General features: G+C 39.3%; 46 protein-coding genes and 1 riboswitch (1 of these 47 running past the window's edge). Of the genes, 41 read left to right on the top strand and 5 right to left on the bottom strand.

The features are described 5' to 3' along the window. Window positions 1-420: 420 nt before the first annotated feature. The 10 genes from ACQKIC_RS15015 to lysA all read left to right on the top strand — a co-directional run bounded on the left by ACQKIC_RS15015 (window position 421) and on the right by lysA (window position 9796). Window positions 421-1587, top strand: coding sequence for a D-alanyl-D-alanine carboxypeptidase family protein (locus ACQKIC_RS15015; protein ID WP_402956634.1), 1167 nt, complete (start codon window positions 421-423; stop codon window positions 1585-1587). A 130-nt stretch (window positions 1588-1717) separates the two neighbouring features. After that, complete coding sequence (gene spoIIAA / locus ACQKIC_RS15010; protein ID WP_402869284.1) at window positions 1718-2068, top strand: anti-sigma F factor antagonist; 351 nt, start codon at window positions 1718-1720, stop codon at window positions 2066-2068. A 1-nt stretch (window position 2069) separates the two neighbouring features. Then, window positions 2070-2510: an anti-sigma F factor gene (spoIIAB, locus tag ACQKIC_RS15005; protein WP_402869282.1), complete on the top strand. Its 441-nt coding sequence runs from the start codon at window positions 2070-2072 to the stop codon at window positions 2508-2510. 13 nt (window positions 2511-2523) lie between these two features. Continuing rightward, complete coding sequence (gene sigF / locus ACQKIC_RS15000; RefSeq protein ID WP_402869281.1) at window positions 2524-3291, top strand: RNA polymerase sporulation sigma factor SigF; 768 nt, start codon at window positions 2524-2526, stop codon at window positions 3289-3291. A 325-nt stretch (window positions 3292-3616) separates the two neighbouring features. Next, window positions 3617-4912: an NCS2 family permease gene (locus ACQKIC_RS14995; protein ID WP_402869279.1), complete on the top strand. Its 1296-nt coding sequence runs from the start codon at window positions 3617-3619 to the stop codon at window positions 4910-4912. A gap of 166 nt (window positions 4913-5078) precedes the next feature. Continuing rightward, window positions 5079-5696 carry a stage V sporulation protein AA gene (locus ACQKIC_RS14990; protein ID WP_402956636.1) on the top strand — a complete coding sequence of 206 codons (618 nt, stop codon included), beginning with the start codon at window positions 5079-5081 and terminating at the stop codon, window positions 5694-5696. After that, on the top strand, window positions 5686-6108 hold the full coding sequence (locus ACQKIC_RS14985) for a stage V sporulation protein AB (protein WP_402869275.1): 423 nt from the start codon (window positions 5686-5688) through the stop codon (window positions 6106-6108). The genes ACQKIC_RS14990 and ACQKIC_RS14985 overlap by 11 nt, the downstream gene beginning before the upstream one ends. 39 nt (window positions 6109-6147) lie before the next feature. Then, a complete protein-coding gene (locus tag ACQKIC_RS14980; protein WP_402869273.1) occupies window positions 6148-6726 on the top strand; it encodes a stage V sporulation protein AE in 579 nt (192 codons plus the stop codon). Beyond that, on the top strand, window positions 6710-8194 hold the full coding sequence (locus ACQKIC_RS14975; protein ID WP_402869271.1) for a spore germination protein: 1485 nt from the start codon (window positions 6710-6712) through the stop codon (window positions 8192-8194). Before ACQKIC_RS14980 ends, ACQKIC_RS14975 begins: the two co-directional genes overlap by 17 nt. A gap of 273 nt (window positions 8195-8467) precedes the next feature. Further along, complete coding sequence (gene lysA, locus ACQKIC_RS14970; protein WP_402869269.1) at window positions 8468-9796, top strand: diaminopimelate decarboxylase; 1329 nt, start codon at window positions 8468-8470, stop codon at window positions 9794-9796. 119 nt (window positions 9797-9915) lie between these two features. Here lysA and ACQKIC_RS14965 read toward each other — a convergent pair whose 3' ends face one another. After that, window positions 9916-10785: a DUF1002 domain-containing protein gene (locus ACQKIC_RS14965; RefSeq protein WP_402869268.1), complete on the bottom strand. Its 870-nt coding sequence runs from the start codon at window positions 10783-10785 to the stop codon at window positions 9916-9918. Between the two features lie 560 nt (window positions 10786-11345). On the opposite strand from ACQKIC_RS14965, the gene ACQKIC_RS14960 reads away from it, so the two are divergent. Beyond that, window positions 11346-11681 (top strand): GNAT family N-acetyltransferase, encoded by a 336-nt coding sequence (locus tag ACQKIC_RS14960; protein WP_402869266.1) that lies wholly within the window; start codon window positions 11346-11348, stop codon window positions 11679-11681. Between the two features lie 31 nt (window positions 11682-11712). On the opposite strand, the gene ACQKIC_RS14955 is transcribed toward ACQKIC_RS14960, so the two are convergent. Together ACQKIC_RS14955 and ACQKIC_RS14950 are read right to left on the bottom strand one after the other, a co-directional pair. Continuing rightward, window positions 11713-12249 carry a DUF309 domain-containing protein gene (locus tag ACQKIC_RS14955; protein ID WP_427591725.1) on the bottom strand — a complete coding sequence of 179 codons (537 nt, stop codon included), beginning with the start codon at window positions 12247-12249 and terminating at the stop codon, window positions 11713-11715. Window positions 12250-12408: 159 nt separating this feature from the next. Next, window positions 12409-12501, bottom strand: a complete 93-nt coding sequence (locus ACQKIC_RS14950; protein WP_402869262.1) for a YjcZ family sporulation protein — start codon at window positions 12499-12501, stop codon at window positions 12409-12411. A 217-nt stretch (window positions 12502-12718) separates the two neighbouring features. Here ACQKIC_RS14950 and ACQKIC_RS14945 point away from each other — a divergent pair, with 217 nt between their 5' ends. The 18 genes from ACQKIC_RS14945 (at window position 12719) to ACQKIC_RS14860 (ending at window position 30588) form a co-directional block, all read left to right on the top strand. Then, the gene (locus ACQKIC_RS14945; RefSeq protein WP_402869261.1) at window positions 12719-13486 is read left to right on the top strand and encodes a segregation/condensation protein A; all 768 of its coding nucleotides are present in this window, start codon (window positions 12719-12721) and stop codon (window positions 13484-13486) included. After that, the gene (scpB, locus tag ACQKIC_RS14940; RefSeq protein WP_402869259.1) at window positions 13473-14054 is read left to right on the top strand and encodes an SMC-Scp complex subunit ScpB; all 582 of its coding nucleotides are present in this window, start codon (window positions 13473-13475) and stop codon (window positions 14052-14054) included. Before ACQKIC_RS14945 ends, scpB begins: the two co-directional genes overlap by 14 nt. 58 nt (window positions 14055-14112) lie before the next feature. After that, window positions 14113-14526: a hypothetical protein gene (locus ACQKIC_RS14935; RefSeq protein WP_427591726.1), complete on the top strand. Its 414-nt coding sequence runs from the start codon at window positions 14113-14115 to the stop codon at window positions 14524-14526. A 22-nt stretch (window positions 14527-14548) separates the two neighbouring features. Next, window positions 14549-15037, top strand: coding sequence for a YpuI family protein (locus tag ACQKIC_RS14930; protein WP_402869256.1), 489 nt, complete (start codon window positions 14549-14551; stop codon window positions 15035-15037). A 111-nt stretch (window positions 15038-15148) separates the two neighbouring features. After that, window positions 15149-16027: a superoxide dismutase gene (locus ACQKIC_RS14925; RefSeq protein WP_427591727.1), complete on the top strand. Its 879-nt coding sequence runs from the start codon at window positions 15149-15151 to the stop codon at window positions 16025-16027. Between the two features lie 426 nt (window positions 16028-16453). Then, window positions 16454-17017 (top strand): alkyl hydroperoxide reductase subunit C, encoded by a 564-nt coding sequence (ahpC, locus tag ACQKIC_RS14920; RefSeq protein WP_427591728.1) that lies wholly within the window; start codon window positions 16454-16456, stop codon window positions 17015-17017. A 132-nt stretch (window positions 17018-17149) separates the two neighbouring features. Then, window positions 17150-18799 (top strand): FAD-dependent oxidoreductase, encoded by a 1650-nt coding sequence (locus ACQKIC_RS14915; protein ID WP_427591729.1) that lies wholly within the window; start codon window positions 17150-17152, stop codon window positions 18797-18799. A gap of 191 nt (window positions 18800-18990) precedes the next feature. Beyond that, window positions 18991-20151: a D-alanyl-D-alanine carboxypeptidase family protein gene (locus tag ACQKIC_RS14910; protein ID WP_427591730.1), complete on the top strand. Its 1161-nt coding sequence runs from the start codon at window positions 18991-18993 to the stop codon at window positions 20149-20151. Further along, window positions 20144-20737: a nucleoside recognition domain-containing protein gene (locus ACQKIC_RS14905; protein ID WP_402869248.1), complete on the top strand. Its 594-nt coding sequence runs from the start codon at window positions 20144-20146 to the stop codon at window positions 20735-20737. Before ACQKIC_RS14910 ends, ACQKIC_RS14905 begins: the two co-directional genes overlap by 8 nt. A gap of 2 nt (window positions 20738-20739) precedes the next feature. Next, window positions 20740-21279, top strand: a complete 540-nt coding sequence (locus ACQKIC_RS14900) for a spore maturation protein (RefSeq protein WP_402956648.1) — start codon at window positions 20740-20742, stop codon at window positions 21277-21279. Window positions 21280-21556: 277 nt separating this feature from the next. Next, window positions 21557-22297: a pseudouridine synthase gene (locus tag ACQKIC_RS14895; RefSeq protein WP_402869246.1), complete on the top strand. Its 741-nt coding sequence runs from the start codon at window positions 21557-21559 to the stop codon at window positions 22295-22297. A 198-nt stretch (window positions 22298-22495) separates the two neighbouring features. Next, the gene (resA, locus tag ACQKIC_RS14890; protein ID WP_402956650.1) at window positions 22496-23026 is read left to right on the top strand and encodes a thiol-disulfide oxidoreductase ResA; all 531 of its coding nucleotides are present in this window, start codon (window positions 22496-22498) and stop codon (window positions 23024-23026) included. An 18-nt stretch (window positions 23027-23044) separates the two neighbouring features. Next, window positions 23045-24691 carry a cytochrome c biogenesis protein ResB gene (gene resB / locus ACQKIC_RS14885; RefSeq protein WP_427591731.1) on the top strand — a complete coding sequence of 549 codons (1647 nt, stop codon included), beginning with the start codon at window positions 23045-23047 and terminating at the stop codon, window positions 24689-24691. Beyond that, entirely contained in the window at window positions 24684-25862 is a 1179-nt protein-coding gene (gene ccsB, locus ACQKIC_RS14880) for a c-type cytochrome biogenesis protein CcsB (protein ID WP_402869241.1), read from the top strand. The genes resB and ccsB overlap by 8 nt, the downstream gene beginning before the upstream one ends. Before the next feature lie 283 nt (window positions 25863-26145). Continuing rightward, window positions 26146-26862, top strand: coding sequence for a response regulator (locus ACQKIC_RS14875; protein WP_402956654.1), 717 nt, complete (start codon window positions 26146-26148; stop codon window positions 26860-26862). Next, window positions 26859-28652, top strand: a complete 1794-nt coding sequence (locus tag ACQKIC_RS14870; RefSeq protein WP_402869876.1) for an ATP-binding protein — start codon at window positions 26859-26861, stop codon at window positions 28650-28652. The genes ACQKIC_RS14875 and ACQKIC_RS14870 overlap by 4 nt, the downstream gene beginning before the upstream one ends. Before the next feature lie 174 nt (window positions 28653-28826). Next, the gene (sigX, locus tag ACQKIC_RS14865) at window positions 28827-29408 is read left to right on the top strand and encodes an RNA polymerase sigma factor SigX (protein ID WP_402869238.1); all 582 of its coding nucleotides are present in this window, start codon (window positions 28827-28829) and stop codon (window positions 29406-29408) included. Further along, window positions 29374-30588, top strand: a complete 1215-nt coding sequence (locus ACQKIC_RS14860) for a hypothetical protein (RefSeq protein ID WP_427591732.1) — start codon at window positions 29374-29376, stop codon at window positions 30586-30588. Before sigX ends, ACQKIC_RS14860 begins: the two co-directional genes overlap by 35 nt. 90 nt (window positions 30589-30678) lie before the next feature. Here the strand turns inward: ACQKIC_RS14860 and serA are convergent, their stop codons facing one another. Further along, complete coding sequence (serA, locus tag ACQKIC_RS14855) at window positions 30679-32253, bottom strand: phosphoglycerate dehydrogenase (RefSeq protein WP_402869235.1); 1575 nt, start codon at window positions 32251-32253, stop codon at window positions 30679-30681. Between the two features lie 339 nt (window positions 32254-32592). Beyond that, window positions 32593-32725: riboswitch (FMN riboswitch) on the top strand. Between the two features lie 170 nt (window positions 32726-32895). Between serA and ACQKIC_RS14850 the strand changes: the two genes are divergently transcribed. Then, entirely contained in the window at window positions 32896-33468 is a 573-nt protein-coding gene (locus tag ACQKIC_RS14850; protein ID WP_402956660.1) for an ECF transporter S component, read from the top strand. A gap of 134 nt (window positions 33469-33602) precedes the next feature. Here the strand turns inward: ACQKIC_RS14850 and ACQKIC_RS14845 are convergent, their stop codons facing one another. Beyond that, on the bottom strand, window positions 33603-33851 hold the full coding sequence (locus ACQKIC_RS14845) for a ferredoxin (protein ID WP_402869232.1): 249 nt from the start codon (window positions 33849-33851) through the stop codon (window positions 33603-33605). A 286-nt stretch (window positions 33852-34137) separates the two neighbouring features. On the opposite strand from ACQKIC_RS14845, the gene ACQKIC_RS14840 reads away from it, so the two are divergent. The 11 genes from ACQKIC_RS14840 to ACQKIC_RS14790 all read left to right on the top strand — a co-directional run. Then, entirely contained in the window at window positions 34138-35205 is a 1068-nt protein-coding gene (locus ACQKIC_RS14840) for a helix-turn-helix domain-containing protein (RefSeq protein WP_427591733.1), read from the top strand. Beyond that, a complete protein-coding gene (locus ACQKIC_RS14835; protein WP_427591734.1) occupies window positions 35202-36710 on the top strand; it encodes a RecQ family ATP-dependent DNA helicase in 1509 nt (502 codons plus the stop codon). The genes ACQKIC_RS14840 and ACQKIC_RS14835 overlap by 4 nt, the downstream gene beginning before the upstream one ends. After that, window positions 36700-37329 (top strand): CPBP family intramembrane glutamic endopeptidase, encoded by a 630-nt coding sequence (locus ACQKIC_RS14830; protein ID WP_402869226.1) that lies wholly within the window; start codon window positions 36700-36702, stop codon window positions 37327-37329. Before ACQKIC_RS14835 ends, ACQKIC_RS14830 begins: the two co-directional genes overlap by 11 nt. Then, window positions 37307-38095 carry a LysM peptidoglycan-binding domain-containing protein gene (locus tag ACQKIC_RS14825; protein WP_402986111.1) on the top strand — a complete coding sequence of 263 codons (789 nt, stop codon included), beginning with the start codon at window positions 37307-37309 and terminating at the stop codon, window positions 38093-38095. Before ACQKIC_RS14830 ends, ACQKIC_RS14825 begins: the two co-directional genes overlap by 23 nt. 147 nt (window positions 38096-38242) lie before the next feature. Next, window positions 38243-38701 (top strand): DUF2663 family protein, encoded by a 459-nt coding sequence (locus tag ACQKIC_RS14820; RefSeq protein WP_402869222.1) that lies wholly within the window; start codon window positions 38243-38245, stop codon window positions 38699-38701. 145 nt (window positions 38702-38846) lie between these two features. After that, window positions 38847-39611: a metallophosphoesterase gene (locus ACQKIC_RS14815; RefSeq protein ID WP_427668671.1), complete on the top strand. Its 765-nt coding sequence runs from the start codon at window positions 38847-38849 to the stop codon at window positions 39609-39611. Window positions 39612-39708: 97 nt separating this feature from the next. Beyond that, window positions 39709-40602 carry a MerR family transcriptional regulator gene (locus ACQKIC_RS14810; protein WP_402869220.1) on the top strand — a complete coding sequence of 298 codons (894 nt, stop codon included), beginning with the start codon at window positions 39709-39711 and terminating at the stop codon, window positions 40600-40602. A gap of 85 nt (window positions 40603-40687) precedes the next feature. Further along, on the top strand, window positions 40688-41263 hold the full coding sequence (locus ACQKIC_RS14805; RefSeq protein ID WP_402869218.1) for a genetic competence negative regulator: 576 nt from the start codon (window positions 40688-40690) through the stop codon (window positions 41261-41263). A gap of 265 nt (window positions 41264-41528) precedes the next feature. Beyond that, window positions 41529-42806, top strand: coding sequence for a Glu/Leu/Phe/Val family dehydrogenase (locus ACQKIC_RS14800; RefSeq protein ID WP_402869216.1), 1278 nt, complete (start codon window positions 41529-41531; stop codon window positions 42804-42806). A gap of 153 nt (window positions 42807-42959) precedes the next feature. After that, complete coding sequence (locus ACQKIC_RS14795; protein ID WP_402869214.1) at window positions 42960-43928, top strand: YpdA family putative bacillithiol disulfide reductase; 969 nt, start codon at window positions 42960-42962, stop codon at window positions 43926-43928. Between the two features lie 18 nt (window positions 43929-43946). Continuing rightward, window positions 43947-44354: the beginning of an asparaginase gene (locus tag ACQKIC_RS14790; RefSeq protein ID WP_402869211.1), read on the top strand. The gene runs 558 nt beyond the window's last position; only the first 408 of its 966 coding nucleotides appear in the window; it begins with the start codon at window positions 43947-43949; its stop codon lies beyond the right edge, outside the window.

Here is a 44354-nt window from a genome sequence, read left to right as displayed (position 1 = left end):
TTGGACTACTTTAAGGGGACTTAAAAAATTGTCGATGCAGGCGATGCTTACTTTCGCTGCCATGAATTTAAAGAAGATGGCCAATTGGACATGGCAAGGTCCGAAAATAGCCTAACAAAGTGGGCTCGTAGAGACCTATATTCTAAATTTTGAGCGAAATTTCAAGAAAATATCAAAAAGGGGTCCGGAATGAAATCATTCCGGACCCCTTTTGTCGACAAACTGAGGTCACTCTTTTTAATAGAGTGACCTTTTTTTTACGTTCAGCATAATTTTATTCAGGCAACATTGTCCTCTTTTTTTGTATATTCCTCATTAAAACTGTCCTCTCCCTTTTTTAAAAATAATTCCACCAACTTATTTGTATAAAAATGGCTTATATGGAAAAAATGGAATATATAAAGATTGGAGGCTATGGAGATGAAGCGGATTCTTTCTCTATTTTTAATCGTGTTACTAGCAACTGGCTTTAGCATACCGCATACTCAAGCATCAGAAAAAAAAGGTGTCAACTTAGCGGAAAATGCAAAATCAGCCATTTTAATTGAACGGGATACAGGTACAGTTTTGTATGATAAAAATGCAGATGAACGTCTTTCGCCTGCTAGTATGACGAAGATCATGACGATGCTCTTAATCATGGAAGCCATCGATAAAGGTGAACTCAACATGAAGGATAAAATCAGAACGAGTGAGTACGCTGCATCGATGGGAGGTTCTCAAATCTTTCTTGAATTAGGAGAAGAAATGACAACTGAACAAATGCTTAAAGGTATCTCGATCGGTTCTGCAAATGATGCATCGGTCGCTATGGCAGAGCATCTTGCTGGATCCGAAGAAGAATTCGTCAAACGGATGAATAAGAAAGCAAAAGACCTGGGATTAAAGAATACGAAATTTCAAAATGCAACAGGCTTACCAGTTAAGGACCATTACAGCTCGGCACATGATATGTCCATCATGGCAAAAGAATTGTTGAAATACGACATGATTACAAGATTCACGGGTACATACGAGGACTACCTCCGTGAAAATACAGATAAAAAATTCTGGCTTGTGAACACGAATCGACTAGTGAAATTTTACCCGGGAGTCGATGGATTAAAAACAGGGTTTACGAATGAAGCCAAGTATTGTCTGACAGCTACGGCGAAAAAAGGGAATATGCGTGTTATCGCTGTGGTGTTCGGTGCGGCTTCTCCGAAGGAAAGAAATGCCCAGGTAACGAAAATGCTTGATTATGCCTTTTCACAATTTATTACCTATCCGATTTACAAACGAGGAGAGGTCTTGGGCGAATCGAAAGTAAGCAAGGGCAGCAAAAAGATGGCAGTAGGGGTAACAAGTGAACCAATATCTGTTTTGACGGCCAAGAGCGGTGCGGCAAAAGACTTTACGAAAAAGGTTATTCTCGATAAAAACCTAAAGGCTCCCATTCAAAAAGGAGATCAAATAGGAACGCTCCAATTGATTAAAGACGGAAAAGTATATGTCGAATCACCGATTGTTTCAAAGGAAACTGTTGAAAAAGCCAGTTGGTGGCAACTGTATAAACGGGCATTCGGCATGTTTACACAAACGAAATGATTAACTTGTCGGAAAGGAGTGTAAATATACTAGTTTAGGCGAATGGCCACTAGTTTTGCCAGGAAGAAGGAATCTGAAGATTAAACAGAGAATTTGACTCATTATAAGACAGTGAAGGAGGCTGTATATAGTGAGTCTTACGATTGATATGGAGGCGAAGAGTAGAATATTATGCATTCGTCTCAAAGGTGATTTAGATCATCATACAGCAGAAAAGTTAAGAAAACAGGCAGAGGCGGCCATTCAAAAGCATGATATCCAACATATCATCCTTAACTTGGATGAACTGCATTTCATGGACAGTTCTGGATTGGGCGTAATTATCGGTCGGTATAAACAGGTACATCAGAAAAATGGTGAGATGGTTGTCTGTGCAATTTCTCCAGCAGTAAAGCGGTTATTTGAGATGTCAGGTTTGTTTAAAATTGTTAAACTAGAACTATCCGAACAAAACGCTTTGCAAAGACTGGGGGTTGCCTAACATGAAAAATAAAATGGAAACGAAATTTTCAGCACTTAGCCAAAATGAATCATTCGCAAGGGTGACGGTTGCGGCATTCATTGCTCAATTAGATCCCACGATGGATGAATTGACAGAGATTAAGACGGTCGTTTCTGAAGCGGTCACGAATTCAATCATTCATGGATATGAAAACGATCCGGAAGGGTGGGTCTACATTTCTGTAGTCATCGAAGGAGATACGGTCGAAGTGACAATTCGTGATGAAGGATTGGGCATTGAGGATGTTGAAGAGGCTAAGCAGCCACTATTCACGACGAAACCCGAACTTGAACGATCCGGCATGGGATTTACGATCATGGAGAACTTCATGGATGAGATCCATATCATTTCGCATAAGGGCGAAGGAACGATCATTCGATTAAAAAAGCACTTAACTACAAGCAGAGCTTTGTGCAATTAAGGGAGACTTGCATATGGATGTGGAGGTTAAATACGAGAAGAGCAAGAAAGGCCAGACCCATTTAAAAGATGAGGAATTGCGTAGGTTGATTAAACTCAGTCAGAGTGGGGACCAGGATGCAAGGAACTTAATTGTCAACAGCAATCTAAGGCTTGTATGGTCCGTTGTCCAAAGGTTCCTCAATCGTGGCTATGAACCGGATGATTTGTATCAGATTGGCTGCATCGGGTTATTAAAATCAGTTGATAAATTTGACTTAACGTTTGAAGTGAAATTCTCGACGTATGCTGTCCCCATGATCATTGGTGAAATTCAACGGTTTATCCGTGATGATGGTACTGTGAAAGTAAGCCGTTCTTTAAAGGAAATGGCGAATAAAATCCGTCGGGCCAGAGAAGAACTTTCAAAAACGCACGGTCGTGTTCCGACTGTCAATGAATTGGCAGAACATCTTGAATTATCACCTGAAGAAATTATCATGGCCCAAGAAGCTAGCCGTAGCCCTTCTTCCATTCATGAAACGGTTTATGAAAATGATGGAGACCCAATTACTCTTCTCGACCAGATTGCCGACCATAATGATTCATCGTGGTTCGACCAAATCGCTTTAAAAGAAGCCATCCAAGAATTGAATGAACGGGAAAGGTTAATTGTTTTTTTGAGATATTATAAAGACCAGACTCAGTCGGAGGTCGCCGTTAGGCTAGGAATATCACAAGTTCAAGTATCACGGTTGGAGAAAAAAATCCTTCAGCAAATGAAAGACCACATGAATCGTTGATTCATGTGGTCTTTCATTTGCTGGGAGAAAAAGTGGGATTTTGGAAATAGTAAGGAAGTGAAGGGGAAGTGTGCCACACAACATTTGGTAGGAATGTTGAAAAGGAAATATATATTTGTGAAAAAAGAAGAAAAAACGAATTTTTTAGTTGAATTTGAAGTTAAAAACGAATATTATAGTAAAGGTCGCTGGTTTCATTCGGATTTAAAACTATTTTCATAAGGTTTTTATCTCGTCGAAATTTGAAAGATGAAGTATTAATGCAAGGTCACCTTTGTGCAAGCGATTGAATGGTGTTTCCTTAATATATGGAGGTCAGAAAAATATGTTTTTAGAAAAGTTTTTTTCCTTAAAAGCAAATGGGACGAATGTTCGCACTGAAATTATGGCAGGTGTTACGACATTCTTCACCATGGTTTATATTATTATTGTCAATCCTGCTTTATTATCTTCAATAGGAATACCATTTGAACAGGTCTTTATGGCGACCGTCATTTCTGCAGTCCTAGGTACCTTAATTATGGGATTATTAGCGAAGTATCCGATTGCCGTTGCACCAGGTATGGGGCTGAATGCTTATTTTGCCAGTGTGGTAGGTGCACACGGTCTTTCTTATCAAACAGTTTTTGGTACAGTTTTCATAGCAGGTCTATTATTTATTCTGGTAAGTGTTACGAGCTTGCGCAAAATGATTATTGATGCCATCCCAAATTCGTTGAAATTTGGAATCACATCTGGTATTGGTCTATTCATCGCATTTATGGGTTTGAAAAATGCGGGGATTGTCGTACCGAATGAAGGAACCATGGTTTCACTCGGGGATTTACACCAACCAGGCACCGTTTTGGCCCTTATAGGTTTATTATTCACTCTAATCTTGATGTCTCGGAATGTTAAAGGAGCTATCTTCATTGGCATGATTGTTACAGCAATCATTGGTTACTTTATGGGGATGCTGAAATTTGATGGAATTCTATCAACACCACCTTCACCGGTCTTTTTCGATATTGATATTGCTGGAGTATTTAGCAATTCTTTATATACAGTCGTATTTGCCTTTTTACTTGTAACGATATTTGACACGACAGGTACATTAATTGGAGTGACGGAACAAGCGGGATTAACGAAGGATGGAAAGATCCCTCGTGCTAAAAAGGCCTTCTTGGGAGACGCTATTGCCACGACGGTTGGCTCGTTGTTTGGAACAAGCCCATCAACCGCTTATGTTGAATCGAGTACTGGAGTAGCAGCTGGAGGACGTACGGGCTTAACTGCCACGGTCGTTGCCATCTTATTCGCTCTTTCCATTTTCTTTTCTCCATTAATAGCGGCCATTTCCTCCGTTTCTGCCATCACGGCACCTGTATTGATAATTGTAGGTTGCTTGATGATGGAAGGTCTTGCGAAAGTGGATTGGAAAACATTTGATGAAGCTTTTCCGGCATTTGCAATCATATTAACGATGCCGCTTACTTCAAGCATATCGACAGGGATTGCAATGGGGTTCATTACCTATCCTTTGATGAAATTCTTCAGTGGAAAAGGTAAATCCGTTCACCCGCTCATTTATATTTTTGGCGTGGTTTTCTTGATTCAAATGATCTTCTTCCCAACTCATTAATTTATAAATATTTTACAAAAAGACATGCTGATATCCGGCATGTCTTTTTTTTATTTCATTTCTTTGAATTAGTAATATTTGGACATCATTTTCTTTCTGCATTTTCACTCTGTTTCCAATCCATACTACTATTATAAGGAAATAAAAGGTCGGGATGTGAAAAGTGATGGCAGTCATTTACACCAGAATGAGGAACCGGGTGCATGTAAATGTAAACCAAAAGGTAAGAATAAAAGATATTGCAAAAATTATTGGTCCTGAAGAATTGGTTTCTAGTATTGAAAGGGCCCTTTTATTAACGGTGAATAGTGAAGATAAGAATATCATTATCATCGATTTGGCCCAACTCATCATGGCCATACAGGCAATCGATCCACATATCGAAGTGGAGACATTTGGGCCCTCCCAGACAATCATCGAAGTCATTTATCCCAAAAAGAAAATGTCTTTCGTTACTTTCGCCGTTATCTGGTTGCTTATGTTCATTGGAGGGGGTATTACCATCATGAATTTCCATGTGGATGTAAGTATGGGAGAAGTTCATCAAAAACTCTTTACGCTAATAACAGGAAGGGTTGATGAAAAGCCTTTGTTGATCCAAATACCCTATAGTTTCGGTATTGGGATTGGAATGATTTTGTTTTTTAATCACTTCTTTAAAAAACGCTTTAATGAAGAACCTAGCCCACTCGAGGTTGAAATGTTCAATTACCAGCAGGATTTAGATCGGTACGTCATTATGAATGAGAATAATGAGAGCGTGCGTCATCTCGATGACAGGTAATATCATTTTCGGGATTTTTGTTGGGCTAGCCGGCGGTGTCGCTACAGGTGCTGGTTTTGTAGCTTTTCTGACTGTACTTGGTGTCATACCAAGGCTGACACAGCTGACAAAAACGTTAAAAATGGTTCGGTATTATGAAGTGGCCATAATTTCAGGAGTGGTCGGAGGAACATGGTTTGGCCTACAGGGGACGACCTTTGCTCTTCCTTCTTTCTTATTAATTCCAATCGGACTTGCGGACGGTATTTTTAATGGAATGCTTGCAGCTGCACTGACTGAGGTGTTGAATGTTTTCCCGATCTTGTCCAAACGAGTAGGCATACAAGATAAAATCATTTATCTGTTAATGGCACTAGTGTTAGGTAAAATAGTTGGATCCTTATTTCAATGGATTTATTTTGTCGATTTATAAGAACGACCATACGCATACCTGATGAAAGGAAGGCTCCTGATGGTGACCAAACGAAAAGTGATATTGATAACAGATGGAGATGTATATGCAAATCGTGCTGTTGAGCTAGTTGCAAGAGAAATCGGAGGGCGCTGCATTTCAATGTCACAAGGGAATCCGTCCCGTTATACAGGTTTGGAGTTGGTAGACCTTATAAAGAAAGCGAAGAATGACCCCGTGTTGGTCATGTTCGATGATAGTGGCTTCATGGGTGAGGGATTCGGTGAAACGGCGATGAAGGTGGTTGCAAGCCATCCTGACATCCATGTCCTGGGCATCATAGCCGTTGCTTCGAAAAGTAGAAGGGAAGAGTGGACTAAGGTGGATGTCTGTATCGATAGGGATGGGCAGTTGACGGAAAATGGGGTGGACAAATTCGGAGCCCAGGAATTTGAGATAGGGAAGATAACCGGGGATACGGTGTATTGCATTGATGAGTTAAAAGCTCCGATCGTTGTAGGCATTGGAGACATTGGAAAAATGTCACACCAGGACGACTTTAAAAAAGGAGCACCAATCACAAAACTTGCTGTGCAAATTATATTGGAAAGGAGCGGTCTTGATGGCATCAGAGGATAAACAAAATATGAAGCCCATTCCGACTAACGTGGTGGAAGTCGATACTTTCATGGAAAAGAGGGTCGGTCTGGGTGTCAGTTTTGATTTAGGCGTAAGGAAAATAAAAGTTTTAAGAAAAGAAGTTCACCTTTATTATGTGAATGGACTTACGGATACGGAATTCATCATTGAACTTCTTAACTCGATGGTCCATTCTCAAAATACTGAAATAAAAACGACAAAAGTATTTGATTTCATGAAAAATTTACTCGTTCACCAATCTGTGGAAGAAATACGTACGATGGATGAGTTGGTTGACCAAGTCCTTTCCGGTTTAATCGTCATTGTGATGGATGGATACGATATAGGGTTGGTTGTCGATGTCAGGAGTTACCCTGGACGACAGCCTGAAGAACCCGATACAGAAAAAGTTGTCCGTGGTTCTAGGGATGGATTTGTAGAAAATATCATTGTAAATACAGCCATCACTAGACGGAGAATCAGGGATGAGAGATTACGTTTCGAAATCATGAAGGTCGGCGAACGCTCTAAAACGGATATTGCGATAGGGTATATTAAAGATATAGCGGACCCGGGTTTAATTGAAACCGTTCGTACGAAATTGGAAGATATAAAAATAGATGGGCTAACGATGGCGGATAAAACGGTAGAAGAATTTATCGTTAAGCAAGGATATAATCCATATCCTCTTGTCCGATATACAGAGCGTGCTGATGTAGCCGCAACACACTTACTGGAAGGCCATGTACTAGTCTATGTGGATACCTCACCTAGTGTCATCATCACCCCTGCTCCCCTCTTCCATCATATGCAGCATGCAGAAGAGTACAGACAATCCCCCGCTGTTGGAACAATGGTACGGTGGACCAGATTTCTCGGGATAGCCGCTTCGTTATTTTTGCTTCCATTGTGGTTGTTGTTTTGTTTAGAGCCTGACTTCCTTCCGGATAAACTGGAATTTATCGGGCCAAATGAAAAAACGCATATTCCGATTGTTGTCCAAATTTTCATTTCGGATATCGGGATCGAATTTTTACGGATGGCCGCCATCCATACCCCGACCCCACTTTCAACTGCAATGGGATTAATTGCTGCGGTCTTGATCGGACAGATTGCTATTGATGTAGGGTTATTTGTGCCGGAAGTCGTTCTTTATGCATCGGTTGCGACCATTGGGACATTTGTCACCCCAAGTTTGGAATTAGGGGTTGCCAATAAACTGTCTCGATTAGCTTTGATCGTTTTGGTTGCCTTGTTCAAGCTGCCTGGGTTAATCATAGGAATAACGCTATATATCATTTTATTAACGAGCATAAAAGCATTGAATACACCCTATTTATGGCCGTTAATCCCGTTTCAACCAAGAGCCTTGTCACATATTATATTAAGAAGACCTTTTCCAGGTTCCAGAGAACGGCCGAGTATCGTCCATCCACAGGACAAATACAGGCAGCCTAGGAAATCTTAAGGTTGATGTTGTCGAAAAGTTGTGTTAATTTAATTTTATTCGAATAAAGCAGTAAAGTGGCTTCACAAAGAGTTTGGGCTCTTTGGAGTTAAACCAATCTGATTTCGAACTACGCAATTATATTTAATGGGAACGTGTAGAAACAGGTAAATAAGAATAGTAAACGAGGAATTTGGATGAGGAGATTTAAAGGGATATAATCCTTTTCGAGGAACCTCTTACGATCCCTCACTTCATTTAACCGTAAGTTTGGATCAGGAAGGTGAGACTATTATGCATTTGTTTGGGACTAGTCATGTAAATGACCGTGGACATCTACAAATTGGCGGAGTGGATACTGTTAAGTTAACAGAAAAATATGGTACGCCGTTATATGTCTATGATGTAGAGTTAATACGCGAACGGGCAAGAGGATTTAAGCGGACATTTGAAGAATTGGGAATACCGGCTCAGGTGGCGTACGCAAGTAAAGCATTTTCATCCATTGCCATGATTCAATTGGCCGAACAGGAGGGCTTGTCACTCGACGTGGTCTCAGCGGGGGAATTATATACAGCCATCAAGGCTAATTTCCCAACCGAACGTATCCATTTCCATGGGAATAATAAAAGTGTCGAAGAGTTACATATGGCACTAGATTACCAAATAGGGTGTATTGTGGTGGACAACTTTTCTGAATTGACACTACTTGAAGAAATCTGTTCAAACCGAGAAGAAAAGGTCAGAATTCTTTTACGTGTGACACCTGGCATTGAAGCGCATACACATGATTATATTTTAACAGGGCAGGAAGATTCGAAATTTGGTTTCGATCTAATTAATGGTCAGGCGGAAGGCGCCCTTAAACAGGCGTTAAAAAGCAAGTGGCTTGAAGTGCTCGGGTTGCACTGCCATATAGGTTCCCAAATCTTTCAAACCACTGGCTTTCTTTTGGCCGCCCAAAAAATCATTGGCAAGCTAAGAGAGTGGCATAAAGCAATTGGTTTTCAGCCAAAGGTGCTAAATTTAGGCGGAGGCTTCGGAATCCGTTATACAGAAGAAGACGATCCGCTTCCAGCATCTCAATATGTAGAAGAAATCGTGAGGGAAGTGCAAATACAGATTGCCCAGTCTGATTTAGAAATGCCGGAGATTTGGATTGAACCTGGTCGCTCCTTGGTCGGAGATGCAGGTATCACCTTATATAAAGTGGGTTCAGAAAAGGAAGTGCCGGACGTCCGCAAATACCTAGCTGTCGATGGGGGCATGAGCGATAATATTCGTCCAGCCTTATACGAAGCGAAGTACGATGCGGTACTAGCCAATCGCCCACTTGATCCAGTGGAGGAGACGGTTGCTATTGCCGGGAAATGTTGTGAAAGCGGCGATATGCTGATTTGGGATTTACCCTTGCCAAAAGCTGGACGAGGAGATATTTTAGCTGTTTTCTGTACAGGGGCTTATGGGTATTCCATGTCTAACAATTATAACCGGATTCCGAGACCGGCGGTGGTTTTCGTTGAAAACGGGGAAGCGCGTTTAGTCATCAGGCGTGAAACCTTCGATGATCTTATCCGTCATGATTTAGCTTTTCACGAAGCGGTTGGTTTGAATAAAGAATAATCAAAAAGAGGATGTAACTCCTTTTTTAAAATAGTAAAAGGCAGAAACGTGATGAACGTTTCTGCCTTTTGCTATTTATTTACCGGTGGTACTTCTAGGTACCGCCATTTTATTGTGAATCAGCTAAAAAAAGATTTGATAGCATCTATTAGACTATTGAAGACATCCTTTAATTTATCTAGAAATGATTGTCCTTCTTCAGATTCAAGGAAGTTGGACAATTTATCTTTAGCTTCTGTCAATTGGTCACCAACGGCGTTCCAATCAATATTCAATTCTTTTAATTTATTGAATAGATCGATCAGGCTTTGAATTTGCCCTTCATTTAAGACTAGGCCAAGATCATTTGCAGCGGATTCTACGATCTTACGAACATCCTCTGTAGTGGCAGGAGGGTTGTCTGCCATTTTCTCTTTGATTTTCGTTACGAGTGCAGAAGCCTCTTCCGTACCGATTTCATCTCCCAATTCAGCAGTGGTGACCATTTCTTCATTGGCAGCCTGTTTTACATCTTCGGAGATTGCTTTATCAGAAGATAATTCATAGGCTTTAATGACACCTGTTAAGGCAGCTGTACCGGAAACTGGAATAGGTGCTGTGACATAAACGGTAGCATCTTTAACCCCAGCAGTCGCAAGGGCATTGATATACATTTCATCAGTTACCCAATTAATGTTCTTGGATTCCAATTTTAGGCCTGTGCCTTTTTCCTCAAGCGTAATGGCAGAAGAGGATATAGCTTTTGTACCTATTAATCTGCTAGCTATATAATCTCCCAAATATTCATGTTCTTCCGCATTGGTGACTGTCAGGACCTCCACATCGTCAGGTGCTTTCATTTCTGAAAGGAGCATGCTTTTTTGTTCTTTAGACAAATTTTCTCCTAGTGTAACGATCATATCGCCAACTGCGGCATCCGCAAAGGCCTTATAAGGCAATAACAGACATAATAAAATGGTCACAATGACCCATTTTTTTGGACTTTTCATGATTTTCCTCCTTAACTTTTCCTCTGTTCTTAATAGATTATAACCTACTGATAGGGTTACATTAGATTGGACGAATCGAAGCGAAAAAAAGATACAGTTTTTATTAATTTTTTTCACCAAAAATTAGTCCCTATTAAAGTAGCTGAACGATCTTCCATCATTCGTAATGAAGATACAGGCCATAAAACCATTATATCCTTTATCAATGTAGTAAAAACAGAGCGAGATTGCAAGGGGATTTGTCAAAATGTGCTAAGTTATAGTAGAATGAATTCGATATTTAAATAGTTATTCATAAAAATAAAGGGAGTATGGGATGAGAAGGAGTAATAAAACACTTTTACTTATGATGCTTGTTGTGGCTTTGATATGGGGAATTATCTACTGGACATTTATCGCGTAGCACTAGGGAATCTATAATTCAAGTGCTGAAAGTGATGTTGAAACGAATAAAGTTTTTATGTATGATGTAAATGTCATAAGTGAGAGTAATCATCAAAGTGTATAAACTAGATAAACAGGTAAATAATAAAAAACGTTATTTAGTAACGAGGGATATTATGTTGATTAAGTATAAGAAAAGTTATGAAAAGTTTGCCATGGGGTTATTATCTTTCATGCCAAATGAAAAAGAGATAAAAGTGCTTCGGAATACCATGAAGAATTATGAAACAGATGAAAATTTGCAGTTGTTCTTATGGAAAGATGAAGAAATCGTCGGCTTGATTGGAATAGAGACAAGTTCCAATTTCATCGAGATTCAACATATATCTGTAAATCCTTCTTTCCGTAAGCAAGGGATAGGCAAAGAAATGGTTAGGTCAGTGAAGGAACAATACCCTGACAAAGAATTAAAGGCAAACGAGCATACGGAAAGTTTTATTGAAAAGTGTTGAAAACTTATCTAATCAAAAATAGAGGATGCTCTCATGAGCGGTCCTCTATTTTTGATTTCCTTAAGGAAAGTTGTTTGGCCCTTTCCAAGATAACCTCAGAACGATCGCGTGTTAAATGTTTATCGACCAACCCTACATTCGTACAATCACTGTCCATGCACCACGTGTATCCTTTCTGTTTGCATAAGGTTTGGCAATGTGCAAGTAGTTCCGGGTCATTAATGGGAAGGTTAATGCTTCTATAGGGTTTTTTAAGCAACATTCGTTCATGTGTCTGTTGAAGCAAATCGAGCAGGGCTTCGGGATCAAGACCCAATTGTCGCAGCTCGGCTTTTTTTAAATGAAGGTTGGATATGGCCTTTGCAAGAGTTCTTGTAGCCCCTGCATTATTGCCCCTGCGATCATGGTATAGGGCAACGGCGATTTGAATCAGGCCGACCCAATGTGAATCACGTTCTTTAGGAGCTGTTTCTTTCCAATACTCTTCAAGTATTTCGTGACACTCAAAGTAATCTCGAGTTCCGTGAAAATGGATGAGGAAAGAGAGATAGTCTTCAGGTAAATGCAATAATAACCCCTCCTTGTGCCTTATTTTCCCTTAGGTTAAGAAAGCTTTTTTAGACGATTACCGCTTTTTAAGTATAAATACCATAGTACCATAAAAAAATGTCCAGAAAAATAAGGAAAGCTGATTGCTATGCAATCAGCTTGTGTCGTCAGTTTTCAATTATAACCAAGAAGCACCGACGATAACTAATAAAATGAATAATACTACGATAAACGCAAATCCGCCACCAAAACCTCCTGCATTGCCACCCATATAAGTACCTCCTTTATTCTGCTTATCTTACATTCTTAGACTATGTTCATTTTATAAATATGATTGGGCAACGACCCAATTTAAAAAATCCGCATGAAAAAACTTTAAATCAAGCAGAGCTTTATTTGTAATGGATAAAGGGCCGGTAATCCTCTATACTTGATTAATGAAGAAATAGGCCAATTAAAGGCCAATTAGATTTAAATGGGGTATTTTGATGGGTTATAATATTAAAATTGATGCATTCGAAGGACCGATGGATTTACTCCTTCATTTGATAAACCGTCTAGAAATAGATATTTATGATATCCCTATGGCTGATATCACAGAGCAATATTTAGGCTATATCCATACGATGCAGCATCTTGAATTAGATATTGCGAGCGAATATTTAGTCATGGCCGCTACTTTACTCGCCATCAAAAGTAAAATGTTGCTGCCTAAGCATGAAGATGAGCTATTGATGGATGAAGATGGGGAATTATTCGAAGAAGATCCTCGTGACGAACTTGTAGAGAAACTATTAGAATATAAAAAGTATAAATCTGCAGCAGAAGAATTCAAAGAACTGGAAGAAGAACGGAACTTGATATTCACTAAACCGCCAAGTGATCTGTCTGAATATGTAAAAGAAACGGAAAGTGAATTGCAGGAGTTAAATGTTAGCCTTTACGATATGTTGGGTGCCTTGCAAAAGTTGCTTCGCCGGCAAAAGATTCAAAAGCCCCTTTATACAAAAGTGACGAAACAAGAGATTTCCATTGAAAAACGCATGGAAGAAATCATGGCAGACCTCCAAACGTTTAAAGGTAAGAAGAGCTTTTTTGATTTGTTTCCAGAGCCAGTCAAGGAGCATATAGTGATTACATTTTTAGCGGTATTGGAACTGATGAAATTAAATGAAATTAAAGTTGAACAAGAAGATAATTTTTCGGAAATCATGATTGTAGCTAAGGAAGGTGTAGAACCAGTTGGAAGTTATTAATTGGAAAGGGATACTCGAGGCCCTTTTGTTTGCATCCGGAGATGAAGGTCTTTCCATCAAGCAAATTGCCTCAGTCCTTGAAATCACAGAATATCAAGCAACGGACATCATTGAAAGTTTAAAGGAAGACTATCTCACGGATACACGGGGGATTCAAATTATTGAAATAGCCGGTGTGTTCCAGCTGGCAACTAAGAAAGAACACTCCGATTATTTAAAGAAACTTGTGGAAACATCCAGTTCACAAGGGTTGACACAGGCAGCTTTGGAAACGTTGGCCATAATCGCCTATAAACAGCCGATTACGAGAGCGGAAATAGATGAGATACGCGGAGTGAAAACAGACCGTCCGATTCATACGCTTGTTACGAAAGTTTTAATTAAAGAGGTCGGTAGAGCTGAAGGGTCTGGTCGCGCTTATTTATACGGCACAACGAAAGAGTTTTTAGATTACTTCGGACTAAAATCCATAAACGAGTTGCCGCCACTTGCCGATAATACGGAAGAAAGCTTCGAAAACGGAGAAGCTGATCTGTTTTTCGAGAACTTCCAAAAAACAATCGAATAACAAATCCTCATGATTTTGTGATAATATAGAAAAAAATGGATGTTTGGAGGGGTTGCAGGTGCGCATTGTAGCGTGCAATGGGTATGCGCTTGAAAAAGAAAAATCAAATTCTCCCGAGGACTTCTTTAACCGTTCCACTGTCAAATACATACAGGCCGGTGAAGAAAAGGTATTGAATGTATTGTATCTTCGTTACTTCGATGAGATGATCGCCCGTTGGACTCCATATTCTCAAAATCCCGTTTTCAAAGTCCTGACTAGAGATATCTATATGGCTGATATTATCGCTTTGATTTGTCTCATCAAAGAACCAAGTTTATCCAGCCGAAAGCGAATATATATAAATTCAGAAAAAGAGTTAGCAAGTTACTTTCTAAATATAAACTTTCCAAAACTAGAGGAAGTGTTTAGATCTATTGAACAAGCTAAACCATATGATATTAAAACATATTTAGACTTTTATCAATCATAATCATTATGAGGAGGGTTCACGGTTGGGGAATACATTGGTAAAATCACAGCTTGAGGATGTAAAAAGCTTTTTAGAAACGACAGTGGCTCAGCTAGAGGAGTTTCTGAATGAAACGACTTATTCTAAGTTGCAACAGGAAAAAAATGGTGAAGAAAGCTATTATAAAGGAATTCTCTCTAGTTTAAGAAGAATGCTTGTAAGTTGTGAAGAGGGTTTGGAAGCATGTCAAATCGTTCTTAAAAATGAGGTTTTTAATAAAGCTGCTGCGGAAAAGACGCTTTATAGAGTGTATCATCAATGTATCGAAGAGTACTTTTCACCAAAATCGGACCGATGGTTTGAAGACAGTCGTTCAGCTTATACAGGGAAAAACTCCATCAAGTTCCATCAAACGGTACCGGATAGTATCATCACCATTCTTAAGACCGTAGAGAGTGGATTCCAGAACATGCGTGAAGAATTGGAGTTTTACGAAACCGATTATCGAACTAAGATGTTGCAATCTCGATAAGGAAACAGCAGGGCCTAATAGCCTTGCTGTTTTTTTGTTAATGGTCTTTTCTTTTATTTGGAGCATAAAATGGGTTGATGTCTTATTTGAGATTTTTGGAGGGTGTGCTTATTGGATATAAGACAGTATGTGACGGATGTCAGTGAATGGATCGAACAAATGATGGGGTACATGGAGAGTATTGATATTAAGGACCGACGAATGATAGCAAATATGGAACAGCTTTCACGATGGACAAAGACATTGGAAACCGGAGATATAGATAATGAAGAACTACAAAAGATTGAAGAAGAAATAAACAGGATTTATAGAGAAATCAAAGAAAGGGCAAATGGGTTCCAATCTCAGAACGAAACAGAGGGATCTGTAGGTATCGGGAAACATACGCTTCCCCCCTTGCCATATTCATACGATGCACTTGAACCAATCATTTCGGCAGAAATTATGCGCTTGCATCATGATAAGCATCACCAAACATATGTGGATGGTTTGAATAAAGCGGAGTTAATGATGAAAAAGGCAAGAGAATCCAATGATTTTTCACTTTTGAAACATTGGGAAAGAGAGGCGGCATTCCATGGTTCCGGACATTATCTGCATACATTATTTTGGGAAGGCATGATGCCCGGAGGTGGAGGTCAGCCGAAGGGAGATCTCCTTAAACAGATTGAGAGAGACTTTGGAAGTTTCGAGGCTTTTAAAAGTCACTTCAGCGAAGCGGCCAAACAGGTGGAAGGCGTTGGCTGGGCCATTTTGGTCTGGGTTCCCCGATCACGTAGGTTAGAGATCCTTCAATCTGAGCGACATATGATTTTGACACAATGGGATACCATCCCTGTCCTTGTTCTGGATGTCTGGGAACATGCTTATTATCTTCAATATAAGAACAATAGGGCAGCCTATGTAAAAAAATGGTGGAACGTCATAAATTGGCCGCAAACCACATTACGGTTCAATAAAGCAAAAAAGCTGATTTGGAAACAACAATGAATAGTAAATGAGTTCTCGAGAAAAGATAGGAAGGGATGGGGCCATATTGGTTCCGTCTTTTTCGTTTAGATCATTTTCGGGGATATGGAAAGTATGGATAAATGACTGGTAGAGGAAATCATGGGCCGAAAGGGGGTGAATACTTCAGGTGAATATTCTCAATTGTTAATTATTGTTATAAGAATTAGTACGTAATTTTTCTTCTGAAATAATTTTAGTATTTATCATTTTAGTTCTTGATATAATAATGTGAGTATGTTAAATAGACCATTCATAGGGATTATAACTTGTTTTTATGTATATTAGTATAAAGTTGTGTCGAAAAGGTGAACATGATAATTATTAAGTTATATTTATTGACTAGTTACTAAATAATAATTATTATAAATAGGAAGCGAAAAATATTTTTTCTGGAGGAATAATAATATGTCATTAATTAATAAACAAGTTGAAGATTTTAAAGTTCAAGCATACCAAGCAGGAGAGTTCAAAGAAGTTACACTAGAAGATGTAAAAGGAAAATGGGCTGTATTCTTCTTCTATCCAGCTGACTTTTCATTCGTATGTCCAACAGAATTAGCTGATCTTCAAGATAACTATGAAACATTCAAAGAAATCGGTTGTGAAGTTTACTCGGTTTCAACTGATTCTCATTTCAGCCATAAAGGATGGGCAGATGCTACTGATACAATCGGTAAAATCCAATACCCAATGCTAGCAGATCCAGCACTAGCTCTATCTCGTCAATTTGGAGTATTAGTCGAAGAAGATGGCGTAGCTTTACGTGGTACTTTCATCGTAAATCCAGAAGGCCAAATCAAATCATATGAAGTGAATGACATGGGAATCGGCCGTAATGCTGAAGAACTTATTAGAAAAGTTCAAGCTGCACAATTCGTAGCAGAACATGGAGATAAAGTTTGCCCTGCTAAATGGACTCCAGGTGAAGATACATTAGAGCCAAGTTTTGACCTAGTAGGAAAACTTTAATTTTAGGATATTTTCCTATACATATATCAACTAGTTGATATAAAACAGCTATGATTGACAAAAGGCACTTACTTCAATAAGTGCCTTTTGTCCTTTAAAAATAAAATTTTTTAAACAGCAAGGAGATCAACTATGGAAAAAATATATGATTTATTGATTATCGGGGGAGGGCCAGCAGGTCTTTCTGCGGGAGTTTATGCAGGTCGAGCAAAATTAAAAACGATCATCCTTGAAAAAGGATCTGGCGGTGGGCAAGCAGCCACCACTTCAGAAATAGCTAACTATCCTGGTATTCGCAACATCTCAGGTCCAAAGCTAGTGGAGGAAATGAAACTTCAAAACGAAGATTTTGGTGTGGAGTTCGCTAAATCAGATGTAACCGGCGTAGATTTATCTGGGGAAGTAAAAATCGTAAAAACGCTTAGTGGGGACTATCATGCACGCGCTGTAATCATTGCAACGGGCGCCACCCCAAGAAAACTTGGGTTTCCAGGAGAAGAAGAATTCACTGGCCGAGGCGTAGCGTATTGTTCAACCTGTGATGGAGAGTTCTTTGAAGGCTTGGAAGTTTTCGTCATTGGAGCAGGATATGCAGCGGCTGAAGAAGCCATTTTCCTTACTCGCTTTGCAACAAAAGTAACCATTATCGCCCGCGAATCAGCCTTCTCATGTGCCCCTTCCATTGTCGATAAAGTAATGGCCAATGAGAAAATCGAGGTCAAATTCAATACAGAGATTCTTGGTGCTTATGGCGACGGCATGATTCAACGTGCCCGCTTCATCAATAACGTAACAAAAGAAGAGTGGGAATATGAAGCGAAGGAAGAAGACAGTACATTTGGCATTTTCGTGTTCATTGGTTATCAACCTCAAACGGCCATTTTCCAAGGCCATATTGAAATGGACCGTGCTGGCTATATCCTAACTGACGATGATATGAACACAAATGTAAAGGGTGTTTACGCAGCAGGTGACTTGAGACCGAAGTCCTTGCGTCAGATCATTACAGCAGTATCTGATGGAGCGATAGCCGCTACGGATGCGGGTAAATATGTTGCAGAAGAAAAAGACCGCTTAGGCATTAAAGATGAGCCGGTAGTGGAAGAAAAGAAAGAGGAAAAGAAAAAAGCTGCTGCACCAGCAGGTAAGAGCTCCTTACTGAGCGATACGTTAAGAGGCCAACTAAAAGGAATCTTCGATAAGATGGAGAATGACGTGACCTTAGTATCAATCGTGGATGAAAGCCTACCCAAATCGGTAGAATTACGTGACTTCTTATTAGATGTTGCAGAATTAGGGGACAAGCTTCATCTTGAGCTATATAATAAAGGTGAAAATAAAGATATGGAAGAAAAAGTGAATGCCGATAAATTCCCTGTAGTCTCCCTGTTAAATTCGAATGGGGAATACAGTGGGGTCAAATATCACGGTGTACCAGGCGGACATGAACTGAACTCCTTCATTTTAGCTATCTACAATCTTGCTGGTCCGGGTCAAGCGATGGATGCTGCTGTTCGGGATTCAATCAAATCAATTAGCAAGAAGACAAATATTAAAGTCATGGTATCTTTAGCGTGCCACTTCTGCCCTGACGTTGTAGTTGGAGCACAACGAATCGCCATTGAAAATCCTAATGTGGAAGCTGAGATGGTCGACATCAGTAATTTCCAAGACATTAAGAAAAAGTATAAAGTTATGAGTGTTCCGGCTATGATCATCAATGATGAGGAAGTAGTGTTCGGAGCGAAGAAGATCGATGAAATTGCTGCTTTATTAGTTTAATAGATGAAAAACCGATGGATGGACATAACATGTCTGTTCATCGGTTTTTTTTCGTTTTTTTGTACCTTAACCTAATTGAATTATGCTTGTAACCTTCCTATTATCTTTAAAGACCTTCGATTATTTAATCATAACCCTTGTCCATTTGCATAAACTTGTACAAAAACAAGTAAAGAAACGGGAGGGCACTCATGCGTTTTCTATATAAAGAAATACCCAAATTGTGTATGGTCATTCTCATGTTTTCTTTTCTAACACCATTACAGAGCGTTCAAGCCAACGTAGCCGTCAGTGCCCATAGTGCCATTTTAATGGACGAAGAAAGTGGAAGGGTCATTTATGAAGTGAATGCTCACGAAAAGAACCGAATTGCAAGTATCACGAAAATCATGACTGCTATCTTAGCTATCGAATCGGGAGAAATGGATGAGACCGTAACAATCAGTAGTAATGCTTTTGGTACTGAAGGGTCTTCCCTTTATTTGAAAGAAGGTGAAAAGATCAAGCTTGAAGATTTGGTTTATGGCTTGATGTTACGTTCGGGGAATGACGCGGCTGTTGCGATCAGCGAAAAGGTGGGAGGGAGCCTTGATGGTTTCATTTGGATGATGAATCAAAAAGCGGAAGAAATCGGTATGAAGAACTCCCACTTTACGAACCCTCATGGATTGGATAATACCAAGAATCATTATTCAACGGCATATGATATGGCTTTACTCACCCGTTATGCTATGCAAAACAAGACATATGCAAAGATAGCTGGCACTAAAGTACATCGGGCCCCTAACTCGACCGAGAATTGGGATTATGTATGGAAAAATAAGAATCGGCTACTCACGCAATTATATGAGTATTGTACCGGCGGGAAAACGGGCTATACTAAACTTGCAAAGCGGACATTGGTCACTACAGCGACTAAAAATAATCATAATCTTATCGCTGTCACGTTGAATGGGCCGGATGATTGGAATGACCACATCAATATGTATGAATCTGCTTTCAAGAATTACAGTTTGACTGAAATTCTTCCTGAAGGCGCCATAAAGGACATAAAGAATAAAACGTATAGAGGGCATGTTTATTTCAAAAATGATTTTTCCTATCCTCTTACTAAGGACGAAAGGAATTCAATAAAGGTTAAAATGAAATTTCTGAAGCCGAAGAAGAGTTGGGAAGATAAACGAAATATTCCGGAAGTAGTGGGCAAGGCTTATATCTATCTGGATGGAAAACAGGTCGGTTCGCGTTCCATCTTTTATGGTGAAACTGTAGAAAGTTTCAACCAGCAATCTTTTCAATCCTCGTGGGCTGCTCTATTCGAAGCAGTATTGGGAATAGATAGAAATGGTTAATTATATCTGGGTTGGAATGACGGTAATCGGTATAGTATTCGCCATGATTAATGGGACCATGAATCAGGTGAATGAAGCACTTTTTGTTAGTGCCAAGGAAGCTGTCACCCTTTCGATAGGCTTGATGAGCATTCTGGTTTTTTGGCTGGGGTTAATGAAAATCGCGGAAGAATCGGGGCTGCTCGAAAAACTATCCGTTTTGTTCAAGCCTTTAATGAAATGGTTATTCCCTGAAGTCCCTCCCAATCATCCTGCAATGGGCTATATTTTATCCAATATGATGGCGAATACGTTTGGATTGGGAAATGCAGCGACCCCATTAGGGATTAAAGCCATGGAGCAGTTAAAGAAATTAAATGGTAATAAAGCGACCGTAAGCCGTTCGATGGTTACCTTTTTAGCGGTGAATACTTCAAGTGTGACATTGATCCCAACGACCGTCATTGCTATAAGGATGAATTACGATGCCGTCTCCCCGACTGACATAGTGTTTCCAACTATCGTGGCTACAGCCATTTCGGCGGTAGGGGGAATAGCGATAGATCGATACTTTTATTACAGGAGAAAGCGGAATGGGAGGGAATAGGAATGCTACAATGGATGACCGCCATTTCGATTTGGTTGATACCACTTTTGATTCTCTCGATTTTATTATACGGTACGTATAAGAAGGTTCCCACCTATGAGACCTTCGTAGAGGGGGGGAAGGAAGGAATCAGTATGTCTTTCTCCCTTATCCCTTTCTTGGTGGGAATGCTCGTCGCCATTTCGGTATTTAGAGCCTCAGGGGCTCTTGATTCCTTCGTACAGGCATTAAAACCGATTCTGGCCTTTCTTCACTTCCCGGCTGAGGTTTTCCCCCTGGCGATCATCCGTCCTATATCGGGAACGGCTGCATTAGGGATGACGAGTGACTTGATTTCCATATATGGTCCGGATTCCTTTGTTGGTCGCTTGGCGGCTACGATCCAGGGAAGTACAGATACGACCCTGTATGTGTTGACTGTATATTTCGGAGCAGTGGGAATTAAAAAAATGGGTGATGCACTCAAGGTTGGCTTATTGGCGGATTTAGTCGGGGTTATAGCAGCAGTGGTTGTGGTCACGCTTGTTTTTGGTACAAAGTAAGCCGAGGAAATGGATGTATCCATTTCCTTTTTTTATTGATATCCTATATTTTACGATTTTAAGAAAAGGATACATTTTTTTGCCATGGAAAATTAAGCTATGTTACACTCATTATGGAAACCAGCCTATATAACAGATCCTAAATGGATGAAATAATAAAAGAAACGGCCATATTCACGAAAAACCTTTTGTTTTTGCCTCGCTATATGTAATAATTGTATGATTGTGTATGTACAGACAATAACAAACGAATGATTATACTATGAGGTGAAGATAGATGGAAAGATTACAAAAGGTAATAGCACATGCAGGATTAGCATCGCGTCGTAAGGCCGAAGAGCTAATATTAGAAGGCAAGGTAAAAGTGAACGGTAAAGTAGTGAAAGAATTAGGTGTGAAGGTAGGTCCTAATGACAAAGTACAGGTCAATGAAATCCCACTCGAGAAAGAACCACCTGTATATTTCGTATTCTACAAACCACGCGGAGTCATTTCAGCTGTTTCGGATGATAAAAATAGAAAAGTCGTAACGGATTACTTCCCATTCGTCCAAGAACGGATTTATCCTGTAGGTCGTCTCGATTATGATACTTCCGGTTTATTGGTTTTAACGAATGACGGGGATTTTGCGAATACACTCATGCATCCAAAACATGAAGTCGACAAAGTGTATGTAGCTAAAGTGAAGGGCATTCCTTTACGTGAGAGCCTAAGGAAATTAGAAAAAGGAATCATGCTTGAAGATGGAAAAACAGCTCCAGCTAAGACCAGAGTACTGACGACTGATAAGAAAAAGGAAACGGCCATTATAGAAATCACTATCCATGAAGGGAGAAACCGCCAGGTCCGTCGGATGTTTGAAGCGATAGGCCATCCTGTAATTAAATTAAAACGGGAGCAATATGGTTTCTTAACATTAGATGGACTGACTGCGGGAGATTCAAGAGAGTTAACTCCCCATGAAGTTAAATTAATGCGGACGATGGCATCGACTGACCCTAAACAGCGGAGAATGTAATACTTTTTTTCTCTTTATTAACAGGTTGAAACCGTTACCCCATTCATCCAAGCGGTTGAATGGGGTGGTGGAAAACAGCCTGTAAATTCCTTTTCTTTCATGATACGAAAAAGGTGTCGACGAATCTTCAAAATATGGTCATCGTGTTACATGTTATATTGGTATGGTGAAATATAGAGCTGCCTTAGGAGGATTTCTATGGATAGAAAAAAGCGACGCCTAGTGAGCAGGACCATCATTCTACTGTTATTAGGTGCAGCTTTAGTGTTTGCCCTTTATACGAACTTCACTAAAGATAAGAATGACAGTCTTCAAAAAGGAAAGGAAGCTCCTAATTTTGTTTTGACTGACATGGCAGGCAAAGAACATAAGTTGTCGGATTATAAAGGACAGGGTGTTTTCCTGAACTTTTGGGGTACATATTGTAAGCCTTGTGAATACGAAATGCCTTATATGGAAAGTCAATATCAAACATACAAGGACCAGGGTGTTGAGATATTAGCAGTCAATGTCGGGGAATCTGAATATTCGGTCAATAATTATGCTGCAAAACATAATCTTACCTTCCCAATCATGATTGATAAAGGCAGGGAAGTGGAGAATGCGTATCGCGTTGATATTTTACCGGTCACCTTCTTGATAGATAAAGAAGGAAAGGTGATAGATATCATTACCGGAGCCTTGACAGAAGAGAGCATCCAAAAGCATATGGAGAGAATTAAACCATAATACTGGGGAGTTTTTGACATGAAAGAAGTAAAATGCGATTGTGGCCATGTAAATCCATATGGTACAAAAATTTGTGAAGTTTGCGGGAGTATCCTGGTTAAAGAAGATAAAAAATTAATTGATATGCGCTATGAGGGAAGTGCCAGACGTTCACAGACTTATAACAAAACGATCATTGATAAAGTCTGGAATTTCTTCTCTTCCGTTAAGGTTGGGGTTACCCTTATAGTCCTGGCCTTGGTTGCTTCTGCAATCGGAACAATATTTCCACAGGAAATGTATATCCCTTCTTCTGTAACACCCGCCGAACATTACCAATCGGAGTATGGAACGTTAGGGAAGTTGTATTATGAATTCGGATTTCATAATTTATACAGTTCATGGTGGTATCTAATCATTATAGCGATGTTGGGCATATCCCTTCTGATTGCAAGTATCGACCGCTTTTTCCCATTATATCGGTCTTTAAAGAAACAAGGAATTACTCGCCATGATGGTTTCATGAAGCGACAAAGGGTATCGGGAGTGACGAAGCTTGATGGCCAGGGAGTAGATTTGGAAGAAGTAAAAGAGCGGTTGAAAAAGCAGCGCTATCATATACGTGAGCAAAATGGGAACATTCTTGCAGAAAAAAGCCGTTTTTCACGTTGGGGCCCTTACGTCAACCATATCGGACTTATCATTTTTTTAATTGGGGCTTTACTACGCTCAGTACCTGGAATGTATATTGATAAAGTGCTTTGGCTAAGGGAAGGCGAGACAAAAGAGATTCCTGGTACAAATGGTGAGTATTATCTTAAGAATAATGAATTCACACTGGAAGTCTATGATAAAGAGAATGAAGAAGACGAGCAATTCAGTGCCGCCATTGATAAAACTGGTACGATAGCTAAGACTTATGAAGCAGATGTGACATTGTTCGAGCGTCAAAATGAAGCGTTGCCAGGTGAAAAAGCAGAACTTGATAAAGTTAAGGATTTTAAAATAAAAGTGAATGAACCCTTGAAACACGATCACTTTGCTTATTATCAGGTGGATTATAAATTGGACGAGCTTAGTACCATGTCTTTTAATCTTATCAATAAAGAGACAGAAGAGAAATTTGGAAATATCACGGTGGATTTGAATAATCCGCAGAAGATGTATGAATTGAATAAAGGGTATTCTGTCGAGTTAATGAGTTATTTCCCCGATTTCGAATTTGATGAAAAAGGAGAACCGACGACGATATCAAAGGTTCCGAATAATCCGGCATTTATCTTTAATATGAAGACCCCAGATAAACCAGATGGAGAAGTGAGTTTCGTAGCTATAAAAGAGACGGTGGAACCATTAGGAGAAAATACATATAAACTGGCTTTTGCTGGAGTTGAAACGAAAGACGTTACAGCTTTGACTGTCAGGAAAGATCTTACATTGTGGATTCTTTTCACCGGGGGAATTATCTTCATGATAGGTGTTATCCAAGGTTCGTATTGGAATCATCGCCGTATATGGATTAAAAGAAATGAGAGTGAGATTTTGATAGCCGGCCATACCAATAAAAACTGGCATGGCATTAAGAAAGATATAAAAAATGCGATTGAATCAACACCACTTTGTGAACCAACAGATTTACTAGAAGAGGAGAAATCTTCTAATAAGGGGGAAGTTTTAAATGGCTGATTTGAGCGGTAATTTATTATATGCGGCCTTCTTTTTATATCTAATTGCGACCTTTATTTTTGGAGGCTCGATAAAGGATAAAAAAGGAGCAGAGGAGAAAAAACAAAATAACTGGGCAAAATTAGGAATCACCTTGACCATTTTAGGATTTGCAGCGCAGGTGGGTTATTTTATTACAAGATGGATTGCTGCGGGCCATGCACCTGTTAGTAACCTGTTTGAATTTACAACATTTTTCGGCATGATGATGGTAGGGGCATTTATCTTGATTTACTTTCTTTATAAAACGCCCGTCCTTGGGTTGTTTGCCCTCCCCATTGCATTATTGATCATTGCGTATGCAAGTCTGTTTCCGACGGAAATATCGCCGCTCATACCAGCCTTGCAGAGTGATTGGCTACATATCCATGTAACAACTGCAGCGGCAGGGCAGTCCATTCTTGCCATTAGCTTTATCGCCGCTATCATTTATCTGGTTAAATCGGTGGAACAGACAAAAGCAAGTAAACGGACATTTTTTCTTGAAATCATCATGTATACGTTAGTCAGTACACTTGCACTTGTAATAGTATCCTCCACTTTCTCCATGATGGATTATAAAGCTAGTTTTGATTGGGTTGATAAAAAAGATATGGCAGCCAAACAGGAATATACACTTCCTGCATTGGTTGGTCCTCATGAAGGGGTTATGCTTGAAAAGGGACAATTCCAACCATTGGTGGAGATGCCTGCAATAATCAATGCGAAAAAATTGAACACAGTCATATGGTCGATTGGTGCAGGACTGGTCCTGTATGGCTTGATAAGGTTGATTTCTCGGAAAAGAGTCGCTGCTCTAATAAAACCGCTTGTTAAAAATGTTAATTTGAACTTGCTGGATGAAATCAGTTACCGTTCCGTTTTAATTGGATTTCCAGTCTTCACACTCGGGGCACTTATTTTTGCCATGATTTGGGCCCAGATTGCTTGGACACGATTCTGGGGATGGGACCCGAAGGAAGTATGGGCCCTTATCACCTGGTTGTTTTATGCAGCCTTTTTACATCTGCGTATGTCTAAGGGATGGCAGGGAGAAAAATCAGCCTGGCTTGCGGTCATTGGTTTTGCCATCATGATATTCAATTTGATATTTGTGAATTTGGTTATCGCTGGTTTGCATTCATATGCCTAATTAAGGGAACCTTATCATTAGATGAAGGGGGTCTTTTGATAGTAATGTCGTTAATTTTATCGATATTCCTACCAAACGATCCCTTTTTTATGATTAAAGCGTTATTGCTAGGGAAATAAATCCTAGAGGGCTTTTAGATAACTTGTGGTAATTATTGTGACAATATAGTGAAAAGTTAAGGAAGAGCCTATAGAATTGGCTGTTTATCGGGATTTGTTAAGAAATAATATTAGGCATTAAAGCTTTCATTTTGTAAAATAAATGATAGGAGGCTGGTTACGAAATGTATAATGCTATTAAAATTCTTGTGGTGGATGATGAAGAAAGAATCCGCCGCTTGCTAAAAATGTATTTAGAAAGAGAAGAATACATAATTGATGAAGCTGAAAATGGTGATGAGGCTTTAGTGAAAGCTCTAGAAAATGATTATGATTTAATCTTATTGGATATTATGATGCCTGGTAAAGATGGTATTGAAGTCTGTCGGGAGTTGAGAGAGAAAAAAACGACACCTATCATCATGCTTACCGCTAAAGGTGAAGAAGTGAATAGAGTCCAAGGATTCGAAGTGGGGACAGATGATTATATTGTCAAACCCTTCAGTCCACGTGAGGTTGTATTAAGGGTCAAGGCGTTATTGCGCCGTTCTTCCAATGCAAATTACATGCAAACCGAAGCATCAGCAAAAGATGTAATCGTATTTTCCCACCTAACGATTGATAATGATGCCCATCGTGTGCTCGCGGATGGCAAGGAAGTATCTCTCACGCCAAAAGAATATGAATTATTATATTTCTTGGCGAAATCCCCCGATAAAGTTTTTGATCGTGAGCAGTTGCTAAAAGAAGTGTGGCATTATGAATTCTTTGGAGACCTTCGAACTGTGGACACGCATGTCAAACGCTTGCGTGAAAAGTTAAACCGTATATCCGAAAATGCTGCCAAAATGATTGTCACTGTTTGGGGCGTGGGTTACAAGTTCGAAGTTATTAACGACTGATGCTATGGGGCAGTGTTGTTGGTAAGCTTTGGGCAACGATTCTTTTGCTGGTATCCTTTGTTCTGATTGTTTTGACTGTACTTCTGGTTGAATTCTTTGATAATTTTCAGATAGAGAATGTCGAAAATGATTTAACCAAAATGGCACAGCAAATCATTACGGTCACGAATGAACATGGGGGCACTGGAGACGAAGTTCTCCAAATAGCTTCTGAATTGATAGGTGATGAAACGAAAGTAATCATCTTGAATGACAATAAAATGGTCTTTTCATCTGTTGATGAGAATGGGTTTAAGATAACGCCTGAATTCATTAAAGATGATCCCGAATTATTAAAGGTATTTACAGAGAGAAAAACTGTAAAAAAAGAGATGATGCTTTCGACTGAGGGGACAGATGAAGATACATTGTCAGCAATTGTAGTGGGGGTTCCTCTTGAATTAAATGGTCAGCAGGATGAGGTTTTCTTGATTCAGTCATTGGAATCGATGGAAGAAACAACGAAATCCACAACGCAGTTCATCCTCTTAGCTGCAGGGATCGCTATAATATTGACAACGATTTTCGCTTTCTTTTTATCTACGAGAATCAATGCTCCACTAGTAAAAATGAGGGAAGCTGCCTTGGCCATAGCTCGTGGTAAATTTGATACCAAGGTTCCCATCCTCACCCAGGATGAAATAGGTGAGTTGGCCATTGCATTTAATCAGATGAGAAAACAGCTGAAATTCAACATGAATGCCCTCAGTCAAGAAAAGGAACACCTTGCAAGCATTCTCAGCAGTATGGCAGACGGGGTTATTACCTTTAATAAAGATGGTACTATCCTTGAGACGAATCCTCCAGCTGACCGGTTCTTGCAAGCATGGTACTTTGAAAAAGGATACAATCGGGAAGACAATATGAATGTACCATCAGTACTCATGAATCTATTTGACGAATCAGAGTCCTATGATAAGGAACAAGTTGGAGAAATTACTTTACAGGGTAGAAATTGGGGACTGATTGTCAGTCCTTTATATTCAACTGCAGATAATATCCGCGGTGCTGTCGCCATCATCCGTGATATGAGTGATGAACGTCGCATGGATAAACTAAGGACGGACTTCATTGCCAATGTGTCCCATGAGTTAAGGACCCCGATATCGATGCTACAAGGGTATAGTGAAGCCATTGTAGATGATATAGCAGGCAGTGAAGCTGAAAAAATGGAAATGGCTCAGATCATTTATGATGAATCGTTGAGGATGGGACGTTTAGTTAATGATTTATTGGATCTAGCCAGATTGGAATCAGGGAAAATGAACCTTACTTATGACCTTGTTTCCGTCTCCCCCTATTTAAAGAGGATTACAAGTAAGTTCTATGGACTGGCTAGAGATAAAGGGATCACGATTACGACGCATCTTCAAGACGATGGGATCAACTGGAATTTTGACCCTGATAGAATTGAGCAGGTATTGACGAATTTAATTGATAATGCAATCCGTCATACTCCTGCAGGCGGAAAAATCGATGTCATTCAAAAAATGAGTGATCGCAGAGGCTTGATTATAGATGTGAAGGACTCTGGTTCAGGTATTCCGGAAGAAGACTTACCATTCGTATTCGAGAGATTTTATAAAGCGGATAAAGCACGTACCCGTGGACGGTCTGGTACGGGCCTAGGTCTGGCCATTGTTAAAAATATCATTGATGCACATGATGGATATATTTCGGTGAACAGTTTACCAGAAAAGGGAACAACATTCAGCTTTATTCTACCTCGAATATTGGAAAATGCTGAATAAATGTCAGATTGCTTGGCAAATAATCTTGATACATGAGAAACAGAGTGGGCAAAGGCAATTGGATTCTCCTAATTGCCTTTGCCCATATTTTATTTGCGGGCAGTATATGGAGTAAATTGGGTAATTAGTATAAAATAAGTATGTAACTTTCATATGAAAATATCGACTATAATTATGAACGGATGTGGAGAAATAATGAATTCCATTTTCCACGATCTTTATGAAAAATATCACCAGGAAATTTATCAATTCATTTATTATATGACCAAAGACCGTGAAACGGCAGAGGACCTGGTTCAAGAAGTTTATATCAGGATAATGAAGGCCTATAATCGTTTTGAAGGCAATAGTAGTGAAAAAACCTGGATGTATTCCATTGCGAGAAATGTGACCATTGATTATTTTCGGAAACAAAAAGGATGGAAGAATAAAATCATTCCCACTATTGATTGGGATGGTCAGATGATTAAAGATAATCAGCCGATTCCCGAAGAAGTGGCCATTATGAATGATAATGTCAGAGAGATATATCGTTGCTTGAATCGATGTACTGTTAATCAAAAAGCAGTCATTATTTTACGGTACATACAAGGCATGTCCATTTCAGAAACCGCGGATGTACTGAATTGGAGTGAAAGTAAGGTAAAAACAACGCAACACCGCGCTTTAAAAGCGATTAAAAAAATGATGGATGATTCATCAGAAGAGGGGAGGAATTCCTTTGAAGAAATCCCGTTGGAAAGAAAGAGAAATTGAGGACTTGCTTCGCCAACTTCCGGAGGTAAAAGATAAACGCTCGAAGAAAGAAGTGTTTTCGAGGATAGAAGGTAAGCAAAGAAGAAACCGTAAAAAACTTTGGATTCCTCGTATTGTGGGCATTGCCTCCTTATTCTTAATGATGATCATTGGATCTTCACTGATGATTGGAAAAGATGAATCTCAAGAGCAGGAGGTTAATAGCCACGGCAATGGAAAATTGGCCATTTCAGAAAGTAAGATCATTTTGGATAAGCAAGAAAAGCATGATATTGAATCAAATGAAAAGCAGGATGTAAAGGAAGATATTGAGGGCGAACCAATAGAAAAAAATGAATTGAAAAGTAAATCTCAACAAGTGGAAAAAGAAAAAACACCCATTCGTGCGATCTACTCAGAAGATTTGCAGGGGAAGTCGACAATAACTCTAGGCGTGCCTGATCACCAACAGAATTTTATCGTACCTCTATCTTTTGTAGTCGATACTATCGAAGAAACGGAAGCCTTGGATCAGGTGGTAAAAAAGATGTCGACCATTAATGAGAAAAAATATGGCCTGTTCGATTATTTCCCTCTAGATATTAAGGTATCCCATGTTCCCACCAACAACACAGCAAATATCGAATTACGGGCAGGCAGTAATCTGCTAGATGAGGATATCGTGTTTCTTAGAACCATGGAAGAAACCTTATCCTATCTAAATATTGATAAAGTGACATTTACAACGGACGGAAAATCTGGTGCCAGTTTTGCTCATGCCGGAACAGTAATAGAAGAAGAAATTCCCCAGCACAAGAATCGCACATTCTTTCTTTATCACACGGATAAATCATCTTCAAGTTTCCTTGTGCCTAGCAATATCGATTATCAGAACATGGAAGAGGCCCTACAAGCGGCAAAGGAGGAACCTGGCATAGAAGGGATTTCTTCTGCTCTACCGGAGAGTTTGAAGTGGGAGAACCTAACATATGATGGGGGTTTAGTAACTGTAGAACTGGCACAAGAAGGCCGCTTGAAGAATGATTCAGAGTCGCTTCAAGGTTTGGAAGTCATTCTATTTACAGCTAAAGACTTTGGCTATGCAAAGGTGAAGTTTGAAAACTCCCCTGTAGAAATGGTAGGTTCTCTGAATTTATCGGAAGAGATTACAGTACCCGTTGCTCCTAACTTAGTTAATTAAAGGTCAAGTGCATGCTTGCGATGTGAGAGGCAGATGAGGGTCGTTCAACAAAAAAAGGATGCCCGCTAGTGGGGCATCCTTAAGTGGAAATTATAAAGCTATTCGGGCCATGAAAGTAATTTCTTGTGTTTCCTCTAAGAATTGCTTCATATTATCTTCTAATGGTTTATCGAAACTCAATACCATGATAGCTTCCCCGCCAGCTTCTTTACGACCAACTTGCATAGTCGCGATATTTACGGCATGATCACCAAGAATTTTACCGACGTTACCGATTACTCCAGGTTTATCAGTGTGTTGGATATAAAGTAAATTAGCTTCTGGATGGAAATCAATTTTGAAACCATTCAGATTGACAATCCGGGAACCATAGTTCTCGATATGAGTACCACTAATGGTTAATTCGCGAGTGTCGCCTTTTACTTTTAGACTGATCAGGTTAGAATAACCTAGAGAGTCAGTAGAAACCTTTTCGCCAATGGTAATGCCCCGCTCTTTAGCAACCAATAGCGCATTCACCTCATTAACTGAAGCATCTACTCTTGATTTGAAGAAGCCTGCTATTAGGCTTTTTGTCAGAATAGCGGTATCGAAGTCCAATGATTCACCTGCATAAGTTACGGAAATCTCCTGAATGCCTTCTTTCATGCATTGTGAGGCAATGGAGCCCATTTGTTGGACTAGTTGATAGAATGGCTGAACCTTTTCAAACACCTCTTTAGAAATGGCTGGAAGGTTAATTGAACTTGATACAGGATTACCTTCAAAATAGGTTAATACTTCTTGGGCGACTTGAACGGCAACATTCAATTGGGCTTCTTTAGTGGAAGCTCCTAAATGAGGAGTAGCGATGACGTTATCAAGTTCAAGTAATTTATGGCCAAGCGGTGGTTCTTCAACAAATACATCCAACGCGGCTCCAGCTACATGTCCCTCGACAATCATTTCATATAAATCATCTTCATCAAGGATTCCGCCACGTGCACAGTTCAATACGTACACGCCTTTTTTACAGGTGAGTAACTTTTCTTTATTGATTAACCCTCTAGTTTCGTCCGTTAGAGGTGTATGTACAGTGATTATATCCGCTTTAGGGAGCAATTCATCTAAAGTCAGGGAAGTTACGGACATTTTTTTTGCACGATCGGCTGTTAAGAATGGGTCATAAACTATGACTTCCATGCCAAAAACTTTTGCGCGTTTGGCAATTTCTCCACCAATTCGTCCGAAACCAATAATGCCTAAAGTTTTCCCACGAAGTTCCGTTCCTGTATAAGAAGAGCGTTTCCATTCTCCATTTTTCAGGGAAGCATAAGCTTGCGGAATATGGCGCATCAAGGAAGCCATCATGGCAAATGTATGTTCAGCTGTTGAAATTGTATTTCCGTCAGGAGCATTCACAACAACGATTCCGCGTTTTGTTGCGGCAGGAATGTCAATGTTATCAACGCCGACACCTGCGCGAGCAATGATCTTTAGTTTTGGCATGCGGTTCATTAAATCTTCTGTAACTTTTGTTGCACTTCTAACCAGTATTGCATCAATCTGATCAAGTTCGTTTGCTGCTTCTTCTACAGTCTTCTGAATAAGAAGAATATTGGATGCCTCTGAAAGCGGTCCGAGTCCTTCTGGTTTGATGGCATCTGCTACTAAAATCTGATACACGTGTAAACACCTTCCTAGGTAAAATTCTCTTAAATTTCAGTTAATTTTACAATTGAAATGGGAAAACTGTCAATTTAGCATACCTATATGTAAGCGCTTTAATTAAAGTTACTTTGAAATTCACTTGTCCAAAACCGCAAGGGCAAAGGGTTTGAGTCGTAATTTTCTAAAAATAAAAATTATTTTAGACCGAGTAAAACGTCGTGATTATAAATACATATTTTGTTTAAAATGAATAAAAGTGTAATATTCGATTGTCGTAAATTCATAGTTGCGATGAAAATACTATTCAAAAAAAGAAAAATCATTTATAATGAAAATTGTAAATTAATTTTATAGGTCTATCTTCGGGGCGGGGTGTAACTCCCCACCGGCGGTGATGAAGAAAAATTCTTCTAAGCCCGCGAGCCTTAGGGCAGGATTTGGTGGGATTCCAAAGCCGACAGTATAGTCTGGATGGGAGAAGATGGAGGTTCCTGAATGCGTTCAAACAGTCAAGTGCTGAACGTTTGTTTGATGAAACCTTTAATTTATCCCTTTAATTCTGTCGGAATTAAGGGGTTTTTTATTGAACATCAACATTCATGAAGGATCCCTAACCTCTTTTTCAAGGTAGATCAAGAAAAAGAAGGAGAGAGAACTATGAAATCGAACAAAGTTAAAAAGATGGTCACACTTGCAATGCTAGGAAGTCTTTCCTACCTACTAATGCTTTTGAATTTTCCATTTCCGGGATTTCCGCCTTTTCTGAACATTGATTTTAGTGACATCCCAGCACTGATGGCGGCATTGATTTTCGGACCGCTTGCAGGAGTTTTAGTTGAATTCCTGAAAAACTTATTGGATATGGTCATGACTGGAAGCGATACGGGTGTACCGGTTGGACATATCTCTAACTTTATAGCGGGGGTATTATTCATACTGCCAACATATTATGTATATAAAAAAATAAGTTCGAAAAAAGGAATGACATTTGCCTTGCTAGCCGGAACAGTTTCCATGGCGCTAATTATGAGTGTCTTGAACTATTATGTCTTTTTACCGGCATATACTTTCTTTATGGGATGGGATGCCATGACCGCACCAGAGTCAAGACAATTCGTAACTGCGGCAATACTCCCTTTTAACATCATTAAAGGGGTGCTCATCACTTCCGTTTTCATGCTATTATTTGTTAAACTCCAAACATGGATCAATAAAACAAGTGTTATATAAACATGCTTAATATATAAAAAGAGGCAGAAACCACCAGATTATAACTGGGTTGTTTCTGCCTCTTTAATGTATGGGGAGAAGTTTTAAAAAATACATAAAAAAAGCCATTCTCAAAATGAAAATGGCTTTTATTCTTATTCGAATTTTAAAGCGTCGCCCTCGAATGATTCGTCTGCGACTTTGATAGAGTCTGTGGGGCATCCTTCAAATGCATCCATCATGTCATCTATAAGAACATCGGGGATTTCAACGATTCCTTCGTTATCATCTAGCGTAACAAAAGCAATTCCTTCATCATCATAATCATAGATATCTGGTGCTGCAGCTCCACAAGCTCCACAAGCGATACATGTTTCTTTATCAACAATAGTAAATTTAGCCATGAATAAAACCCCTCCTAAGTTGATTTACAACTCAAAACCTTTTTATTATAGATTAACATCTCTTTCTTATTGTAAGACCGAATGCCGAACTTATCAATAGAAAATGTAACGATAATACGGCAGTATATGAAAAGTCAACACAAATTATTGGGAAAATTTCTTTATAACGAGTACGTATTTAGTTGTTTATTCACAAATATCGTTGCATATATGACATAAAAAAAGGCGGTATTTGCAGATTTTTGTTACAATATAATTGGATAAATGGAACAAGGATGTGAGTTTCATGAACAATTATCTTCAAGCAATCATTTTATATGCGATACAAAAGTTCCAAGGTGAGCGTTCCATCTACGCAATTTATCATATGCTTCAGGGTAAAAAATCGTCCCAGACTATTCAGGATGCGCATTTATTTGGTCTGACGAATATATTTGGGACTATGCCTCGTTTTACCCGGGAGGAGTTATCTCAAAACATAAAATTGTTTCTTGAACTGAAACTAATCGAACCAACGGAAAAAAATGATGTGTATTTGATTAGTGAACAAGGAGGAGGGGCGTTGGCCTCTTATTTCAAAAAGTGGACTCTTCCTTTATCACTAAATGGGTGGAAATACCAAAACATCACCCCGGATTTTTGGAGAAGACTCAATCTTCTTATCCAAACTATATCCCATATTGTCCACAATGAAAGGCCTTTTTATCCGATACAACAGAATCAACGAGTACAGGAATTCGTAAAGGGTTTTTTATATGCCAACCAACAAAATCGAGAGTTGCTTGCTCAGCATCTTTTTGATGAATTGGTCACCCTCTTAGAGATGCAAAGTGAGTTGAACCGTGACATTTTTGTTTTGAAAATTACGGGGGTCAATCGAATCGGACTTACGTTTGAGCAGATTGGAAAAAGGAAAGAAATTGATGAGTGGTTTGTACACTACGTTTTTCTCGATTCATTGCATCAAATGCTCGCAGAGATATCAACAGTACGCGATTACCCTCTGTTGGCTTCTCTAATCCATGATTGGAAAAATGGTGGGCATCCTCATCTAACACAATCGACTCATACGACTCTGCAATATATTCAGGCAGGGAAAACGATACAGGAAATTGCAGAGATTCGTCGTTTAAAAGGAAATACGATTGAGGATCATCTCGTAGAAATCGTGCTATCGGACAAAAGTTTTTCGATAAATGACTATGTTCCAATAGAGGATGAAGACAAAATCATTACGGTCATTAAACGGTTGAATACGAGAAAACTCAAGGCAATCAAGGAAGCTGTCGATAATGAGCAAATTAGTTTTTTTCAAATAAGGCTTGTACTTGCGAAAATAGGTGATAGAGGATGAACTTGAATACAGTCCTGAAAGATAAATTTGGATTTGACAATTTTCGTCCTGGACAGCATGAGGTAATCGAATCCTTGCTAGAAGGGACCCACACATTGGCAATGCTTCCTACAGGGTCTGGTAAATCATTATGTTATCAGCTCCCTGCTTACCTTATCAATAAGACGGCTATAATTGTTTCACCGTTATTATCCTTGATGCAGGATCAGGCGGATCAGCTTAAGATGAGAGGGGAAAAAAGTGTTCTGACCCTCAATTCTTTTCTGACCGCGTATCAAAAAAAACAGGCATTTGAACGATTGCAAACGTATCGGTTTATTTTTCTGTCTCCCGAAATGCTTGGGCTAGAAAGTGTAATCCAGTCTTTAAGGAAAATTGACATAGGCTTATTTGTCATTGACGAGGCGCATTGCATTTCTCAATGGGGATATGATTTCAGGCCGGATTACTTGAACTTGGGAGAAGTGAGGCGTAAGTTAAATAACCCATTAACGCTTGCCTTGACGGCAACAGCAACAAAAGAAGTACGGGAAGATATTATCAGGAAATTGAATATATCCCAACATAAGGAAATCGTTTCATCCGTTGATCGGGAAAATATCGCGATACTTGTGGAAAATATATATAGCTACGAAGAAAAGCTTGCCCGTGTCCTCTCGCTTGTCAGGGAATTCCCAGGTAGTGGAATTATTTATTTTTCTTCGAAAAAAGTGGCTGAAGCGGTCTCGGGTTTTTTACAGGAAAATGGAGTCGGTAGTGTCAATTATTATCATGGAGGTATGGAACAGGAGCAAAGAATGCTCATTCAGCAGCAATTCATCTTGGGCCAGTTAAAAATCATTTGTGCAACGAGTGCGTTTGGAATGGGAGTCAATAAAGCTGATGTTAGATTTGTCATCCATTTTCATATGCCATCCACAATGGAATCATACCTTCAAGAAATAGGGAGGGCAGGCCGTGACCAAAAACAAAGTGTAGCCATTTTACTATATAGCGAAGGGGATGAAGGACTTCCGTTGCATTTGATGGAACAACAGCTACCAACTGACCATCAAATTGAGGCCGTTTGTTCGTATTTAAATGAAGCGAAAAGAAGTATGGCTGATTTAAGTCTTTCTGAAAAAGAGCATCTTCTTCAGAGCTTTTCCTTGAATGATATTCAATTCCGTTTTTTCACACAATTTCTGACGGATGATGACTCACCATTGCATAGAACAAGGATGAAAGACTATTGTCATACAAGAAAGATGCAAAATCAGGAAAAGCTGAACGTTTTTTTGAATTGGATTCATACTAAAATATGTAGGCGTTTGGGCATTTTGCATTATTTTGAAGAAGAGCAGCGAAAAGGGAATGACGTATGTTGCGATCGTTGTGGAATAGATGCAAAAAATATCTTGGATGTATGGCCGGCAGTAAAGGAACAGCAGGGTAATTCATATTCTACATGGAAACAGGAATTAGCTTTTATCTTATTGGATAAGGATAATGGGCATGAAAAATAAGCAGGCGCAATTAATTAAACAGCTGACAGACAAACAGTTACTATATAATTTGTTCCTGACCCAAATTATTCTCTTAACGATTGGCTTTTTTTTAGGTATTATCTTATTTGAAGATTTTTCTACCTTTCGTTCTTTATTTGACATTAAAGATATGGATATTTTGTTGATAGGTGTCCCTGCTGGAATCTTAGTGGTCATTTTTGATGTGGTCATGATGAAAGTGACCCCTGTTTCCTATCAGGATGATGGTGGAGTCAATGAACGCATTTTCAGTAGCCTACCATATCCCATGATCTTTATCGTCTCTTTGTTAGTAGCGGTTAGCGAGGAATTATTATTTCGTGGTGTTATGCAGACACATATAGGCTTATTGTGGACGAGCATTATCTTTGCGGCGGTTCATTATCGTTACTTATTTAATTGGTTTTTATTTTTGAATGTGACGCTTTTAAGCTTTCTCATCGGATTTTTGTTTGAATGGACCCAAAATATTTTAGTGACGATCACAGCCCATTTTTTAATAGATTTTATCCTCGGTATATTAATAAGACATAAGTATGTAAAGCTGGCAGTATGTGAAGAGGGTGGTGACTTAGATGAGTCGTGTAAAAGAGAATGAAAACGATCAAGCTGGAGAACTTCGTACGCGATCCGATCGTCATAAGGTGAAGTCATCTTTACCAAAAAGAAGTGAGGTTCATCAGAGTAAAAAGAAAAAAAGCAAAGTGAAGATAAAGTTCCCAATGATTAAATTATTATCGCTATTTTTCATTTTGCTTCCTATAGGATTTTATAGTCTTTATACATACCTTCAGGATAGGCCTGAAAAGGATACCAAAAGTAGTGAAGTGGTGAATTTTAGTGATGACGAAGAAACTATAGAAGAGGCTGTGCCGACAACGGCAACGGCCGGGGATATTAAGGAAAAAGAAGAAAAAGATACTGCTAAGCTTAAAGAAAAAAAGCAAGAGGAAGATAAGGCTGCAGAAGAAAGAGCAAAGAAAAAAGCCAAACAAGAAGCGGAAGCAAAGGCTAAAGCAGAGGCGGAAGTAAAAGCCAAACAAGAAGCGGAAGCAAAGGCTAAAGCAGAAGCGGAAGCGAAGGCCAAACAAGAGGCAGAAGCAAAGGCTAAAGCAGAAGCGGAAGCGAAAGCCAAACAAGAAGCAGATAATAAAGTAGCTTCTGGGGATGCCGCAGCTACCAAATCGGAGGCTGACGGATATAAAGTTGTTTACCATACGGTTCAGGCAGAAGAGACATTATTCAGGATTGCGATGAACTACTACAAATCGCAGGAAGGCATTGCGCTAATTCAGAAATGGAACGGGCTGAATGGCAATGAGATTTCGAAGGGACAAGTCTTGAAGATACCACTGAAAAAGTAAAAGCAAAAGCACTCTGTCTCTTAAGATCGACAGGGTGCTTTTTTTCCTAAGGTGGGTTATTTATAGTAAAGGTCCGCCCCCATTATCATTTTTTCCAAGACAACCTCATATCATGATTTGAAGGATTAGGAAAGAGGGGGAAGATAAATGGAACCGGCAATCATTTTATTGGATGATAAAACCGATCAGGCGGCAAAACAAATGTTACAGAATGTTGTGGTCCGCAAAAAAAAATTCGAGACGCTCAAAAAGAAGCATCTTCATAGTTTATGGGCAACAATGATTATCGCTGCTCTTTTCTTGATATATCTTTATTTATATATAGTTGTTCCTTATTCCTATTCGTTCTTTAAGATGTTCAGTGTCTTTGTTGACCATTTTAGCCATTTTTTATTTTTGGCTGCGACGACCGGAATCTATGGTTATATGATGATGATCAAAAAGAAAATGGATAAAGCAGAAAAGGAATTTCAATTGCTTCGATGTGAAATTATCAACAAAAGCAAACAGTTGTGGGAAAAAGAGGATGAATGGAAAAATCGGCACAAGGTATTTGACATGATGAAGAAGAACTATGATATTAACTTATTTCATGAAAATAAATAAACTCCTAGTTAGGAATATTGAATAGCGGGTATTATGGTTTTATGAGTAAGTTTCGGAAGGATTTCGGTAATTGAAAAGAAAGAAGGTTTAATGAAAGATGTTTTTGGTTTATGTGTTTTTGGGTTTGGTACTGCTTATATGTGTGATGGTTTTTTACATGTGGCGTACAGCTAAACAAGATAGGCTACTTATCCAGGATTTATATTTCAGCAACTTTCCGGAAGGATTTGGGGAAATTCGGATTTTTTTTATTTCCGATCTACATCGGAGAATCATATCGGATCGTTTAATCGAAGATGTCGTTGGTAAAGCGGATTTAGTCATTATTGGAGGGGATATTAGGGAAAGTGGAGTCCCTTTAGAGCGGGTAGAAAAAAATATCTTGAAACTGAAAGAGATTGGTCCTATATATTTTGTATGGGGGAATAATGATTACGAAGGGGACTTTCATGAATTGGATGCCTCACTTCTGAATCTCGGGGTCAAGATATTGGATAACACTTCCGTTTCTTTTGAGTCGGAGTCAGGAGAAAAGGTTGCTCTCTTAGGCATAGATGATATTTCAGTTGAAAGAGACAGACTCGACCTTGCTCTTTCGGACTGCGGGGATGAGCATTTTCGGATTTTGATCAGTCACAATCCACTTGTTAAAGAACAACTAAAGTCAGAAAATCGTATCAGTCTCGTTCTTTCGGGGCATACCCATGGTGGGCAGATACGCATATTTGGATTTGGCCCATATCGTTTGGGAGGCATAAGGAACGAAACGGAATGCATGTACATAACTAGTAATGGATATGGGACAAGTACTGTGCCATTAAGGCTTGAGGCAAAGCCGGAAACCCATCTGTTCACATTGAAAAAAGGGAAATCTACAGAATATGGAGAGGTTTTGGAGAAAATCTATTAGGCCGTTAACTCAATGAGCATATTTGAATTTTACAGAGTGGAATTAATCCACTATAATTTCATCAATGATGTTCTGTTATTGGAGGCCTTGTAAACTTATGCAAGAAGGTAAATATAATATTAAGGCAGTTTCTAAACTGCTAGGTATCCAGCCAGGTACTTTACGGGCGTGGGAAAGACGTTATCACTTTATTGAACCTATCAGGAATGATTCAGGTCACAGATTGTATACGGAAAAGCATCTGCAAATCCTAAAGTGGTTAATCAATAAAACAGACCAAGGGTTCACGATTAGTCAAGCCGTTTCGTTGCTTGAAGGATCTGAAAGGATAGCGGAAGATGTCCACGAAACCAAGCAAAATAATGAACAAACGCTCAAATTAGCGAATGAACTCCTTGATGCACTGTTAAGCTTCAATGAAAATAAGGCCCAGCTGATTATTAGTCAGGCATTCAGTATGTACAGTATCGAGCAAACGGTAGTTGAAGTACTTGGAGGTATCTTGGTTCAAATAGGCAATAAATGGGAAAATGGTGAAATTACTTCAGCCCATGAACATTTTGCTTCATCCATTATCAAAGCTAGAATCAGTTCGATTATGCATACTATCCCGACAAGTGGTTTATTGCCAAAAGCACTAACCGTTTGTGCGCCAGGGGAAAAGCATGAATTCGGTTTGCTGATTTTCACAATCTTCTTAAAAAGAAAAGGGTATGAAACGGTTTATTTAGGTGAATCGATAGCTGATGAAGACCTCTTTACTGTATTGAATATAATCAAACCATCTTACCTCTTTATGTCATGTTCGCTTTCTGAGAATCTCCCGGGAACTTTAAAGTTGATAGATGAGCTATGGCAGGAGTTCCCTGACCTGAAAATAGGTCTTGGGGGAGAAGCGCTGAATCATCTTTCTGACGATGACCGTAATAAATTCAAGCATGTATTCATTGGCGGTCTCCAATCGGATTGGAATAAGTGGTTGAAATTTTAATGTTTTCCTCATAAATAATGGATATGCACCTTGAGACCAAGTCTTCATATGATGTATGAAGATGGAAACCAGGGGGCATTTTTTTATGAAACTGGAACGATTAACGAACAATAAGATTAAGATTTTTTTGACCCTCGATGATTTAATTGATAGAGGCATCACAAAAGAAGACATCTTAGGGAATTCCTTGAAAGTGCACAAATTGTTTCAAGATATGGTGGAAGAAGCTTGTGAAGAGCTCAGTTTTAAAATGAGTGGTTCGATTGCCATTGAAATATTTTCCCTACCTGCTCAAGGGTTGATCATTATAGTAACGAAGGATGAAGAAGAATTATTTACTGAGGAAGAAGAATTTCTGGATTTGCAGGTTAAAGTTGATGAATCTCCCCATATTCTTTATGTTTTCCACGATTTTGAAGATGTAATTCAGTTGTGTCATCGTCTGACCCTCCAAGGGATGCTCAATAGTGCCCTTTATTTTTATGAAGGAAAATACTATTTATTGATTGAGGGTGTTAGGGATGCAACTTATGAAACGGTCATCTCCCTTGCAGCCGAATATGGCCATGCTTCGACGCTGACATTATCCCGCATAAATGAATACGGAACCCGCCTAATTGAAAAGGAAGCCATACATGTTTTAATCACGCATTTCATTTAGTAGAAAAGAGGAGACAGGGCAGACACTTCAAATATAGCCGAAAACGGTTTGCCTGGATAACCTCGTTCCTTTTCGGTTTAACCTCTAAGATTAGGGGAAGTATCAAGTATATAAACGTAAATGTTACCGTTTTCATTTTTTGAATATTTCTAACTTTTAAATTCCCATTTTTACTCTTTGCTTTAATATTGCGAAGGTGTATACTAGCACTGAAGAGCACTTATCACTAATAATAATGGATCTAGATTATATAGGGGGTACTATAATGGAATCGGCAAAAGGGAATAGCCATGTGAATGAGGAAGAAAAACATGACGTGCTAAAGTCTACCCAGACAGTAATACATAAAGCACTGGACAAACTGGGGTATCCTGAAGAAGTATTTGAGCTTTTAAAAGAGCCTTTACGATTATTGACGGTGAAAATGCCAATTCGTATGGATGATGGTTCCGTCAAAATTTTCACAGGATATAGGGCACAGCATAATGATTCTGTTGGTCCTACAAAAGGTGGCATTCGTTTTCATCCGAATGTGACGGAACGTGAAGTAAAAGCACTGTCCATTTGGATGAGCTTGAAATGTGGCATTGTTGATCTTCCTTATGGTGGTGGGAAGGGTGGAATTGTATGTGATCCACGTAATATGTCCTTCCGGGAATTGGAGAGACTTAGCCGGGGTTATGTCCGTGCAATCAGCCAAATCGTAGGACCCACAAAGGATATTCCTGCACCAGATGTATTTACTAATTCACAAATCATGGCGTGGATGATGGACGAATATAGCCGTATAGATGAATACAACTCGCCTGGTTTCATTACTGGTAAACCTCTTGTACTAGGTGGATCTCATGGACGTGAATCTGCAACAGCTAAAGGTGTGACCATCTGCATTAATGAAGCGGCTAAGAAACGCGGCATTGATATTAAAGGGGCACGAGTCGTCATACAAGGATTTGGGAATGCAGGTAGTTTCTTAGCGAAATTCATGCATGATGCCGGTGCTAAAGTGATCGGTATATCCGATGCCTATGGTGCACTTCATGACCCAGATGGTTTGGATATTGATTATTTACTTGACCGTCGAGACAGTTTCGGTACGGTTACAAAACTGTTCAAAACGACAATCACTAATCAAGAACTTCTAGAATTGGATTGCGATATTTTGGTTCCAGCCGCCATTGAAAACCAAATCACGGAAGAGAATGCTTCAAACATTAAAGCTTCCATCGTGGTTGAAGCAGCCAATGGACCGACTACTATAGAAGCTACGCAAATTCTAACGGATCGTGGAATCTTATTGGTTCCTGATGTCTTGGCTTCGGCTGGGGGCGTTACCGTATCTTACTTCGAATGGGTCCAAAACAATCAGGGATATTATTGGTCTGAAGAAGAAGTTGACGAAAAGCTCGAAAAAATACTAGTGAAATCATTCAATAACATTTATGATCTTTCCCAATCCAGACGTGTTGACATGCGATTGGCAGCATATATGGTCGGTGTTAGGAAAATGGCAGAAGCATCTCGCTTCCGTGGATGGATTTAATAATTTAATGATGTATGATTAACTTGTATTGCTAGAGCGTACGAGCATTATCATTGAAAAGATATGTAAAAAATCCTATCATCTAATGATAGGATTTTTTAATAGGAGAAGAATATAACTTAATATTATTGTTGGAAAGGCAGTGCGTGTAAAATGAATGAAGAAGAAGTAATTATAATCGGTGGGGGCCCATGTGGACTGTCAGCTGCTATTGCTCTAAAAGAAGAGGGAATTCAGGCCCTTGTTATAGAAAAAGGAAACGTAGTCGATTCCATTTATCGATATCCTACCCATCAGACCTTTTTCAGTTCCAGTGAAAAGTTAGAAATAGGGGATACGGCATTCATTACCGAAAATCGGAAACCCGTGCGAAATCAGGCACTGGCCTACTATAGGGAAGTTGTCAGGAGAAAAGAATTACGGGTACATAAGTTCGAGAAGGTTGAAGAAGTGAGAAAACAGGATGACGGACGCTTTTTCGTTAAAACATCTAAAGGTAATTATACGGCGTCACGTGTCATCGTAGCTACAGGTTATTATGATCATCCTAATTATATGTGCATTCCGGGCGAAGAGCTTCCTAAAGTGTTCCATTATTTCAAGGAGGGACATCCTTACTTTAACTGTGACGTTACTGTCATTGGTGGTAAAAACTCAAGTGTGGATGCAGCACTGGAATTGGTCAAGGCCGGGGCAAGGGTTACAGTCCTTTATAGAGGATCCGAATTTTCTACAAGTATTAAACCATGGATTCTTCCTGAGTTCGAGTCATTGGTCCGTAATGGTAAAGTCGTGATGGAATTTAACGCCACTGTAGATAAGATTACTGAAGATAGTGTGGCTTATCATGTTGGTGACGTGCAAAAGGTAATTAAAAACGATTTTGTATTTGCCATGACGGGTTACCACCCCGATCATTCATTTTTAGCAGCAATGGGCATTTCGATCGATCAAGAAACAGGAAGACCTACTTATGATGAGAAGACGATGGAGACAAATGTTGAAGGCCTTTATATCGCGGGTGTCCTGGCAGCAGGAAATAATGCCAATGAAATTTTCATTGAAAATGGCAGGTTCCACGGCGGATTAATTGCTCAACATTTAGCTTCAAAGGATATGTAAATAAGGAGCTGGGTAACAATGCAGAAAATATCATTAATCACGACAGGTGGAACGATTGCAAGTAAAGAAACCACGGGCGGCATGTTATCATCAGGCGCTTTGAGTGGAAAAGAGTTGGCATCCCTTTGCGAGCTACCAAAGGAAATTGAAGTTAAACTGGTTGATCTTTTTCAAATACCGAGCATGTCCATGGATTTAAATAGAATGGATGAACTTAAACAAGCAATTCAAGAAGAATTGAAAGATCCGGATGTGGCTGGAATAGTTGTGACCCATGGTACGGATACATTAGAGGAAACGGCTTTCTTCTTGGATCTCACAATTAATGACAATCGCCCGATTGTGGTGACAGGTTCGCAACGGTCTCCGCAAGAAGTTGGAACAGATGTGTATTCCAATTTAAGAAACTCTATCTTAACTGCTGCG

The sequence above is a fragment of the Peribacillus sp. NPDC046944 genome (assembly GCF_050272735.1).
Taxonomy (GTDB): Bacteria; Bacillota; Bacilli; order Bacillales; family DSM-1321; genus Peribacillus.
This window is presented reverse-complemented; position numbering and strand designations above follow the sequence as displayed.

What these genes read in the sequence shown, in the direction of transcription:
- ACQKIC_RS15015 (WP_402956634.1), top strand. Translation starts at nt 421, where the DNA reads ATGAAGCGGATTCTTTCTCTATTTTTAATCGTGTTACTAGCAACTGGC.
- spoIIAB (WP_402869282.1), top strand. Translation starts at nt 2,070, where the DNA reads ATGAAAAATAAAATGGAAACGAAATTTTCAGCACTTAGCCAAAATGAA.
- sigF (WP_402869281.1), top strand. Translation starts at nt 2,524, where the DNA reads ATGGATGTGGAGGTTAAATACGAGAAGAGCAAGAAAGGCCAGACCCAT.
- ACQKIC_RS14995 (WP_402869279.1), top strand. Translation starts at nt 3,617, where the DNA reads ATGTTTTTAGAAAAGTTTTTTTCCTTAAAAGCAAATGGGACGAATGTT.
- ACQKIC_RS14990 (WP_402956636.1), top strand. Translation starts at nt 5,079, where the DNA reads ATGGCAGTCATTTACACCAGAATGAGGAACCGGGTGCATGTAAATGTA.
- ACQKIC_RS14985 (WP_402869275.1), top strand. Translation starts at nt 5,686, where the DNA reads ATGACAGGTAATATCATTTTCGGGATTTTTGTTGGGCTAGCCGGCGGT.
- ACQKIC_RS14980 (WP_402869273.1), top strand. Translation starts at nt 6,148, where the DNA reads ATGGTGACCAAACGAAAAGTGATATTGATAACAGATGGAGATGTATAT.
- ACQKIC_RS14975 (WP_402869271.1), top strand. Translation starts at nt 6,710, where the DNA reads ATGGCATCAGAGGATAAACAAAATATGAAGCCCATTCCGACTAACGTG.
- lysA (WP_402869269.1), top strand. Translation starts at nt 8,468, where the DNA reads ATGCATTTGTTTGGGACTAGTCATGTAAATGACCGTGGACATCTACAA.
- ACQKIC_RS14965 (WP_402869268.1), bottom strand. Translation starts at nt 10,785, where the DNA reads ATGAAAAGTCCAAAAAAATGGGTCATTGTGACCATTTTATTATGTCTG.
- ACQKIC_RS14960 (WP_402869266.1), top strand. Translation starts at nt 11,346, where the DNA reads ATGTTGATTAAGTATAAGAAAAGTTATGAAAAGTTTGCCATGGGGTTA.
- ACQKIC_RS14950 (WP_402869262.1), bottom strand. Translation starts at nt 12,501, where the DNA reads ATGGGTGGCAATGCAGGAGGTTTTGGTGGCGGATTTGCGTTTATCGTA.
- ACQKIC_RS14945 (WP_402869261.1), top strand. Translation starts at nt 12,719, where the DNA reads ATGGGTTATAATATTAAAATTGATGCATTCGAAGGACCGATGGATTTA.
- ahpC (WP_427591728.1), top strand. Translation starts at nt 16,454, where the DNA reads ATGTCATTAATTAATAAACAAGTTGAAGATTTTAAAGTTCAAGCATAC.
- ACQKIC_RS14915 (WP_427591729.1), top strand. Translation starts at nt 17,150, where the DNA reads ATGGAAAAAATATATGATTTATTGATTATCGGGGGAGGGCCAGCAGGT.
- ACQKIC_RS14910 (WP_427591730.1), top strand. Translation starts at nt 18,991, where the DNA reads ATGCGTTTTCTATATAAAGAAATACCCAAATTGTGTATGGTCATTCTC.
- ACQKIC_RS14905 (WP_402869248.1), top strand. Translation starts at nt 20,144, where the DNA reads ATGGTTAATTATATCTGGGTTGGAATGACGGTAATCGGTATAGTATTC.
- ACQKIC_RS14900 (WP_402956648.1), top strand. Translation starts at nt 20,740, where the DNA reads ATGCTACAATGGATGACCGCCATTTCGATTTGGTTGATACCACTTTTG.
- ACQKIC_RS14895 (WP_402869246.1), top strand. Translation starts at nt 21,557, where the DNA reads ATGGAAAGATTACAAAAGGTAATAGCACATGCAGGATTAGCATCGCGT.
- resA (WP_402956650.1), top strand. Translation starts at nt 22,496, where the DNA reads ATGGATAGAAAAAAGCGACGCCTAGTGAGCAGGACCATCATTCTACTG.
- resB (WP_427591731.1), top strand. Translation starts at nt 23,045, where the DNA reads ATGAAAGAAGTAAAATGCGATTGTGGCCATGTAAATCCATATGGTACA.
- ccsB (WP_402869241.1), top strand. Translation starts at nt 24,684, where the DNA reads ATGGCTGATTTGAGCGGTAATTTATTATATGCGGCCTTCTTTTTATAT.
- ACQKIC_RS14875 (WP_402956654.1), top strand. Translation starts at nt 26,146, where the DNA reads ATGTATAATGCTATTAAAATTCTTGTGGTGGATGATGAAGAAAGAATC.
- sigX (WP_402869238.1), top strand. Translation starts at nt 28,827, where the DNA reads ATGAACGGATGTGGAGAAATAATGAATTCCATTTTCCACGATCTTTAT.
- ACQKIC_RS14850 (WP_402956660.1), top strand. Translation starts at nt 32,896, where the DNA reads ATGAAATCGAACAAAGTTAAAAAGATGGTCACACTTGCAATGCTAGGA.
- ACQKIC_RS14845 (WP_402869232.1), bottom strand. Translation starts at nt 33,851, where the DNA reads ATGGCTAAATTTACTATTGTTGATAAAGAAACATGTATCGCTTGTGGA.
- ACQKIC_RS14840 (WP_427591733.1), top strand. Translation starts at nt 34,138, where the DNA reads ATGAACAATTATCTTCAAGCAATCATTTTATATGCGATACAAAAGTTC.
- ACQKIC_RS14835 (WP_427591734.1), top strand. Translation starts at nt 35,202, where the DNA reads ATGAACTTGAATACAGTCCTGAAAGATAAATTTGGATTTGACAATTTT.
- ACQKIC_RS14830 (WP_402869226.1), top strand. Translation starts at nt 36,700, where the DNA reads ATGAAAAATAAGCAGGCGCAATTAATTAAACAGCTGACAGACAAACAG.
- ACQKIC_RS14825 (WP_402986111.1), top strand. Translation starts at nt 37,307, where the DNA reads ATGAGTCGTGTAAAAGAGAATGAAAACGATCAAGCTGGAGAACTTCGT.
- ACQKIC_RS14820 (WP_402869222.1), top strand. Translation starts at nt 38,243, where the DNA reads ATGGAACCGGCAATCATTTTATTGGATGATAAAACCGATCAGGCGGCA.
- ACQKIC_RS14815 (WP_427668671.1), top strand. Translation starts at nt 38,847, where the DNA reads ATGGTTTTTTACATGTGGCGTACAGCTAAACAAGATAGGCTACTTATC.
- ACQKIC_RS14810 (WP_402869220.1), top strand. Translation starts at nt 39,709, where the DNA reads ATGCAAGAAGGTAAATATAATATTAAGGCAGTTTCTAAACTGCTAGGT.
- ACQKIC_RS14805 (WP_402869218.1), top strand. Translation starts at nt 40,688, where the DNA reads ATGAAACTGGAACGATTAACGAACAATAAGATTAAGATTTTTTTGACC.
- ACQKIC_RS14800 (WP_402869216.1), top strand. Translation starts at nt 41,529, where the DNA reads ATGGAATCGGCAAAAGGGAATAGCCATGTGAATGAGGAAGAAAAACAT.
- ACQKIC_RS14795 (WP_402869214.1), top strand. Translation starts at nt 42,960, where the DNA reads ATGAATGAAGAAGAAGTAATTATAATCGGTGGGGGCCCATGTGGACTG.